General features: G+C 60.6%; 48 protein-coding genes (2 of these 48 only partly in view). 36 read left to right on the top strand and 12 right to left on the bottom strand.

The features are described 5' to 3' along the window. The 9 genes from BWR59_RS28170 to leuD form a co-directional block, all read left to right on the top strand. Nucleotides 1-1175, top strand: the 3' portion of a protein-coding gene (locus BWR59_RS28170; RefSeq protein ID WP_081568964.1) for an FUSC family protein. 916 nt of this gene lie to the left of the window's left edge; the window shows 1175 of its 2091 coding nt (coding positions 917-2091); its start codon lies beyond the left edge, outside the window; its stop codon occupies nt 1173-1175. Then, nucleotides 1172-1381, top strand: coding sequence for a DUF1656 domain-containing protein (locus BWR59_RS28165; protein ID WP_081568963.1), 210 nt, complete (start codon nt 1172-1174; stop codon nt 1379-1381). Before BWR59_RS28170 ends, BWR59_RS28165 begins: the two co-directional genes overlap by 4 nt. Further along, nucleotides 1378-2292: an HlyD family secretion protein gene (locus tag BWR59_RS28160; protein WP_081568962.1), complete on the top strand. Its 915-nt coding sequence runs from the start codon at nt 1378-1380 to the stop codon at nt 2290-2292. The genes BWR59_RS28165 and BWR59_RS28160 overlap by 4 nt, the downstream gene beginning before the upstream one ends. Further along, complete coding sequence (locus BWR59_RS28155) at nt 2289-3749, top strand: TolC family protein (protein ID WP_081568961.1); 1461 nt, start codon at nt 2289-2291, stop codon at nt 3747-3749. Before BWR59_RS28160 ends, BWR59_RS28155 begins: the two co-directional genes overlap by 4 nt. 212 nt (nt 3750-3961) lie before the next feature. After that, a complete protein-coding gene (locus BWR59_RS28150; RefSeq protein WP_081568960.1) occupies nt 3962-4783 on the top strand; it encodes an aldo/keto reductase in 822 nt (273 codons plus the stop codon). Nucleotides 4784-4916: 133 nt separating this feature from the next. Continuing rightward, nucleotides 4917-5933: a transporter gene (locus BWR59_RS28145; RefSeq protein ID WP_081569098.1), complete on the top strand. Its 1017-nt coding sequence runs from the start codon at nt 4917-4919 to the stop codon at nt 5931-5933. Nucleotides 5934-7231: 1298 nt separating this feature from the next. Next, nucleotides 7232-8833, top strand: coding sequence for an inorganic phosphate transporter (locus BWR59_RS28140; protein ID WP_230982109.1), 1602 nt, complete (start codon nt 7232-7234; stop codon nt 8831-8833). A gap of 295 nt (nt 8834-9128) precedes the next feature. After that, complete coding sequence (gene leuC, locus BWR59_RS28135; protein WP_081569097.1) at nt 9129-10562, top strand: 3-isopropylmalate dehydratase large subunit; 1434 nt, start codon at nt 9129-9131, stop codon at nt 10560-10562. 1 nt (nt 10563) lies between these two features. Beyond that, nucleotides 10564-11172, top strand: a complete 609-nt coding sequence (gene leuD / locus BWR59_RS28130) for a 3-isopropylmalate dehydratase small subunit (protein WP_081568958.1) — start codon at nt 10564-10566, stop codon at nt 11170-11172. 176 nt (nt 11173-11348) lie between these two features. Here leuD and BWR59_RS28125 read toward each other — a convergent pair whose 3' ends face one another. Next, the gene (locus tag BWR59_RS28125; RefSeq protein ID WP_081568957.1) at nt 11349-12263 is read right to left on the bottom strand and encodes a LysR substrate-binding domain-containing protein; all 915 of its coding nucleotides are present in this window, start codon (nt 12261-12263) and stop codon (nt 11349-11351) included. Between the two features lie 202 nt (nt 12264-12465). Between BWR59_RS28125 and ssuD the strand changes: the two genes are divergently transcribed. Together ssuD and BWR59_RS28115 are read left to right on the top strand one after the other, a co-directional pair. Continuing rightward, nucleotides 12466-13602: an FMNH2-dependent alkanesulfonate monooxygenase gene (ssuD, locus tag BWR59_RS28120; RefSeq protein ID WP_081568956.1), complete on the top strand. Its 1137-nt coding sequence runs from the start codon at nt 12466-12468 to the stop codon at nt 13600-13602. Between the two features lie 207 nt (nt 13603-13809). Continuing rightward, nucleotides 13810-14913 carry a sigma-54 dependent transcriptional regulator gene (locus BWR59_RS28115; RefSeq protein WP_081569096.1) on the top strand — a complete coding sequence of 368 codons (1104 nt, stop codon included), beginning with the start codon at nt 13810-13812 and terminating at the stop codon, nt 14911-14913. Nucleotides 14914-14944: 31 nt separating this feature from the next. On the opposite strand, the gene BWR59_RS28110 is transcribed toward BWR59_RS28115, so the two are convergent. Beyond that, nucleotides 14945-15280, bottom strand: coding sequence for an antibiotic biosynthesis monooxygenase (locus tag BWR59_RS28110; protein ID WP_081568955.1), 336 nt, complete (start codon nt 15278-15280; stop codon nt 14945-14947). Between the two features lie 191 nt (nt 15281-15471). Between BWR59_RS28110 and soxR the strand changes: the two genes are divergently transcribed. Then, a complete protein-coding gene (gene soxR / locus BWR59_RS28105) occupies nt 15472-15933 on the top strand; it encodes a redox-sensitive transcriptional activator SoxR (RefSeq protein WP_081568954.1) in 462 nt (153 codons plus the stop codon). On the opposite strand, the gene BWR59_RS28100 is transcribed toward soxR, so the two are convergent. The 4 genes from BWR59_RS28100 to rlmM form a co-directional block, all read right to left on the bottom strand. Then, nucleotides 15924-16412, bottom strand: a complete 489-nt coding sequence (locus BWR59_RS28100) for a hypothetical protein (protein WP_081568953.1) — start codon at nt 16410-16412, stop codon at nt 15924-15926. The two genes, soxR and BWR59_RS28100, sit on opposite strands and share 10 nt — an antisense overlap. A 151-nt stretch (nt 16413-16563) precedes the next feature. Then, nucleotides 16564-17976, bottom strand: coding sequence for an FAD/NAD(P)-binding protein (locus BWR59_RS28095; RefSeq protein WP_081568952.1), 1413 nt, complete (start codon nt 17974-17976; stop codon nt 16564-16566). A gap of 394 nt (nt 17977-18370) precedes the next feature. After that, a complete protein-coding gene (locus BWR59_RS28090; RefSeq protein WP_081568951.1) occupies nt 18371-18934 on the bottom strand; it encodes an XRE family transcriptional regulator in 564 nt (187 codons plus the stop codon). Nucleotides 18935-18955: 21 nt separating this feature from the next. Further along, complete coding sequence (gene rlmM, locus BWR59_RS28085; protein ID WP_081568950.1) at nt 18956-20023, bottom strand: 23S rRNA (cytidine(2498)-2'-O)-methyltransferase RlmM; 1068 nt, start codon at nt 20021-20023, stop codon at nt 18956-18958. A gap of 244 nt (nt 20024-20267) precedes the next feature. Here rlmM and acnA point away from each other — a divergent pair, with 244 nt between their 5' ends. The 5 genes from acnA to BWR59_RS28060 all read left to right on the top strand — a co-directional run bounded on the left by acnA (nt 20268) and on the right by BWR59_RS28060 (nt 27785). After that, nucleotides 20268-23009 (top strand): aconitate hydratase AcnA, encoded by a 2742-nt coding sequence (gene acnA, locus BWR59_RS28080; protein WP_081568949.1) that lies wholly within the window; start codon nt 20268-20270, stop codon nt 23007-23009. A 291-nt stretch (nt 23010-23300) separates the two neighbouring features. Then, entirely contained in the window at nt 23301-24092 is a 792-nt protein-coding gene (locus BWR59_RS28075) for a CPBP family intramembrane glutamic endopeptidase (RefSeq protein ID WP_081568948.1), read from the top strand. 104 nt (nt 24093-24196) lie between these two features. Next, complete coding sequence (locus BWR59_RS28070; RefSeq protein ID WP_081568947.1) at nt 24197-25762, top strand: PAS domain-containing methyl-accepting chemotaxis protein; 1566 nt, start codon at nt 24197-24199, stop codon at nt 25760-25762. A 260-nt stretch (nt 25763-26022) separates the two neighbouring features. Further along, a complete protein-coding gene (locus tag BWR59_RS28065) occupies nt 26023-26694 on the top strand; it encodes a hypothetical protein (RefSeq protein WP_081568946.1) in 672 nt (223 codons plus the stop codon). Nucleotides 26695-27122: 428 nt separating this feature from the next. Then, nucleotides 27123-27785: a hypothetical protein gene (locus BWR59_RS28060; RefSeq protein WP_081568945.1), complete on the top strand. Its 663-nt coding sequence runs from the start codon at nt 27123-27125 to the stop codon at nt 27783-27785. 94 nt (nt 27786-27879) lie between these two features. Here the strand turns inward: BWR59_RS28060 and BWR59_RS28055 are convergent, their stop codons facing one another. After that, nucleotides 27880-29412 (bottom strand): autotransporter outer membrane beta-barrel domain-containing protein, encoded by a 1533-nt coding sequence (locus tag BWR59_RS28055; protein ID WP_230982103.1) that lies wholly within the window; start codon nt 29410-29412, stop codon nt 27880-27882. Between BWR59_RS28055 and BWR59_RS32970 the strand changes: the two genes are divergently transcribed. The 5 genes from BWR59_RS32970 (at nt 29332) to BWR59_RS28035 (ending at nt 37787) form a co-directional block, all read left to right on the top strand. After that, a complete protein-coding gene (locus tag BWR59_RS32970; protein WP_230982102.1) occupies nt 29332-30354 on the top strand; it encodes a hypothetical protein in 1023 nt (340 codons plus the stop codon). The genes BWR59_RS28055 and BWR59_RS32970 overlap by 81 nt on opposite strands. A gap of 269 nt (nt 30355-30623) precedes the next feature. Continuing rightward, on the top strand, nt 30624-32462 hold the full coding sequence (locus tag BWR59_RS28050) for a hypothetical protein (RefSeq protein WP_143490972.1): 1839 nt from the start codon (nt 30624-30626) through the stop codon (nt 32460-32462). A 240-nt stretch (nt 32463-32702) separates the two neighbouring features. After that, on the top strand, nt 32703-34556 hold the full coding sequence (locus tag BWR59_RS28045) for a hypothetical protein (protein ID WP_081568943.1): 1854 nt from the start codon (nt 32703-32705) through the stop codon (nt 34554-34556). Nucleotides 34557-34615: 59 nt separating this feature from the next. After that, nucleotides 34616-37225, top strand: coding sequence for a hypothetical protein (locus BWR59_RS28040; RefSeq protein ID WP_143490971.1), 2610 nt, complete (start codon nt 34616-34618; stop codon nt 37223-37225). 88 nt (nt 37226-37313) lie between these two features. After that, nucleotides 37314-37787, top strand: coding sequence for a hypothetical protein (locus BWR59_RS28035; protein ID WP_081568942.1), 474 nt, complete (start codon nt 37314-37316; stop codon nt 37785-37787). On the opposite strand, the gene BWR59_RS28030 is transcribed toward BWR59_RS28035, so the two are convergent. After that, nucleotides 37776-38462 (bottom strand): alpha/beta family hydrolase, encoded by a 687-nt coding sequence (locus BWR59_RS28030; protein ID WP_143490970.1) that lies wholly within the window; start codon nt 38460-38462, stop codon nt 37776-37778. The genes BWR59_RS28035 and BWR59_RS28030 overlap by 12 nt on opposite strands. A gap of 868 nt (nt 38463-39330) precedes the next feature. On the opposite strand from BWR59_RS28030, the gene ccoN reads away from it, so the two are divergent. The 13 genes from ccoN (at nt 39331) to BWR59_RS27960 (ending at nt 52837) form a co-directional block, all read left to right on the top strand. Continuing rightward, entirely contained in the window at nt 39331-40773 is a 1443-nt protein-coding gene (gene ccoN, locus BWR59_RS28025; RefSeq protein WP_081568941.1) for a cytochrome-c oxidase, cbb3-type subunit I, read from the top strand. Continuing rightward, nucleotides 40773-41384 (top strand): cytochrome-c oxidase, cbb3-type subunit II, encoded by a 612-nt coding sequence (gene ccoO / locus BWR59_RS28020; RefSeq protein ID WP_143490969.1) that lies wholly within the window; start codon nt 40773-40775, stop codon nt 41382-41384. Before ccoN ends, ccoO begins: the two co-directional genes overlap by 1 nt. 5 nt (nt 41385-41389) lie before the next feature. Further along, nucleotides 41390-41581, top strand: coding sequence for a cbb3-type cytochrome c oxidase subunit 3 (locus tag BWR59_RS28015; protein WP_081569091.1), 192 nt, complete (start codon nt 41390-41392; stop codon nt 41579-41581). Next, entirely contained in the window at nt 41578-42555 is a 978-nt protein-coding gene (gene ccoP, locus BWR59_RS28010; protein WP_081568940.1) for a cytochrome-c oxidase, cbb3-type subunit III, read from the top strand. Before BWR59_RS28015 ends, ccoP begins: the two co-directional genes overlap by 4 nt. Before the next feature lie 189 nt (nt 42556-42744). Continuing rightward, nucleotides 42745-43773: a metallophosphoesterase gene (locus tag BWR59_RS28005; protein WP_081568939.1), complete on the top strand. Its 1029-nt coding sequence runs from the start codon at nt 42745-42747 to the stop codon at nt 43771-43773. A gap of 233 nt (nt 43774-44006) precedes the next feature. Next, nucleotides 44007-45422 carry a cytochrome c oxidase accessory protein CcoG gene (gene ccoG / locus BWR59_RS28000; protein ID WP_081568938.1) on the top strand — a complete coding sequence of 472 codons (1416 nt, stop codon included), beginning with the start codon at nt 44007-44009 and terminating at the stop codon, nt 45420-45422. A 12-nt stretch (nt 45423-45434) separates the two neighbouring features. Beyond that, nucleotides 45435-45974: a FixH family protein gene (locus tag BWR59_RS27995; protein WP_081568937.1), complete on the top strand. Its 540-nt coding sequence runs from the start codon at nt 45435-45437 to the stop codon at nt 45972-45974. 121 nt (nt 45975-46095) lie between these two features. After that, a complete protein-coding gene (locus BWR59_RS27990) occupies nt 46096-48546 on the top strand; it encodes a heavy metal translocating P-type ATPase (RefSeq protein WP_081568936.1) in 2451 nt (816 codons plus the stop codon). 25 nt (nt 48547-48571) lie between these two features. After that, nucleotides 48572-48787: a cbb3-type cytochrome oxidase assembly protein CcoS gene (gene ccoS, locus BWR59_RS27985; protein ID WP_081568935.1), complete on the top strand. Its 216-nt coding sequence runs from the start codon at nt 48572-48574 to the stop codon at nt 48785-48787. A gap of 429 nt (nt 48788-49216) precedes the next feature. Further along, on the top strand, nt 49217-49900 hold the full coding sequence (locus BWR59_RS27975; RefSeq protein ID WP_081568933.1) for a sulfite exporter TauE/SafE family protein: 684 nt from the start codon (nt 49217-49219) through the stop codon (nt 49898-49900). Between the two features lie 84 nt (nt 49901-49984). After that, on the top strand, nt 49985-51367 hold the full coding sequence (hemN, locus tag BWR59_RS27970; RefSeq protein WP_081568932.1) for an oxygen-independent coproporphyrinogen III oxidase: 1383 nt from the start codon (nt 49985-49987) through the stop codon (nt 51365-51367). A gap of 120 nt (nt 51368-51487) precedes the next feature. After that, nucleotides 51488-52222, top strand: coding sequence for a fumarate/nitrate reduction transcriptional regulator Fnr (gene fnr / locus BWR59_RS27965; RefSeq protein WP_081568931.1), 735 nt, complete (start codon nt 51488-51490; stop codon nt 52220-52222). Nucleotides 52223-52288: 66 nt separating this feature from the next. After that, nucleotides 52289-52837, top strand: coding sequence for an adenine phosphoribosyltransferase (locus BWR59_RS27960; protein ID WP_081568930.1), 549 nt, complete (start codon nt 52289-52291; stop codon nt 52835-52837). A gap of 119 nt (nt 52838-52956) precedes the next feature. On the opposite strand, the gene recR is transcribed toward BWR59_RS27960, so the two are convergent. The 4 genes from recR to dnaX form a co-directional block, all read right to left on the bottom strand. Then, a complete protein-coding gene (gene recR, locus BWR59_RS27955) occupies nt 52957-53559 on the bottom strand; it encodes a recombination mediator RecR (protein ID WP_081568929.1) in 603 nt (200 codons plus the stop codon). A gap of 69 nt (nt 53560-53628) precedes the next feature. Continuing rightward, nucleotides 53629-54657, bottom strand: a complete 1029-nt coding sequence (locus BWR59_RS27950; RefSeq protein ID WP_081568928.1) for an NADP-dependent oxidoreductase — start codon at nt 54655-54657, stop codon at nt 53629-53631. A 229-nt stretch (nt 54658-54886) separates the two neighbouring features. Beyond that, on the bottom strand, nt 54887-55213 hold the full coding sequence (locus tag BWR59_RS27945) for a YbaB/EbfC family nucleoid-associated protein (RefSeq protein ID WP_062385680.1): 327 nt from the start codon (nt 55211-55213) through the stop codon (nt 54887-54889). A 66-nt stretch (nt 55214-55279) separates the two neighbouring features. After that, the gene (dnaX, locus tag BWR59_RS27940) at nt 55280-57424 is read right to left on the bottom strand and encodes a DNA polymerase III subunit gamma/tau (protein ID WP_081568927.1); all 2145 of its coding nucleotides are present in this window, start codon (nt 57422-57424) and stop codon (nt 55280-55282) included. A 153-nt stretch (nt 57425-57577) separates the two neighbouring features. On the opposite strand from dnaX, the gene BWR59_RS27935 reads away from it, so the two are divergent. Further along, a protein-coding gene (locus tag BWR59_RS27935) for a transporter substrate-binding domain-containing protein (protein ID WP_081568926.1) crosses the window boundary here: on the top strand, nt 57578-57671 show its 5' portion. 680 nt of this gene lie beyond the right edge of the window; the window shows 94 of its 774 coding nt (coding positions 1-94); it begins with the start codon at nt 57578-57580; the stop codon falls past the right edge of the window.

Below are 57671 nucleotides of genomic sequence, written 5' to 3'. Positions count from 1 at the left end.
CGCAACTGGATGATCGTCGCCAACTGCTGCTGTCCAACGCGCTGTATCGCCTGCGCGAGTGGATCGATCTGTGGCAGGACTGCCGTAGCCTGCAATGCGCCATCGAAACCGACGATCACCGACCATGGAAGGCGGTATATCGGCACTGGCGCCTGGGGCGTCTGTCGCCGTTCCTCGACAAGGGCATGATGCTGTATTCGGTGGCGACTTCGGTCAGCGCAATCATCGTTGCCTCGGTGCTGTGGATTCTGCTGGGGTGGCAGGACGGCGCCAGTGCCGTGGCGCTGGCGGCGGTGTCGTGCAGCTTCTTCGCGGCGATGGATGACCCGGCGCCGCAGATCTACCGGTTCTTCTTCTGGACGATGATGTCGGTGATCTTCGCCAGCCTCTATCTGTTCGTGGTGCTGCCGAACCTGCACGATTTCCCGATGCTGGTGCTGGCGTTCGCCGTGCCGTTCATCTGCGTCGGCACCCTGACCGTGCAACCGAAGTTCTACCTCGGCACCTTGCTGACCATCGTCAACACCTCGTCGTTCATCAGCATTCAGAGCGCCTACGACGCGGACTTCCTGAACTTCGTCAACTCCAACCTGGCAGGCCCTGCCGGGCTGGCATTTGCTTTTGTCTGGACGCTGATCGTGCGGCCATTCGGCACCGAAACCGCATCCAGGCGCCTCACCCGCTCAAGCTGGCGCGACATCGTGACCCTCAGCGAAGAAGCGACCCTGGCCGAACACCGGCAGATGGGCGTACGCATGCTCGACCGTCTGATGCAGCACTTGCCGCGCCTGGCGATCACCGCTCAGGACACCAACATCGCCCTGCGTGAGGTGCGCGTAGCGCTGAACATGCTTGATCTACTGGCTTACATGCCTAGAGTCCAGGCGGTTCCCCGTCAGTTGCTGCGTCAGGTCGCGACCGAAGTCGGCAGCTATTTCCGGGCCTGTCTCAAGGCACGCGAACGTCTGCCCGCGCCCAAAGGCCTGTTGATGACCATGGACCGCGCCCGTCGCTCGCTGACTTTCGACTGGATGGGCGATGACGAATCCCGTCTGCACCTGCTGCATGCCCTGAGCGGCCTGCGTCTGGCACTGCTGCCGGGCGTGGAAATCGTCGACGTGCAGGCCGAGCAGGAAGAACAACCGCCGTATGGCATTGATGGAGCCCCACTGTGATCGGTGATCTGGATGTCAGCGGGATTTTCCTGCCAACCTTTCTGGTGCTGATGGGCATCGCTTATGTGATTTTTCTGGTGGTTCACGCCGTGCTGTCGCGTGTCCACTTCTACCGCCTGGTCTGGCACCGGGCTTTGTTCAACGTCGGTCTATACGCTCTGCTGCTCGGCGTCGTGGATACCCTTAGTCGATACCTGATGAAATGAAAAAACCTCTACTGACTCTGGGCCGTGTGGTCCTGACACTGCTGGTTGTCATCCTCGCCGCGATCGTCGTCTGGCGCATGGTGATGTATTACATGTACGCCCCCTGGACCCGCGACGGCCACATCCGCGCCGACGTGATCCAGATCGCCCCGGACGTATCCGGCCTGATCGAGAAGGTCTCGGTCACCGACAACCAGGCGATCAGCAAAGGCCAGGTGCTGTTCACCATCGACCAGGACCGTTTCCGTCTGGCTCTGCGTCAGGCCCAAGCGACGCTGGCCGAGCGCAAGGAAACCTGGGAACAGGCCCAGCGCGAGAACAAGCGTAACCGTGGGCTGGGCAATCTGGTTGCCCGCGAACAACTGGAAGAAAGCCAGTCCAAGGAAGCCCGAGCCCTGGCGGCGGTGAACGAATCGCAGGTCGCGGTGGACGCCGCGCAGTTGAACCTGGACCGCTCGGTGATCCGCAGCCCGGTTGACGGCTACCTCAACGACCGTGCACCGCGAGACCGTGAGTTCGTCAGCGCCGGGCGTCCGGTGTTGTCGGTGGTCGACAGCGCCTCGTACCACATCGACGGCTACTTCGAAGAAACCAAGCTGGATGGCATTCACATCGGCTCGAAAGTGGACATCCGCGTGATCGGCGACAACGCCCGTCTGCGCGGCCATGTGGTGAGCATCGTCGCCGGTATCGAAGACCGCGACCGCAGCAGCGGCTCCAACCTGCTGCCCAACGTCAACCCGGCGTTCAGCTGGGTGCGCCTGGCGCAGCGGATTCCGGTGCGCATCGCCTTTGACGAAGTGCCCGAAGACTTCCGCATGATCGCCGGCCGTACCGCCACGGTGTCGATCATCGACGACGCCACTGCGCGAAAGAACGACAAGGCCACTCAGAAAGGAGTCGCTCAATGAAACCCGGCGCGCGCCTTTTAACCGTTGGTTTGGGCATGTTGCTCTCGGCCTGCACCGTGGTCGGGCCGGATTACAAACTGCCGAACGACGCAGCAGCCAATCGCCCGGATTTGCAGGGCGAACTGGCGGGCAGTTCGGCCAATGTGGTCTCGGCGCCCGTACCGGCTGACTGGTGGCGCCTGTACAACGATCCAAAGCTCGACCAGTTGGTGGCTCAAGCGCTGACCTCCAGCACCGACCTGCGGGTGGCAGCGGCCAATTTGCAGCGGGCCCGCTATCAAGTAAGCGAGGCCGATGCCGCAGGGGGTTTCACCAACACCGCCAAGGCCGGCGCCCAGCGTTTGCAGGAAGCGGGACAGGCGTTTTTGCTGCCGGAAAAGGTACCGGTCGCCAACATCGGTGACGTTGGGCTGACCACGTCCTATCAATTCGACCTGTTCGGCGTGTTGCAACGCGGCATCGAAGCGTCCGAAGCCAGCGCCGATGCAGCGCAGGCGGCGGTAGACACCGCACGGATTACGCTGGTTGCCGATGTGGTGCGTTCGTACACGCAGATCTGCGCGGCCAACGAAGAACACGAGATCGCCCTGCACTCGCTGGATTTACAGAAACAGAGCCTGAACCTGACCCAGCGCTTGCGTGATGCCGGCCGTGGCGACGAAACCCAGGTCACCCGCTCGCAAACCCAGTTCAAATCTCTGCGCGCCGAATTGCCGCGTTACGAAGCCGCGCGCCGGGCCGGGCTGTATCGCTTGTCGATGCTGCTGGCCAAGCCGTTGGACCAACTGCCGCAAGGCGTCGCCGATTGCGCCGAGCTGCCGCGCATCGCCCAGGTCATGCCAGTCGGCGATGGCGCCGCGCTGCTCAAGCGTCGTCCCGATGTGCGTCAGGCGGAACGCCGTCTGGCGGTATCCAGCGCGGCCATCGGCGTCGCCACCGGCGAGCTGTATCCGGACATCAGCATCGGTGCCACTGTCGGCACCGTCGGTATTCTTGAAGATCTGGGCGACCCGTCGACCAACCGCTGGGGCTTTGGCGGCGTGATCAACTGGACCATTCCATCCAACGGCGCCCGCGCTCGCATCCATGTCGCCGAGGCCTCCAACCAGGCAGCGTTGGCGCACTTCGATGGCGTGGTGCTCAATGCCATTCGTGAAGCCCAGACCGGCCTTTCGCAATACACCGCCCTGCTGGAACGTCGCGATGCACTGGCCGACGCCGAGCAATCTGCGAAACAGGCGGCAGACCAGACCCACCGCTTCTTCATGGCCGGGCGTGAATCGTTCCTCGCGGATTTGCAGGCGACCCGCACCTACACCGACGTGACCGCGCAACTGGCGGCGGCGAACACGCAGGTGGCGATGGGGCAGATCGATTTGTTCCTGGCGCTGGGTGGGGGTTGGGAGAACAGCCGGGCGCCTGCGACTGCGACTGCGCCTGAACAGGCCAGGAAGTAATCCCGAACCTGCAGGGAGTCCTGTGGGAGGGGTCCGAGGCACGAGGGTCGCGAAGCGGTCCATCTGACGCACCGCAATCGCGACCGTCGTGACCTCCGATCCCTCCCACCGGTGCTGCATATGCATTGTTCCTGGCATTGATCCATGAAATTGAACCCCTGCCCGCCTACACTGCCTGATCTCTCTATACCCAACTCGGCAGGAGGCTCCCCATGCGTACGCTCCAACTGGCAGACAAAACCGTCCCCGTCATCGGTCAGGGCACCTGGCGCATGGGGGAAGATCGCCATCAGCGACAGGAGGAGGTTTCGGCGCTGCAACTGGGCATCGAGCTGGGGCTGACGCTGATCGACACCGCCGAGATGTATGGCGAAGGTGGCGCCGAGGAAGTGGTGGGGCAGGCCATCGCCGGCAAGCGCGATCAGGTCATGCTGGTGAGCAAGGTGTACCCCCACAACGCCAGCCGCAAGGGCATTCCCGCTGCTTGTGAACGCAGTCTGCAACGGATGAAAACCGACTACATCGACCTTTATCTGCTGCACTGGCCAGGCTCCTACCCGCTTGAGGAAACCGTCGAAGCTTTCGAGCGCTTGCGTGAAGCGGGCAAGATCGGCCGTTGGGGAGTGTCGAACTTCGATGTGTCGGACATGCTGGAGCTGAACAACACGCACTGCGCCACCAATCAGGTGCTCTACAACCCTGAGGAGCGCGGCGTGGAATATGACCTGCTGCCATGGATGCAGAACGTCGACATGCCGCTCATGGCCTACTGCCCGATTGGTCAGGCGGGTAACTTGCTTATGAACCCGGCGATGATCGAAGTCGCCGAACGCCACGACGCCACGCCCGCACAGATCAGCCTGGCCTGGGTGCTGCGTCAGGACGGGGTGATCGCCATACCCAAAGCGGTCGATCCGCATCACCTGCAATTGAACGCCGCTGCAGCTGACATCGAGCTGAGCATCGAGGACGAACTGCTGATCGACACTTCGTGGCCCGCGCCGATTCGCAAGAAGCGTTTGTCGATGGTGTGATTGCCACAGGGTCCCGACCTCGCCGATCCGCCTTCATGAAACGATACAAACCGTCACAAAACTGTCAAAACCGCTTGCGATGATGCCGCTTCAGATCCTTTGCCTTCAGCGGCCTCCTCGCCTGCGAGCCTTCATGAATCAACGCATCGCTCCTCATCAGGAATCCGACCTGTTCGGGCTGCTCTACGGTTTTCGCTTTCGCTCCGGCGAACCTGGTCGAGAGATCGATTCCACCGCTGCACTGCAATGCCTGCGCTCACCGACCGATGCCGATGAATTCGTCTGGCTGCACCTGAACCTGGCCCACGCCAGCTGCGAGCGCTGGATGAAAACCAATTTCGAGCTGCCGGACGAGTTTCTCGAAGCGCTGCACGAAGGCTCGCGCTCGACCCGCATCGAACACGTCGATTCCGCCCTGCTGGCGGTGGTCAACGACGTGGTGTTCGACTTCAACCGTATCTCCACTGACATCGCCACGTTGTGGGTGTGCGTGCGCAGCAATCTGATGATCTCGGCGCGCCATCAACCATTACGCTCGGTAGACAGGCTGCGGTCGTCGGTCAAGCACGGCGAAACCTTTCGCTCGCCGCTTGAGCTGCTGGCGCACCTGTTGCGTGACCAGAGTGAGGTGCTGGCGCAGTTCATGCGCAAGACCAGCATCAGCGTCGACAAGATCGAAGATCAGCTGTTGTCCCAACGCCTGAGCAACAACCGTACTGAACTGGGCACCATGCGTCGGGTGCTGGTGCGCCTGCAACGCCTGCTGGCGCTGGAGCCCGGCTCGCTGATGCGCCTGCTGCACCGCCCGCCCAGCTGGCTGCTGGAGGAGGACTTGCAGGAATTGCGGCAGTCCACCGAGGAGTCTGCGCTGGTGATCAGCGACCTCACGGCCCTGGGTGAACGGATCAAGCTGTTGCAGGAAGAAATCGCCGCCAACCTCAACGAGCAGACCAACCGCACGCTGTTCACCCTGACCGTGGTTACGGTACTGGCGCTGCCGATCAACATCGTGGCCGGTTTCTTCGGTATGAACGTAGGCGGCATTCCGCTCGCCAGCGACCCCCATGGCTTTTGGGTGCTGGTGGCGCTGGTGGCAACCTTCACTTTCATCGCCGGGCGCTGGGCGTTTCGCAAGAGCCGGGATTATTGAACTGCCCGAAGTCTGCGGACACAGCCATTGCTTCACGCCATAACTGAAAAACATGAAACTGTTCCGCTGTAGCCGTGTGATGTTTGATCGGATGCGCACGGAAATCAAAGGCTAACGCAGCTAGTGCGTCCTGACGCGATCCCTGTGGGAGACGCCGGAGCTGTGCGACGGCAGCGAAAGCGGTGCCTCAGTTGGCACATAAGCCAACTGANAACGCAGCTAGTGCGTCCTGACGCGATCCCTGTGGGAGACGCCGGAGCTGTGCGACGGCAGCGAAAGCGGTGCCTCAGTTGGCACATAAGCCAACTGACCCGACGCTATCGCGGCTGTCGCACAGCTCCAGCTTCTCCCACAGAGATTGGTGTTCAGCCCGAAAGCTTCACTTGGCGCAACACCCGCTGTAGCCGCGTGATGTTTGATCGGATGTGCACGGAAATCAAAAGCNTCTCCCACAGAGATTGGTGTTCAGCCCGAAAGCTTCACTTGGCGCAACACCCGCTGTAGCCGCGTGATGTTTGATCGGATGTGCACGGAAATCAAAAGCCAACGCAGCTAGTGCGTCCTGACGCGATCTCTGTGGGAGACGCCGGAGGTCACGACGGTACGGGCCGCGATTCGGACGATAGCGGTGGGTCAGTTGGCACATAAGCCAACTGTCACGACGCCATCGCGGCTGTCGCACAGCTCCAGCTTCTCCCACAGAGATTGGTGTTCAGCCCGAAAGCTTCACTTGGCGCAACACCCGCTGTAGCCGCGTGGTGTTTGATCGGACGCGCACGAAAATCAAAAGCCAACGCAGCTAGTGCGTCCTGACGCGATCCCTGTGGGAGACGCCGGAGCTGTGCGACGGCAGCGAAAGCGGTGCCTCAGTTGGCACATAAGCCAACTGANTCTCCCACAGAGATTGGTGTTCAGCCCGAAAGCTTCACTTGGCGCAACACCCGCTGTAGCCGCGTGATGTTTGATCGGATGTGCACGGAAATCAAAAGCTAACGCAGCTAGTGCGTCCTGACTCGATCCCTGTGCGACGGTACGGGCCGCGATTCGGACAAAAGCGGCGGGGACTGCGTAGGCTCTGAAATATCGCTTTAAGCAGAACACCGCTTCCGTCCGAACGTGGATTTCATCCAGTCGACCCGCACCAAATCCGATCCGCGACATATTTTCCCTGCGCCATCCATCCCTTAGCCCGACAAATCCACCGCATCCCTGACCTGCGTCGTATCCCTGTCACATTTTGTAATGATCATGTTCGCCATCCCATCTCAACAGGATTGTGAATCATGGCGACTCCGACAATGGCTCCAGGCTCCCTGCAACAGGGCGCCGGGCTGAGTGCTCAATTCGGGCGCAAGCCCGGCGTTCTGACGATGGTGATCTTCTTCGCCGTGCTCGGCCTGGGCCTGTTGTACACAGCCTTCAGCCTCAAGCAGGACATGGATGAACTGGGCACCGTCGTGTTGACCTGGACCCCGTTCCTGCTGCTCGGCGTTGCGCTGTTGATCGCTCTGGGTTTCGAGTTCGTCAACGGTTTCCACGACACCGCCAACGCGGTCGCAACTGTCATCTACACCCACTCCCTGCCGCCGAACTTCGCCGTGGTCTGGTCGGGGATGTTCAACTTCCTGGGTGTGCTGTTTTCCAGCGGCGCCGTGGCATTCGGCATCATTGCCCTGCTGCCGGTCGAGCTGATCCTGCAGGTCGGTTCGTCGGCGGGTTACGCGATGATCTTCGCCTTGTTGATCGCTGCGATCCTGTGGAACCTCGGCACCTGGTGGCTGGGCCTGCCAGCATCGTCGTCGCACACCCTGATCGGCTCGATCATCGGCGTCGGCGTCGCCAACGCGCTGATGCATGGCCGTGATGGCACCAGCGGCGTGGACTGGTCGCAAGCCACCAAGATCGGCTACTCGCTGCTGCTGTCGCCGCTGGTGGGCTTTACTTGCGCGGCGCTGTTGCTGCTGGCCCTGCGCGCCTTCGTCAAGAACCGCGCGCTGTACAAAGCACCCGAAGGCAATCAGCCACCGCCACTGTGGATTCGTGGCCTGCTGATCCTGACCTGCACCGGCGTGTCGTTCGCCCACGGCTCCAACGACGGCCAGAAAGGCATGGGCCTGATCATGTTGATACTGGTCGGCACCCTGCCGATGGCGTACGCGCTGAACCGCGCAATGCCGGCCGATCAATCGGTGCAGTTCGCCGCGGTGGCTCAGGTCACGCAACAGGCGCTGACCAAAGCCGCGCCATTGCCCGCGCCAGCCGACTCGCGCCTGACACTCTCCACCTACATCCGCGACAAACAGGCCACCCCTGACCTCGTGCCCGCGCTGGCCGTGATGGCCGGCAAGATCGGCGATCAGGTCGCAAGCTACGGCTCGCTGTCCAAAGTCCCGGCCGAAGCCACCGCCAACGTGCGTAACGACATGTACCTGACCTCCGAAGCCATCCGTTTGATGGACAAGAACAAGGTCGGCAACTTCGACGCTGACACCCAAGGTAAGGTGCAACTGTTCAAGCAGCAGATCGACAACGCCACGCGCTTCATCCCGCTGTGGGTCAAGGTGGCCGTGGCCATCGCGCTGGGGCTGGGCACCATGGTCGGCTGGAAACGCATCGTGGTCACGGTCGGGGAAAAGATCGGCAAGACCCACATGACCTACGCCCAGGGCGCTTCAGCTGAAGTGGTCGCGATGCTGACCATCGGCGCGGCTGACATGTACGGCCTTCCGGTGTCGACCACCCACGTGTTGTCCTCGGGCGTGGCGGGCAGCATGACCGCCAACGGCTCCGGCTTGCAGATGCGTACCCTGCGCAACCTGGCCATGGCCTGGGTGCTGACCCTGCCAGCGGCGATCCTGCTGTCGGGCGGCCTGTACTGGTTCTTCACCCAGATTTTCTGATTCACAGAGCTTCACGTGCTCTCCTTCACAGGCGCTTCGGCGCCTGTTTTTTTGGCGGCTGACTTCTCCCAACCAGTTAGCCACCACACCGGACGGCTACAGGGAGATGCGTTAGGGAGATCTTTGGTCTTACGCGACTCTGGTTGTAGAGAACCTGACCCCACCCATCCCGCGTTCATCATCAAACACGATCCATGTTCCAAGCCCTCACCCTTCGGCCATTGATGGCCACCCTCGCCTGCCTAAGATGTCAGCAAGCCTTCAAGGCCGTGATTTCTTTCAAGTGAGCACCCTGATGACGCCAACAAGACCGACCTCAAGAACCCTGTACGACAAACACATCGACTCGCACACCGTGTGCAGGCTCGATGATCAGGGCCATGTCCTGCTCTATATCGATCGCCAGGTCATCAACGAATACACCAGCCCCCAGGCCTTCAGCGGCTTGCGCGAGGCGGGGCGCGATGTGTGGCGTCCGGAAACGGCGCTGGCCGTGGTCGATCACGTCAATCCCACCGCGCCGCAGCGGGTCGCGGCCATGGCCGATCCGGGCGGTGCGTTGCAGGTTTCCTATCTGGCCGACAACTGCGAAAAATTCGGCATCGAACTGTTCGACGTGCTCGACAAGCGTCAGGGCATCGAACACGTGATCGCACCCGAGCAAGGCTTCATTCTGCCCGGCATGGTGATCGCCGCCGGGGACAGCCACACCACCACCTACGGGGCGCTGGGGGCATTCGGTTTCGGCATCGGCACATCAGAAATCGAGCACCTGCTGGCGTCGCAAACACTGGTCTATAAACGTTTGAAAAGCATGCGCGTGACAGTCGAGGGCGACCTGGCAAGCGGCCTGACCTCCAAAGACGTGATCATGGCACTGATCGGCAAGATCGGCGCATCGGGCGCCACCGGCTATGCCATCGAATTCACCGGCTCGACCATCACAGCCCTCAGCGTCGAAGCGCGCATGACCATCTGCAATATGGCTGTGGAAGCCGGCGCTCGGGGGGCGTTCATGGCGCCGGACGACAAGGTGTTCGCCTACCTCAAGGACAAGCCCCGCGCGCCGAAAGGCGAATTGTGGGAACGCGCGGTCGCCAGCTGGAAGCACCTGCACAGCGATGCGGATGCCGTGTTCGACCGCGAGATTCAACTCGATTCCAGTGACCTGCAACCCATGGTCACCTGGGGCACCAGCCCCGATCAGGCCGCGGCCATCAACGCCAGCGTGCCGGACCCGGACGCCATCGCCGACCCGATCCTGCGGCAGGACATGCGCCGCGCGCTCACCTACATGGGCCTTGAAGCGGGCATGCCGCTGAGCGATATCGTCATCAGCCACGCCTTCATCGGCTCCTGCACCAACGCCCGCATCGAGGACCTGCGCGACGCCGCCAATGTGGTGCGCGGCAAACACGTGGCCGAGCACGTGCGAGCGATGATCGTTCCCGGCTCCACTGCCGTGCGCGATCAGGCCGAAGCCGAGGGGCTGGCGACGATCTTCCGCGACGCCGGTTTCGAATGGCGCCAGTCAGGCTGCTCGATGTGCCTGGCGATGAACGACGACGTGCTGGCCCCGGGCGACCGTTGCGCCTCCAGCACCAACCGCAATTTCGAAGGCCGTCAGGGCGCGGGCGCGCGCACCCATTTGATGAGCCCGGCGATGGTCGCGGCCGCCGCCATTACCGGTCATTTGACAGACGTTCGCAGCCTGCAAGGGAGTTTCTGAGATGCAGCCTTTCACCCAAGTCAGCGGCAAGGCCGCGCCCATGCTCGCCGCCAACGTCGATACCGATGTGATCATGCCCAAGCAGTTCCTCAAGGGTATCGACCGCGCCGGGCTGGATCGGGGACTGTTCTTCGATCTGCGCTTTCTGCCATCCGGCGAACCGAATCCGCAATTCATCCTCAATCAGCCTGCGTGGCAAGGGGCGAAATTTCTGGTCACCGGGCCGAACTTCGGCTGCGGCTCGAGCCGCGAGCACGCGGTCTGGGGCCTCAAGCAGATGGGGATTCAAGCGCTGATCGGCAGCAGTTTCGCCGGGATTTTCTACGACAACTGCCAGCGCAACGGAGTGCTGACCATCGTCCTGGAAGAGGCGCAGGTTCAGGCGCTGGGCAAGCTCGTCAGCCAACCAGAAACCGCGCAAATCGAGGTGAATTTGCCAGCACAGGAGATTCGTTTGAAAGATGGTCAGGTAATGCCGTTCAAGATTGATGAACTGAGAAAAAACGCGTTGTTGCTGGGGCTGGATGCGATTGGCAGCACCTTGCAGAAACGCGAGCAGATTCTGGCGTTTCAACAACGGCACCTGGCCGAGAATCCGTGGTTGTCGTGATTTCCGGCAACGCCGTCTGGACCCCTGCCGAACACAAAAACAGTGGGAGGGAGCTTGCTCGCGAAGGGGTCAGCTCAGACACTGCGGCAGTGACTGAACGTACGCATTCGCGAGCAAGCTCCCTCCCACGGGTTATGAGTCCATTCAGAGCGATGTGCACGACAGGCTTGACGGCTCTACAGAGACAGCCCCTGAAAATGCGCCTGCAGAAACTCCACGCAGACGCGTAGCTTTCCTGAATTGGCCAGCCGCGTCGGGTACACCGCCCAGACGTTGGCGCTTTCGGTGTACTCGGGCAGCACCTGGACCAATCTGCCTTGTTCCAGAAAAGGTTTGACGTCCCAGAGCGACCGCTGCAACACCCCTCGCCCGTCCAGCGCCCATTGCAGGACGATCTCGCCGCTGTTGGACGACAACGGCCCGCTGACTCGCACGGTTTCCCGCACGCCATCACGCTCGACGTGCCAGATGCCGAACGCGTTGTCGCGCTCCTTGAGGACCAGACAATCATGCTGCTCCAGATCGTTCAGCTGCTGTGGCGTGCCACGTCGCGCCAGATAATCCGGTGCCGCGCACAGTACCCGTCGATTGCTGACCAACTGGCGGCCGATGTGCTGGCCGGGAATGTCGTCGCCGACGCGGATTTCCAGGTCAAAGCCTTCGCTGACGATGTCCACTACGCGGTCGAACAGGTCCAGCCGCACTTCCAGGTCCGGATACGCCTCGGCAAGTTTCGAGATCGCCGGGGCCACATGATTGCGGCCGAAACCGAACGAGCTGCACAGGTGCAACTTGCCCCGCGGCGCCGAATGCGCGTCGGACAGTTCGTCATGCAGCAGCTGGAAGTCTTCGAGAATCCGCACCGCCCAGCGCTGCACGCGCTCGCCGTCTTCGGTCAGCGCGACCTTGCGGCTGGTGCGATGCAAAAGACGTGTGGCCAGGGTCGATTCCAGAATCTGGATGCGCTTGCTGACGTAGGCCGGCGACAACCCCAGCTCTTCCGCCGCCGCAGCGAAGCCGGCCTTGCGAATCACGGTGAGAAATACCCGAAGGTCTTCGGGTAATGGCGCCACTTCTTTTTTTGAGGTCATGCGGCTTCTTTTTGTCAGGCGGGAGGAACGAGCAGGCCCAAGAATAACACCGCCATCGAGGCAAACGTTTCAGAACGAAAACACGGACATATCTCCAAAAGTTCTAAAAATATGGAATTCAGTTCTTTTACGGAATAAATCTCAACCTCTATAAATAGGCCCACTTCTTACAACGCCACCGATTCTGCTCGAAGGACTGCTCATGGATGTTTTCTGGTTTCTACCGACACACGGCGACGGCCATTTTCTGGGTACCACCAAGGGCGCTCGCCCGGTCACCCTCAATTACCTGAAACAAGTGGCGCAGGCTGCCGATGACCTGGGTTATCACGGCGTGCTGATTCCCACCGGCCGCTCCTGCGAAGATTCCTGGGTGATCGCCTCGGCGCTGGTGCCGCTGACCGAGCGCCTGCGTTACCTGGTGGCGATCCGTCCCGGCATCATCTCCCCGACCGTTTCGGCGCGCATGGCGGCGACGCTGGATCGCCTGTCTGGCGGGCGCCTGCTGATCAACGTCGTCACCGGTGGTGACCCGGACGAAAACCGTGGCGACGGCAGCTTCCTGGATCACAGCGAGCGCTACGAAGTCACCGACGAATTCCTCAAGATCTGGCGCCGCGTGTTGCAAGGCGAATCGGTGGACTTCGAAGGCAAGCACCTGAAAGTGCAGAACGCCAAGGCCTTGTACCCGCCGATTCAGAAACCCTATCCGCCGCTGTATTTCGGGGGTTCTTCGCAAGCCGCTCACGAACTGGCTGCCGAGCAGGTCGACGTGTACCTGACCTGGGGCGAACCGCCTGCCGCGGTCGCCGAAAAACTCGCTGACATCCGCGAGCGTGCCGCGCGCAATGGCCGCACCGTCAAGTTCGGGATTCGTCTGCACGTGATCGTGCGCGAAACCAGCGAAGAAGCCTGGAAAGCGGCCGACACGCTGATCGAGCACATCAGCGACGAAACCATCGCCGCTGCACAGAAATCCTTTTCCCGCTTCGACTCCGAAGGTCAGCGGCGCATGGCGGCCTTGCATGACGGTCGCCGCGACAACCTGGAAATCGCCCCGAACCTGTGGGCCGGTGTGGGCCTGGTCCGTGGCGGGGCCGGCACCGCGCTGGTGGGCAATCCAGAGGAAGTCGCGGCACGGATCAAGGAGTACGCCGATCTGGGCATCGAAAGTTTCATCTTCTCCGGCTACCCGCATCTGGAAGAGGCCTATCGCTTCGCCGAGCTGGTATTCCCGCTGCTGCCCGAGCCGTATCGCAGCCTGGCCGGTCGCGGCATCACCAACCTGACCGGCCCGTTCGGCGAGATGATCGCCAACGACCTGCCGCCGCAGAAGTAAGCGTTGTAGAGAAACCGTGGGAGGGCGCTTGCTCGCGCAAGGGATGTGACATCCATCAGATCTTCATCGGATGCAAGACGGCCTTCGCGAGCAAGCTCCCTCCCACAGGGGCCCCGTTTGCAGCGTGACTGCAGCGTGCATCCCCCATCGCGACAAGGAGTCCCCCGCATGAACGCCAGCGTACCGCTACAACCACAAGTGATCCCGATGCAGCTACTGACCCTACCGCCTTCACCGGCTCTGGCCACTTCGATCCGCGCCACCGCGCAGGTGTTCGAAGACCCCAAATCACAGGCGCTGCTGGCCCATGTGCAGCAGGTCGCGCCCAGCGATGCCAGCGTGCTGATCATTGGTGAAACCGGCACCGGCAAGGAGCTGGTGGCGCGTCACATTCATGATCTGAGCAGCCGTCGTCATCAGCCTTTCGTGGCCGTCAACTGCGGCGCGTTTTCGGAATCTCTGGTGGAGGCCGAGCTGTTCGGCCATGAAAAAGGCGCGTTCACCGGCGCCCTCAGCGCCAAGGCCGGCTGGTTCGAAGAAGCCAACGGCGGCACGCTGTTTCTCGACGAGATCGGCGACTTGCCGATGGCAATCCAGGTCAAGCTGCTGCGGGTGCTGCAAGAGCGCGAAGTGGTGCGTCTCGGTTCACGCAAAAGCACGCCGATCAACGTTCGCGTGCTCGCGGCAACCAACGTGCAACTTGAGCGCGCCATCAACGCCGGGCACTTTCGCGAAGACCTTTTCTATCGCCTGAACGTGGTCAATCTGGAACTGAGCACCCTGCGCGAACGCCCCGGCGACATCATGCCGCTGACCCGCCACTTCATCGAGGTTTACAGCCAGCGTCTGGGTTGCGGCGCGATCCAGATCAGCAGCGACGCCGAACACAAGCTGCGCACCTACAGTTGGCCGGGCAACATTCGCGAGCTGGAAAACGTCATTCATCACACGCTGCTGATCTGCCGCAACGGGGTGATTCAGTCGAGCGATCTACGCTTGTCCAACCTGCGCCTGGAGCGTCAGGAAGAATCGACAGCGGTGGTCGACGACTCCACCGAAGCCTTGCTCGCCCGTGCGTTCCAGAAGTTGTTCGAGGAACAGGCCGGCGCGTTGCACGAGAAAGTCGAAGACGCCCTGCTACGGGCCGCCTACCGGTTCAGCCACTACAACCAGGTACACACCGCGCAATTGCTGGGCCTGAGCCGCAACGTGATACGCGCGCGCCTGATCAAGATCGGTGAGCTGGCCGTGAACAAACGCCGCCCGGGGGAACAGCTTCAGGGCGACCGGATGATGCAATTATCGGTTTGAAGGGTTTCAGAAATACATCCGGGCCGCGATATCAACGCGGCCCCACCGTTTCACTCACCAGCTCATAGGCATTGAAGGTCATCGCCGTGGTGCGATGGCTGCGAATCAGTCCCCACAGATCCCCCTCGCCCTGCTCGGCATTCTCCAATGCCTTCTCGCAATCTGACTTGCTCTGCCACAACACATGAGTCAGCACCCGCTGCCGGTCCTCACTGACGTGAACGCTGGCGCGAATGAAACCGGGATAGGTACGGGTGAAACGCTCGAAGCGCTCGTCGAGCGCAGCCACCAGGCCAGATTGATAACGCGGATCTACCACAAACTCGACGAACTGACTGAAAGGAAGGTTTGAGTCTTGTGACGTCATGAACGCTCTCCACTGAGGACGGTTGTCGCTAAAACAGCTCGCTGAACAGAATGCTGTACAGACTGAATCCGGAAACTACGTTTCTTGCGGTGTTGCTGCGTATTGCGAACCTAGGCCACGCAGGGTAAAACCTCCACTTAACTAGAGGTCAAGTGTCATTTGCCAAACGACGAGGGCGATCCGCAAGCTTTATGCGCAGCAACGACTCCCCGCACATCGCCCGTGAACTGACGGTCGGCCAACTCGCCACCCGCAGCGGCGTGGCCATTACCGCCCTTCGTTTCTATGAAACCAAGGGCCTGATCAGCAGCCAGCGCAACGCCGGTAACCAGCGGCGTTACCCCCGGGACATGCTGCGCCGGGTGGCCCTGATCAAAACCGCGCAGCGCCTGGGCATTCCGCTGGCGAGCATTCAACTGGCGTTTCAGACGCTGCCGCAGGACCGTCCGCCGACTCTTGAAGACTGGAACCGGCTTTCCGAATGCTGGAAAGCCGATCTGGACGAACGCATTCACCGCCTGACCGCCCTGCGCGACCAACTCAGCGGCTGCATTGGTTGCGGCTGTCTGTCCATGGAAGCCTGCCCCTTGCGCAACTGGGGCGACAGTCTGGGCGAAAGCGGCGCAGGCCCGCGACTGCTGGATCAGGATTGAAGGTTCTGCGGGCTGACCAGCGTGCCTGCCAATGTACGATCGGCCAGTGACAGTTTCATTTGCTGCATCGCCTGATTCAGGTCATTGGTGGCCTGAATCAGCGAGTTGGTCATGGCCATGATTTCCATCTGCAACTGGCGCATCTTGCCTTCGCGCATCTTGGGCGACAGCGAACGGTCGCTCATGAACGCCTGCATGTCCTGCATGCGTTTGGCGATGCGCTCCTGAATCGCGCGAATCATCTTCAATTGCTCCTTGATGCGATCCGGCAGATGGCTCGCATCAATGTCGGCATTCTTGTCGCCGGTCTTCGCGGCTTTCTGCGCCTCGGGCGACAGCAACACTTCAACGCTCTGGCGCATCTGCTCGGCGGCGGTGGGCAGCGCGGTGATTTCCTCGGCGGCCTGCGGGTTGTTCGGTAGCGTCTGCTGGAGCAATGTCGCAGCGTCCGCCGGGTTCCTGAAACTCAAGCTCATCATGAATGAATGCCTCCATAGCCCAAATAATCGCGTCGCTCCGCCCGGCAGACTCAGACGGATTTACCGGGGCGATACAGGGCTGTCGGCTCGTTCGGATAGTGCTTTAGGGCAAGTGGCCATAATTGTGTCGGGGTCGACACAATTATCAGGATTACAAACTCGCCAATCGCGCGGCCAGCGCCTTGGCCTGCAACGCCACATCGGTGACCGCGGTGCTTTCCCACCACATGCCGCGCAATGGCGGGCCCATGGCGAAAAGGCGGTCGGAAATCCGACCTTGGGAGTCGAGTACCGCGCCACCGGGATCGGCACCGATGCCCAACGCCAACGGACCCGGCTGAATCAGCCCGCGCGCCAGCAGATTGCGCGGCAACGCCCGGTCCACGCGGCGCCAGTCGTACTGAATGCCGGTCGAGTTGATCAGCGCCGCGCCGCTTTCGACCCTGGGCTGATCCTCGCCGCGATAACGCAGACTGATCCGCACCTGCCCGGCCTGAGGTGCTTCGACGCTCTGCAAAGACGCGGCATGAATCTGCAAGCGACCTTCCTGCACCAGACGATCGAGCAGTCTCGCGCTGGGCGGCGGCGAGCGGTGGTGATGGCTTTCCCACCAGGGGCGCACGTGGCGTACGAACTGGCGACGCTGAAGGTCGGTCGCCTGACTCCACAGCCGTGGAATATGAACCCGCACCGTGTCCAGCGGCGCCTGCCAGTCAATGCCTTGAGCGATGGCCTGTTCGCACTGTTCCCGCAGGGCGCGAACCAGTTGCCGTGTGCTGCGGATGCTGTGATCGTCGCCGAGAAAGTCCGGCCAGGTGGGCGGCTGTCGTCGAACGTGGGGCAACAGGCCGTGACGGGAGAAGACATCGATGGGCCCACGATGGCCTGCCTGCTCCAGCGAGACCACAGCGTCGACCATGGTCAGCCCGGAGCCGATGATCAACACCCGCCCCCGCGGATCGAGCTGACGCATGGCCTCGACATCCCAAGGGTCGACGGCCGCGGCGTTCAGCGCGTTGGAGTCGCGCTGCGGCGTGCGGGCGGCGGCGAACATACCGGTGGCGAGCACGGCGAAACGGCCGCTTACCCGGGTATCGTCGGCGAGGGTGATGATTACCCCGGTTGCATCGCTTTGCAGGTCCGTGACTTCACCGCGCACATGCTCGACCGTGGAGCTATGAGCAGCCCCGACCGCCTGAGCTTCAGCCAGACGCTGTTGCACGTACAGGCCAAAGATCCCGCGCGGGGGGAACAACTCGGCCACCGGCACATGCTGCTCGTCCGATTCGGGCCAGCCGCCCGCGGCAATGTAGTCGGTGAGCCATTGGGTGAGATCGTTGGTGTCGTCGGGGTCAACGCTCATGCGGGCCGCATTGCCATTGAGCGTGTGGCCGAGTTCGGTGGCACTGTAGGCCTCGCCGCGCCCCAGTTCACTGCGCGATTCGATGATCACGATGCGTCGTTTTCCCGGCAGACGCAGCAACTGCACCGCCAGCATCGTGCCACTCAGCCCGCCTCCGACAATGAGGATGTCTGCGGCAGGTCGGGTGTTTTCTGAGGTCATTGTTCTTCGCCTTTTTCTTCGCGTTTTCTTCGCCACGGCAGCGCCCACGCCTGATTATGGACAGCGTGCGAATGGATGCAAACGGGACCTTGGCAGGACCGTTGCGGTACGAAGGATGCAAGGCACGGCGCGTGCCGGGATATGGCGAAGCTGGCTGACCGGAAAGCGGGCAAAGTGTTGATCAGGTGTTGGACCACGAACAGTTGCAGTCCTGTCGCCTGTAGCTGCCAGCCGATGAACCCCGTGGGAGGGAGCTGCTCGCGAAAAGGCTATATCCAATATCAATGCTGGCTGACCTGACGTATTCGCGAGCAAGCTCCCTCCCACAAAGAGCTTGGGCGGTCATACCTTCTTTGTCAGGCCATGACGCCTCACTGCCAGGAGACCCGGCGGCTCACGACACCACATTCCTCACAAACCTGACCAACCCTTGCCCGTCATTGCGATAGGCATGGTGGCGGTTGCTGGCAAACATGAAGAACTCGCCGGTCGCCACCTGCCGGTCTTCATCCGGCAGGGCCACCGTCAGCGTACCCTCGATGACGTAGACCTGCTCGCTCCAGCCCTCCGGATCGGCCTCGGAGATGTAGGCCTCATCCGGCGCCAGGCTGAATTCCCACAACTCCACCTCGCGCCGCGCCACGGCCTTGGCCAGCAAAACGGCCTTGCTCTCGGGCGAAGAACCGGCCCAGGCGACCTCGTTGATGCGGCTCGAATCACGCTCGTCCGGCGCCTGAATCAGATCGCTGAACGCCACGTTCAACGCCTCCGCCACGCGATCAAGGGTCGCGAGGCTGACGTTCTTCTCCCCCGCTTCGATGGCCACCAACATGCGGCGGCTGACGCCGGACTTTTCCGACAGTGCAGTCTGGCTCAGGTCCGCGGCATGCCGCAGACGCCGCACATTCTGGCTGACGTGTTGCAGGACAGACGCTCGTTGTGAGTTTTCCTTTTGCACTCGATCCCCCCCTTGCGCAGCCTACACCTTACGCTTCACATCCAGACGACGCAGGTGGCAGGTCACTTCTTCGCGGTCGTGGTACAGCTGTTTGCAGCCGATCGAGACCTTGACGCCGCGCGCCTTGAAGCCTTCTTCAATGCGTTCGAGCAGCCGCTTCACTTCGGCATAGCGCTGTTTCATCGGCAGTTTCAGGTTGACCACCGCCTCGCGACACAGGCCCTCCCCGAGCCATGTTTCGAGCAGGGCCGCATTGCGCGCAGGCTTTTCGACGATGTCGCAGACCATCCAGTCCACTGGCTGGCGCGGCTTGTAGGTGAAGCCATCGGCCATCAGATGCTGCACCAGACCAGTGTCCATCAGGCTCTCGGCCATCGGGCCGTTGTCGATGGCAGTGACCAGCATGCCGCGCCGAACCAGCTGATACGTCCAGCCACCGGGAGCCGCGCCGAGGTCAACGCCGGTCATGTCGCCGGACAGACGCTCATCCCACTGATCGCGCGGGATGAAGTGATGCCAGGCCTCTTCCAGCTTCAAGGTCGAACGGCTGGGGGCTTCGCGAGGGAATTTCAGGCGCGGAATCCCCATGGGCCACATCGCCGAGTTGTCGGCATCGGCCAGCCCCAGAAACACCGAGCGACCGCTTTTGAACGTCAACAGCAGACGCGGCAGGCTCGGGTTGTCCACCAGCTTGCCGGCTTTTTCCAGGGCCTTGCGCAGCGGGGCTTCGAACTTGCGGCAGAAGGTCGAAAGCTCCTTGCCATCGTTGGTGTCGACCACTTCGAGCCACAGGCTGCCGCAGGTCGCGAAATCAGCCATGTGTTCGAGGATCACGCTGATCCGGTCGGTTTCCGGCAGGTCGACGAACACGCCGCGAGCCCACTGCCGAGGGAAGATCAGGTCGGTGAAACGCACGCCCGTCATCAGGCGCTCGGCGCCGCCGGGTTCGGTGCAGATGAATTCGGCGCAGGCCGCGTCGGTCTTGGTCTTGGCATAGCCGGAGACATTCAGGCGTGCGGCATGCTCGCTGATCTCCGAGCAGACCTCGCCTTCGAAACCGGGGCGGCAATGCATGAAAAGGGTGTTCACTGAAATGGCTCCTCGCGCGCCGGACAACGGGCCAGCGCTACCTATACTTGAGGATTAACCTCAATGACTCGAAAGCGGCGCATGATAGCCGAATCAGGAACCACTGGCGCACGCCAAAGGTCCAGTACTACTCATTGATCACAAAAGGCGCCACGCAGAGCGCTCGACGAACATCGTCTTACCGACCCGATCGATAGTGTGTTTTACCCGTCCGTACCGTGCGGACTCGTCAAGGAGTTAGTTCATGCCCTCCCTCGATAGCCTGAAAAGCCTCAAGACACTCGACGTCAGCAACAAGACTTATCACTACTTCAGCCTGCCCGACGCCGCCAAAACCCTCGGCGACCTGAACAAGCTGCCGATGTCGCTCAAGGTGCTGCTGGAAAACCTGCTGCGCTGGGAAGACGGCAAGACCGTCACCGGCGAAGACCTCAAATCCATCGCCGCGTGGCTGACCGAGCGTAAATCCGACCGGGAAATCCAGTACCGCCCCGCCCGCGTGCTGATGCAGGACTTCACCGGCGTGCCTGCGGTGGTCGACCTTGCCGCCATGCGCGCCGCCGTGGCCAAGGCCGGAGGCGATCCGCAGCGGATCAACCCGCTGTCGCCAGTGGATCTGGTGATCGACCACTCGGTGATGGTCGACAAGTTCGGCGACGACAAGGCCTTCGGCGAAAACGTCGACATCGAAATGCAGCGTAACGGCGAGCGTTATGCGTTCCTGCGCTGGGGCCAGAGCGCCTTCGACAACTTCAGCGTGGTGCCGCCGGGCACCGGCATCTGCCATCAGGTCAACCTCGAATACCTGGGCCGCACGGTGTGGACCAAGGAAGAAGACGGTCGCACCTACGCCTTCCCGGACACACTGGTCGGCACCGATTCCCACACCACCATGATCAACGGCCTCGGCGTACTGGGCTGGGGCGTAGGCGGGATCGAGGCCGAAGCGGCGATGCTCGGCCAACCGGTGTCGATGCTGATTCCCGAAGTGATCGGTTTCAAACTCACCGGCAAACTCAAGGAAGGCATCACCGCCACCGACCTGGTGCTGACCGTGACCCAGATGCTGCGCAAGAAAGGCGTGGTAGGCAAATTCGTCGAGTTCTATGGCGACGGCCTGGCCGATCTGCCACTGGCCGACCGCGCCACCATTGCCAACATGGCCCCGGAATACGGCGCGACCTGCGGTTTCTTCCCGGTGGATGACGTGACCCTGGACTACCTGCGTTTGTCGGGCCGCCCGGATGATACGGTGAAGCTGGTCGAGGCCTACTGCAAGGCGCAGGGCCTGTGGCGTCTGCCCGGTCAGGAACCGGTGTTCACCGACGCGCTGGAGCTGGACATGGGCTCGGTCGTCGCCAGCCTCGCCGGGCCGAAACGACCTCAGGATCGCGTGGCGCTGCCGGACGTTTCCCAGGCGTTCAGCGATTTCCTCGGCCTGGCCCTGAAACCGACCAAACAGGAAGAAGGCCGGCTGGAAAGCGAAGGCGGCGGTGGCGTGGCGGTGGGCAATGCCGAGCAGGTCGGTGAAGCCGAGTATGAATATCAGGGTCACACTTATCGCCTGAAAAACGGCGCGGTGGTGATCGCGGCGATCACCTCATGCACCAACACCTCGAACCCCAGCGTGATGATGGCTGCGGGCTTGCTGGCGAAGAAGGCCGTGGAAAAAGGCCTGCAACGCAAGCCGTGGGTGAAGAGCTCGCTGGCGCCCGGCTCGAAGGTGGTCACCGACTACTACAACGCTGCAGGGCTTACCCAATATCTCGACAAGCTCGGGTTCGATCTGGTCGGCTACGGCTGCACCACCTGCATCGGCAACTCAGGCCCGCTGCCCGACCCCATCGAAAAAGCCATTCAGCAATCGGACCTGACCGTGGCCTCAGTGCTGTCTGGCAACCGCAACTTCGAAGGCCGTGTGCACCCGCTGGTGAAAACCAACTGGCTGGCCTCCCCTCCTCTCGTCGTCGCCTATGCGCTGGCGGGCAGTGTGCGGGTCGATCTGAGCAGTGAGCCACTGGGTGAAGGCAGCGACGGTAAACCTGTCTACCTGCGCGACATCTGGCCTTCCCAGAAAGAAATCGCCGACGCGGTGATGAATGTGAGCACCGGCATGTTCCACAAGGAATACGCCGAGGTGTTCGCCGGTGACGAGCAGTGGCAGGCGATCGAGGTTTCGAAGGACCCGACGTACGTCTGGCAGGACGACTCCACCTACATTCAGCATCCGCCATTCTTCGACGACGTGGCCGGCCCGTTGCCGGTGATCGCCGATGTGCAGAAGGCCCGTGTGCTGGCGATCCTCGGCGATTCGGTGACCACCGACCACATCTCCCCGGCCGGTAACATCAAGGCCGACAGCCCCGCCGGGCGTTACCTGCGCAGCAAGGGCGTGGAACCCAAGGACTTCAACTCCTACGGCTCGCGTCGCGGCAACCATGAGGTGATGATGCGCGGCACTTTCGCCAACATCCGCATTCGCAACGAGATGCTGGGCAATGAAGAAGGCGGCTACACCCTGCATGTGCCGACCGATGAAAAACTGCCGATCTACGACGCCGCCATGCGCTATCAACAGGAAGGCACGCCGCTGGTGGTGATTGCAGGTCAGGAATACGGCACCGGCTCCAGCCGCGACTGGGCCGCCAAGGGCACCAACCTGCTGGGCGTCAAAGCGGTGATCGCCGAAAGCTTCGAACGTATCCACCGCTCCAACCTGGTGGGTATGGGCGTGCTGCCGCTGCAGTTCAAGAATGGCCAAAGCCGCAAGACGCTGGAGCTGACCGGCAAAGAAGTGCTCAACATCACCGGCCTTACCCGCGCCACCCTGCAACCGGGCATGAGCCTGACCTTGCAGATCACCCGGGAGAACGGCAAGCAGGAAAACGTCGATGTGCTGTGTCGGATCGATACCCTGAACGAGGTTGAATACTTCAAGGCCGGGGGGATTCTGCATTACGTGTTGCGGCAGTTGATTGCTTCGTGACTATCAGGCCTGCAAAACAGGCTGAAGCTCAGCGCTGAACCTGTGGGAGGGAGCTTGCTCGCGAAGGCATTGTGTCAGTCACTACGATGCCAACTGACAGAGCGCTTGCGCGAGCAAGCGCCCTCCCACGGTCTGTATCCCAGAGCCAACTGATCGCGCACCAGACAAAACCTACACAAACCACCGAAATATCCACCAAAATCCCGGACAACTTTCATCCCTGTCCCACATGCGCATCCGTTTAATCAACGTTAAAATCGCCGGCCTTATCCCACGCTCAAGGACGATCCCATGCCGGCGCTGCGCTGGACCGCGCTTTCGTTGCTCACTCTCGGCTACTGCATCGCGCTGGTTTACGGGCAACTGAGCATTACCGTGTCAGTGACCATCGGGTTGCTGATCATGGCGGGGATTTGCCTCACGCAATTCACGCACTGGGCGGTACGCACGTTCGGGCACCTGTTGTTCATTGCGCTGGCTGCGGGGCTTGCAAGCCATTGGCTGCCCGGCTTTTTCAGCGCGCGAGTGATCGCTGCCACCCGCTTCAGCCCTGAAGCAGCGCCTTTTTCGATGTACCTGAATCTCGACAAACCCCTGATCGGCTTCTGGATCGCCCTTGCCTGCCCTTGGGTGTTCACCGCCGTCACCCTGCGCCGCACGCTGACCACCAGCAGCCTGACGCTGCCGATCACCACTGCCATCTGCCTGGCAACCGCCGCAGGAATGGGGCTGATTGGCTGGGTTCCAAAATGGCCCGAGCAAGGCGGCATCTGGGCGCTGAACAACCTGCTGCTGGTTACGCTCACCGAAGAGCTGGTGTTTCGCGGCTACATTCAGGGCGGGCTGACGCGCTTGCTCAACCGCGTACCCGGTCACGAGGCACTGGCGATCCTCTTGGCGTCACTTGTGTTCGGCTTGTCGCACTACGGCGCGGGCTGGCAGTGGATGCTGCTGGCTGGCATGGCCGGAGTCGGCTACGGCATCGCCTACCGTTTCGGCGGCTTACCGGCCGCAATCGTCACCCATTTCGGGCTTAATCTCGTGCATTTCAGCCTGTTCACCTACCCCATGTTCAACCGCTGAACGTCGCCGTGCGACAAACCGTCCCATGACGCAGTTCACAAAACGCTTAATTTCCTGAGGGCTGCGCCGATAACTCATCAAAGCCTTCCCGGATTGAACAGCTTATGCGCAATAACCAGCCCATCACCCAACGCGAACGGACCTTCCCGGCGCAGCAACGGTTGATTTCCACCACCGATGCCCGTGGCGTGATCACCTACTGCAACGAGGCGTTCGTCGAGATCAGCGGCTTCACTCACGATGAACTCCTCAAGGCCCCCCACAACACCGTGCGCCACCCCGACGTGCCGTCGGCGGTGTTCGAGCACATGTGGAGCACGCTCAAGCAGGGCCTGCCGTGGATGGGCATCGTCAAGAACCGCTGCAAGAACGGCGATCATTACTGGGTCAACGCCTACGTCACGCCGATCTTCGACAACAAACAGGTAATCGGCTTCGAGTCGGTGCGGATCAAACCCACTGCCGAACAGATTCGTCGCGCCGAAGCCCTTTACCAGCGCCTGAACAGTGGCAAGGCCGCCGTGCCAAGCCGCGACAAGTGGCTGCCGGTGCTGCAGGACTGGCTGCCGTTCATCATGGTCAGCCAGTTGAGCTTCCTGATCGGCGTCTGGCTCAACTCCCATTGGGGCTTTGCGCTGGCCGCAGCGCTGTCCGTGCCGCTCGGCCTGCTCGGGCTGAGCTGGCAACAGCGCGGCATCAAGCGCCTGCTGCGCCTGGCCGAACAGACCACCTCCGACCCGCTCATCGCGCAGATGTACACCGACAGCCGTGGTCCGCAGGCCCGCCTGGAAATGTCCATCCTCAGCCAGGAGGCGCGCCTGAAGACGTGCCTCACTCGCTTGCAGGACACCGCCGAGCACCTGAATTCCCAGGCAAGGCAGTCCGACAGCCTGGCCCAGGCCAGCTCCAACGGCCTGGAACGTCAGCGCGTGGAAACCGAACAGGTGGCGACTGCGATCAACCAGATGGCCTCGACCACCCAGGAAGTTGCCAGCCACGTACAACGCACCGCCGACGCCACGCAACAGGCCAACCAGCTGACCCGTCGCGGCCGCGACATCGCCAGCGAAACCCGCGAAGCCATTCAGCGGCTGTCGGCATCGGTAGGTGAAACCGGCCTGACCGTGACCCAACTCGCCAAGGACAGCGACGAAATCGGTGGCGTGGTCGACGTGATCAAAGGCATCGCCGACCAGACCAACCTGCTGGCCCTCAACGCCGCTATCGAAGCGGCTCGCGCCGGTGAAATGGGCCGTGGCTTTGCCGTGGTCGCCGACGAAGTTCGCCAACTGGCGCAACGCACCACTGAGTCCACCGGGCAGATCCATTCGCTGATCGCCAAACTGCAGACCACCGCCAACAACGCGGTGCAGACCATGGAAACCGGTCGTCGCCAAGCGCAAGCAGGCGTCGAGCAGGTCATGGAAGCCGACAAGGCGCTGGTGGGCATCAGCGATGCGGTCGCCAACATTACCGACATGGCGACCCAGATCGCCGCCGCCACCGAAGAACAAAGCTCGGTCGCCGAAGAAGTCAGCCGCAACATCAGCACCATCGCCCAACTCGCTGACCAGACCTCCGACGAAGCCCGCCGCTCCGCCACCCTGAGCGCCGAACTGACCCACACCGCCCACACCCAATACTCGCTGGTGGAGCGCTTCAACCGCTAAAACCCTGCGCGCAACACCACACGCCCCGGCAGCGAAACTGCCGGGGTTTTTTATGGCCGGGTGAAAAGTAGGACGTTTCTGAAGTTGCTCGAATGAAGGTTATCTGGAGTTGACAGCGGAAGTGAATCGCTATTAGTTGAAATTCAGATTAGCGATAAATAATTAATACCTTCAGGGTGTTTTTGCTGATCTAGAACTGTCAATTAAACGTGCGCTCGTCCGGTGAGTGGATGCGGGTGAGTGTGCAAAAGGAGAATTTTATGAGCCGTATAGATTTTAAAGCGCCTGTTCCTTTCACCCCGCCAGTCGTAGACATTGCGGACCCGTCGGATGGATTGTTGAAAACCGTGGATTTATCCATGCCCATCCCAGTGAAAGTCGAAGTGTGGGAAGCGGCGATCCCTGGGTACTACTTTCAGCTGATGCTCAATGAGCAGGCAGTCGGTGATACCAGGATCATTACCGAAGCAGACCAGATCGGGGATATGATCACTGTCTATTTAAATGAAGACCTTCTGAATCAAAACGGAATTTACTGGTTAGGGTTCAGAGCAACCAGTCCAAATACGCAAGTTTCTGACCTATCTCCTGTAATACCTCTAAAAGTCGACCGCTCCCGCCCCGGTGCCGCACTTCTCGCCCCCATGATCTTCCCCAACGCCTCCTTCAGCGACCGCCTCACCGGCCTGATCCCCGGGTACGCAGGCATGGAACAAGGCGATGTGATCCAGACCCTGTGCAACGGCACCCCCGGCCCAGCCCACACGGTACAAGCCGACGAGCTCACCCTGCGCCCGATCGAGATCGACTTTGAGCGTAAGGTCATGCAAAGCCTTGCAGCCGAAAACGTCTCTTTCGAGTACCTGGTGACGGACCGGGCGGGTAACCCCTCGATCATGTCGCTGCCGGTTCTGCTCTCAATTAAATTGTAACGACACAATATCGATATTCAGTTGAATATCAGCACGCAGATCTTCCACGCGGTCGCATGGAAGATCTGTCAACTTTTGTTCTGCGAGAATTATTTTCACTTATTTTTTCGCTGCTTATTTCCTTTTTTCCTACAGCATCGTGGGACGCGTCCTCATAACAGGCACAAACAGCATGCTGCGGCGCCAGGTACAGACACTTACAAAACACCGAAAACATTGGAGACACACAATCAAACACACAACTCAAAACAATCTTCAAGAGGCAATATTTCACTGACAAAGTCATGTACTACCTCTGCAACCGGTGCGATTGACAGCAGCATCTTTCGAATCAACCATATGCAACCCGGACGCCCAATCCTACAAGTTGGATTGTAATCGTCTGAGCTTTTTAAACGTGGTAACAGCCATCTGACCAAGGAGTTTTCATGGAAGACGAAATGGATATTCAGCCCCCCATCGATCCGCAGAAAAAGGACACGGATATGTGCGAGGACTCAAGCGACAATCCGTTAATGGTAAACAGCGAGGAGGCTAAACAATCCGACGAGAGCAGCACGCCGCCACCGCTTTACGAAGACCTGCTTGCAGTACCCGCTGGCGAGTCCAGCTCCAAGGAAACGGCTGTCACGTATCCCGACTACCTGCAGAGCGTGCCGAGTTTCCCTTGGCAGCCCGATGAAGAAACCGTACGGGCAAACCCGATCTATCCCGCGCCCTATCTCAGCGGCAACACGCCCGACAGCGTGACCTATGAGCAATTGATCATCGGCGTGTACATCAACATCCCTCGTTCACCCAGGCTCTGGGTTGGCGACCAACTGAGGATGCGCTGGGGCTACAACACCTTCTACACCACGATTCCGGAGTCAAAGCGCCGCACGGGACCGCGCCTGATTCAATACCTGAACAGCGAACGGTTGGGCGACTACAAGGACGGCGTCGTCGAGGTGCGCTACGAAGTGGTGCGTCGCTCACGCCTGATCGGCGTCTCCGAAACCCTGAAAGTAACGCTGATCGGCGACGGCAAGCCGCGCCCACGGGCTCCCAGCCGCATTCGTGGGATTCGTCGCCGCAAACTGCGCCCATGACGCCCATTCGGAGCAACTGAAAAAGCCCCGGCGGCATCGCTGCAACCGGGGCTTTCAACACAACATCACAAGCGGCGATCAATCGCCCGAAGGCTTAGAACGCCAGACGCAGGCCGACATTCGCGCCCCACGGCTGCTCGACATGCTCGCCCTTCATGTAATCGAAGTCGGCATGCACCTGCAGACGCTCGGAGAGCGACACCGAGACCCCGGCGCCCAGCTCGGCGCGGGAGCCGAACAGGTCGTTGTCGAAGCGTTGGTCATTGACCTTGACGTCATTGCTACGGGAGAACTCATGCGCCCCCGCCACACGCACGTATGGCTGTACCACGCCGCCATCCTTGAGCGCGAACTGCCGCCCGACGGTGGCACCGACCTTGCCCAATACCGACTGGGTCTGGCGGGTCTTGGCCTGCAAGCCATTGTCCAGCGTGTAGTCGCTGCCATCGATCCACACGCTCGACAGCTGCGCGTAAGGCTCGACGAAGTAGTCGTCAGGCAGTTTGATGTGCTTGCCGAACTCCACCGATCCGCCCATGGCCATGTTGCTGTAATCGCCCTTGGCCTTCGCGCCGTCGCTCATCGCCACCTTCGACTCGTTGTGAAACTTGTTCAGCTTCACCACGCCGTCCAGGTAATACCCCTCCTCCGACAGCCAGGTGCCGTAAGCGCCGACGTAATAGCTGTCGACCTGACCGGAGGTGCCACGGCTCAGGTCCAGATCCGACTTGCTGTAACCGCCCATCAGCCCCACCAGCAGCTGCCCGTCACCGACCGGCACCGGCGTATCGGCACCGAACGACAGCCCGTGCTGCTTCTGCTGATAATCCACTCCCGAATCGAGCGACGCATTGAAGCGGTTGCCATAAGTGCGAATCCAGCCACCGCCCGACTCCTGCCCACGGACCTCGCCCATACGACTGCGCAAGGTGCTCAGCTCGCTGTTCCAGATCGTCGGACCGACGTTGAACAGCGCCAAGGCGCTCTGGGTCGACGGGCTGATGATCTTGCCGGAACCGACAATGAACCAGTCCGTGCCTTGTTGCTCCAGGGCGTAGGAATAGACGCCGAGGTCGGCGCGGTTCTGGTTGCCGACCAGTTCGAACTCGGCGTCGCCACCTTCGGTATGGATGATGCGCAGGGCATCGAACTCCGCAGGCACCACTTCTGCACCGGTGTTCGCGACGTTGACGTGATGGAAACCGCTGGCCTGGCCGGTGACGTTCAGCAAGTCGCCGGTGGCGTTGTCCAGGTTGATGCGCATGTCGAACACACCACGCCCGGACAGCTCACCCACGGTCAGGGTATTGAACCCCTCTCCACGAAAACTCACCCGCCCGGCCCCCAGCTTCAGCACCGGCAGGTTGTTATCCCCCAGCATCTGCCAGCGCGCATCGGAGTTGATGGTGAGGCTATCGACGTTCTGCACATTGCCGCTCAACCGCGCATCGTTCTGCAACACCACATCCAGCCGCGCCTCGTCGGCAGCGTACAAGTCGCCCTCGAGACGGCTGTCGTCGACGATCAGATCGAGCTCGCTCTTGTCGTGGACCTCGACCAGATTGCCGTTGCCGGAGATAAGCTCGGCGTTGTTTTGGAGGGTGATGGTGGCTTTGGCGATGCCCAAAGTACTGTCGTTCAGCTGGATGGCAGGTCCCGAGATTCCGGTAATCACAGAATCGTCAACTATGACAGAACTGGGCCCGCCCTCGAACCCAGCACCGGGGAACTTCCCTGGGGCCACAACCTTCAGGCCGACCGAGTCACCCGTGATTCTGCTCTGCGACTGGATGTTGATCTCTGCGGCGGACGCGGATACACCAATACCGTCACCATTGACATTCGAGGAGCCCATCACCTCGGTCCCGGACAAGATGACATTTCCCGATCCGACCTGCACACCGAAACCTGTGCCAGATATCTTGCTATCAAAGATGACCGCACGACCTTTTTCTCCATTCAACTGGACGCCGGTTTTAAAGTGGCTGACGATTGTGGCGTTTTCGGCGTAGAACTCGCTGTTCATCAGGTACAGAGCAGCAGCTACGCTGGAACCGTCAACATTCTGGATCACCGACCCTCCCTCCATCCTGAAAGCCGCATCTGGCGAATTGCTGAGGACGTTATTTATTCGTCCATTGCTCTTCAATATCAGCGTCGACCCAATACCTATCAACTGATACTCAGCCCCCGTAGCTTGATCAACCGTCACCGTAGTATTGCCGGGCACCACAATCGCACCCGGCAACGAACTATTTTTTTGCTCTTGGGCTATGGCTTGAGCTGCCAGCGTTACGCCGCATACCACGCCAATTATTTGCCAATGGCTCCCTGCGCCCCTGCGTTTTTTACCTTTGATCACACCGAGTGTCCTCCCTTAAAAAGAAAGGACAGCCTGCGGCCAGCGGGATATTTTTATGAATCCAAATGGAGATCGTTTCGCGCTGCGAATGCCCAAATGAATGTCGTCCAATTCCTACAGAGATATCCTCATTGTTATTTCAGTGAAAAAACCATTGGAACTATTAACTCAGAACAGCGGAGGTTTGAAGCCTACCCGGCACGTTAGTATCCAATGCCAGCTTCCTAAACTTTTGTAGGACGTTTCTGCCCGTATAAAAACAGGTGGAATTAAGTGGATAAAAAATATAAATATCTACCACCAACATTTGAAAGATCACCAACAGACGAGATTAGTCAACACTTGCTTATGATGCGATAAAGCAGCGTAATGTCATCCAAACAGATCGGAGGCCAACCTATAAATTCAACGAAGATGTAGCACGCTTGCAGCACGATCTGCCACGTGACACACAGCCAACCCAAAAGAGAGCAATCATGAAAAATAAGAAGACACGTAACTACCAGCGTTTTTTTACGCCTATATCTATCCCAAAGTCCGACCCGATTGACGGATTGGTAACGCTTGAAAACCTAATGCAAAAGATCGAAGTAACGTTTCCCGTATGGAATGAGGCCTCTCCGGGACATACCTACCAGTTAACCTGGAATGAGATATTAACCGCTGAAAAAAAGTCTATTACTACTGAGAATCCAGGCGACCCGTTGAGTCTGACAATTCCATCAGGGCTTCTGGTGAATGACGGAACCTATCAGGTGGGCTTCGCCGCTATCAACGAGCTGGGCGGACAAATTGCCTACTCTCGGCAAATCCCCCTAATCGTCGACCGCACCCCACCCGGCGGCGACCTCCTCGCCCCTTTGCTCTTGGACCCCAACCAGCTCCCCCTAACCGAAGAATCACTTGCAGCCGCCAACAATGTCCTGATCGCACGCCTCCCCAGCTACTTCGATGCCAAATGGGGGGATGTGGTGCGCACGTATTGGGGCGATCAGCCCGGCCCGGAACGCACCCTGACTGCAGAAGAACTGGGCGGCAGCAACATCGTCTTCACCTTCGAGCGCAGCTTTCTGGAGCAGCTCGTCGATGGCGATATTCCGGTGACTTACACCGTGACCGACCGCGCGGGCAATCTGTCGATCGTCTCCGAACCGGCGCTGTTGCGTCTGCAATTGCGCAATTACCCCCAAGGCCTGCTGGCGCCGGTGGTGCCGCAGGCCAACGACGGGATGATCGAACACAACGACGCGCGCCATGGTGTACAGGTGCAGATTCCTCAGTACGGCAACGCTCAAGCGGGCGATGTCATCATGCTGAACTGGGGCGGCGTGGCACTTGCCGGCCAGGTATTGACCGAAGCGGCAACCCTTCAGCCGGTGGTCCTGTCGATCATCGTGCCTTTCGACACCGTGCAATCGGCCGGAGACGGCGCAACAAAGGTTCTGTACGAGGTCCACCGCGACACTCAGTTGCGAGGCACGTCACCCGTTTGCGTGGTAAACGTGTTTGTCACGCTGCCCGGGCCCCAGGACCCGATGCCCGCCACGTTGATCAACGAACGATTGGCGCCGCCGCAAATCCGTGGCAAAAGCGACAGTACCAACCGGCTGCAAAACTTCCTCGATGAAGACGACTACCTGCTCAACGCCGATGCAGTGATCCCATGGCAAGACGGCTTCAAGGCCTGCGACCAGATTCACCTTTATTGGGGATCATGGCCGCTGCCGGTGGTGCGCTCTCTTGACCAAAACCATATCGACGCCGCAGCCGATCTTGTGATCTGCATCCCCAATGCGCTGATTGCGGGCGAAGGCGTCGGGCGCGCCATTCCCGTGCATTACACGGTGACCCATGCGGGCAATCCAAACACTTCACGCTCCTCCACTCAACGGGTCCGGGTAGTGCGGCGAGCGCAATTGCCCGGCGGTGAATGTGGATTAACGGGCGCGATATTCAATCAGGCTGACGACACGCATACGCTCCGGCTGCCCGCTGTTGCAGAGGGCACTACAGTATCGATAAAGCCCTATCGAAACATGAGCACTGGCGATCGTTTAGCGCTGACACTTTCCGGATTCGACCAATGGGTCGATGGACAACCCATGGAAGCCGCTTCGTTGGTTTTAACCAACACCGTGGATGACTTCCAGATCCTCAACGGGATTGTATTTAATGTGCCTAAAGCATTACTGGAACACTTTTCCACCGGACGTCTGGAAGCCAAGTACCGTATCGAAAACGACTACGGCATTGCCTGGTCGCTGAAAAGCGATGTGTATGTGGATCGCCGTACACCACAAGAGGCCTGTGCGTGACCGATTGCATCACAACAAGAGAATTTTAAAAAAATAAATATTTACCACCCCGTGTCTTGACAGCCAGCCACAACTGCTATTAGTTGAAATACATCCTATATAGGGAACCACGTTTTTCTGTATATGGATTAACCCAATTGCTACAGCCCGCTCGACACTTTTCGTCCCCGGGTAATTAATTGAAGTTCAGGCAGTCATTTTCGACCAGGATCCCGGCTGCCTTTTAAATGGAGAACTAACATGTGCAACTCACATCAACCGCCTTTGGTCACACGCCGTTCGAACAAGGCGCTGCCCATTCCAAACGTACCGGTTGCAGACCCTATCGATGGCCTGCTGACACTGGAAGATTTGCAACAGCCAGTGGTGCTGAACCTCGTCGTCTGGCCCGAAGCCGCTGTCGGTCACTCCTACCAACTGACATGGAACAGCGTTCTCACCGGCGAGAAGAAGTACATCACCACTGAGCAACCTGGGGATGCCTTGACGCTGGACATTCCGCCAGGTCTGCTCGCCAGCGACGGCAACTACGACGCTGGCTACGGGGCTATCAACGAAGTGGGAGGGCAAACTGCCTACTCCCCGGAAATCCCGTTGATCGTCGACCGCACCGCCCCCGGCGGCACCCTCCTCGCAGCGATGGTCTTCCCGGTTGAAACCCACGATGGCGTTCTCACTTCCGCAGAGCTGACCGCTCTGGGCGATGTGCTCACCACCGAAGTGCCGGGGTACACCGGCATGGCGTGGGGCGACCGGATTCGTACCTTCTGGGGCGACGTGGTCGGGCCGGAACACACCGTGACCACGTCGGAGGTGAACGAGGACCTGGTGATGCTGAACTTCACCCGCGCCTTTCTGGAAAGCCTGGGCGACGTCGAGGAGCCGGCGTATTTCACCGTCACCGACCGTGCCGGCAACGTGTCGATCAATTCGCTCTCCAAGACCTTCAAACTGTTCCTGCAGGAAATCCCGCAGGACTATCCAGCGCCTGTATGCGTCCAGGCGGACGATGGCGTGATCGACGATGCCGACGCGCGCGCCACGGTGGCAGTGGACATTCCTCAGTACCCGAATGCCCAGGTGGGCGACAAGGTCACCTTGTACTGGGGCAGCCACCCACTGCCGGAAGTCACGCTTCAGGCAGGTGACGAAACCTCCGACCCGGTGTTCACCCTCAATGTGCCCTATGCGGCCGTTGCGTTGTCGGGCGATGGCGATGTCGACCTGCATTATGAGGTGCGCCGCAACGAGCTGGCGGTGGGCAGTTCTCTGCGCTTGTCGGTCAACGTCAACCTGACCCTGGCGGGTCCTCAGGACCCGGATCCGGAGACCCCGGAAAACGAGGCACTGGACCTGCCGATCATTCGCGGCACCAGCGGCAACCCCAACAACGAAGACAACGTCATCGACGAAGACGACTTCCTGCTGGAGGCCACGGCGGTGATCGGCTGGAAGGATGAGTTCGCGATCAGCGACCGCATCAGCCTGTACTGGGGTTCGCAGACCACGCCAGTGGTGTACACCCTGCGTTCTTCGGATATCGACCGCGACCTGCTGCTGACCATCCCCAACGAGCTCATGGCCGCAGAAGGTACCGGCGACGCGATCAAGGTGGCCTACACCGTGACCCACGCGGGTAATCCAAACACTTCGAGGTCTGCCGCGCAGAACGTCATCGTGCGTTCGCAAGGTGAATTGCCGGGCGGCCCGGATGGCCTGTTGCGTCCGGTGTTCACCAACGCCAACCAGTACAACGCGATCAGTCCGGTAAACAGCCCCGACGGCACGCCGGTCTTTATCCCTGCCTACATCAACGCCGACAAATACCCGCGGGTAAGCGTGGTGTTCCACGGCTACAACCGGGCCAACGGTGACACCCCGGTGCCGGGGGGTAGCGTGGAATTCACCCACGTGCTGGACGAATTCGAACAAGTGGACGGCTACAGCTTCCGCGTGACGGCCCAGCAACTGAGCCTGATCTGTGAAGGTCGCGGCGAGGCCTACTACCGCGTCGAGGGCCCGGACGGCCTGATGGTCAACTCCCCGACCACTGACGTGATCATCACCATGGCCATCCCCGGCCAGGGCTGCTGATAGATCCAGGAGCGGGTCTTCGGACCCGCTCACCAAAAACAAAAAAAGGATGACTACTCATGAATATTGCAACCAACGCCCTGTTGCCCGCACCGGCCATGCAGAACCTGCACGATCCAAGCGGCATCGGCCATGCCGACACCCTGGACCCACAAGTGCCGCTTTCGGTGCGTGTCGGGCCTTATCTGGAGATTGCTGCCGGCGATATCATCGATCTGTATTGCGACGATCAACTGGCCTACAACTACACCGTCAGGCAGGAAGACCTGACGCCGGGCACCTTCAACTTCGTGATTTTGCCGCTGGATCAGAAGTTCGTTCGCCAGCCTGAAATACGCCTCTGGTACGAAGTCACCAAACCCATCGGCGGCCAGAAAAACCAATCGGCCCCGGCCACTGTCCCGGTCAAACTGACCCTGCCGGGCGGCACCGACACCAACCCGGCAACTCCCTGGGAAAACGAGCGTCTGGCCAAGCCAAAGGTCTTTCCCGAGGGCATCATCACCTCACCGGACGGCGTGAGCGTCGAGATCGCTGCGTACCTGAATATGTTTGTCGGTGACAAAGTCACATTGTCCTGGCACGGCGAAATCATTCGCACCGAGATCAGCCAGGCCCAGGTGGGCCAGCCTGTCACCGTTGCGGTCGGCAGAGAAATCATCGAGCGCGCCGGCGACTCGGACATGCTGGAAGTGCGCTACGAAATTCGTGACATCGTCAATAACTGGTCTCGCTGGTCGCTGCCCACCTATGTGGAAGTGGAAGCAGGCGACTCCACGCTACCGGCCCCAGTTACCCCACAAGCACCTGACATGCAACTGGACCTGGATCAGCTTTCCGGGGCTGACGTGCAAGTGCTGGTGATTGCGCACGCGGATATCCAGAGCGGCGATCAACTGGTGCTGTCGGTCGAGCGCAGCACCGCCGAAGGCATGCCGCTGGAAACCTGGAGCGCGAGCCAAACCGTGAGCGGACAAACCACATTTCACGAGTTCATGGTGCCCAACGCGCAATTCCAGCCGATCGCCCAAGGTCGGGCGCGTCTGTACTATCGAGTCAACACGCCTTCGGGCAGCAGCCAGCGGTCGAAGAGTCTGTCGCTGAAAATCGTCGGCCAGCCCATGGAGCTGCCATTGCCTCGTGTGCCTGCCGCAGAGCAGAACGGTGGCGTGCTGGATCCATCCTCCCGCAACGTTCGCGCTGAAGTGCCTGCCTATTACTTCATGTCGCAAGGCAATGACGTCCATCTGTTCTGGATGGGTAAAACCGAAGGCGGCGCCAATGTCATGCACGACGAGCTGAAAACCGTCGCCGGCGGGGACGTTGGCAGCCCTGTCGAGTTCGTCATCCCGGATGAGAATGTCAGCCTGCTGGCAGGCGGTTCGGTGGAGGTGTACTACACCGTCAACACGTTCGGGCGGGCGTTCTTCAGATCGCCATCGCTGTCCTTGACTGTAGGTCAGGACAACGCCGCGCCCCTTCCGCTCCCCACCATCCTTGAAGCCGCCAACAACCTCCTCGACCCTGCCGACACCGCTAACGGCGCCACGGTTGTCATTGCCGCCTCGGCCAGTCTGCGTCAGGGCGATCATGTGCGAGTGACCTGGAACGGCCCCAAAGGCAGTGACGAGAAGGAAAAGGTCATCGGTGCCGCTGAGGCGGGGCAAGATGTATCGCTGGTGTTCTCCAGTGCGCTGGTGAACGCCAACGAGGGTGAGCAGGTTTTGGTGTCTTATCGGGTCACGCGGGCGGATGGCACGGTGCAGGATTCCGGGGTTTATTCGGTGCGGGTGGCGAGTGCCTGGTCGTCGCTCCCCGCCCCAACCATGGACACCGTCCAGAACGACGACATCGTCAACCCAGCCCTGATCCCGGCAACCGGCGCAACCGTTCGGGTCCGTTACGAAATGCGCGCCGATGACCGGGTCAAGGTGATCTGGGTCGGGGCTTCCCGTCATGAAACGGCGGAGCAGGCGGCGGGCAGCGGCACTACCGAGCTGGTGTTCCAACTGCCGAAGGCGCTGATCGAGGCCAGCGAAAACGCGCAGGCGGTGCTCAGCTATCAGGTGTCGCGTTCGGGGGTCGACAAGGAATCGGAACGGCGGACGCTGACGGTGCGCAGCGCGCTGAGTTTCAACACGGCACCCGTCACGCTCGACGGTCAGGCGTTTCTGGTTCCTGCGCATCCGGATGTTTTGCCGACGCTGCCGGCGGGTACCTCGGTCGAGCGCGTTGCCACCGGCGGGACGCCTCCTTATGCCTACGGTTCGAGCAATCCGCTGGTCGCCCATGTCAGTGAAACGGGGCTGGCGACGGTGCGTGGCAAAGGCAGCGCTACGATCTCGGTGACCGATGCTGCCGGGCAGAGCCTGTCTTATGAGGTGACGGTGACCGGTGTCGTCCAGTGTTTTTCCCTGGGCACCGGCAAGTTCGGCGATATGTCCGCTGCGGCAGGCCAGCATGGCGGGCGTCTGCCGACAATTCACGAGCTGCGCGCGATTTATGGGGTATGGGGCAACAAGTGGCCACTGGTGAAGAACCAGACATGGTCGTCGACTCAGGCCAGGGTGACGCCGTTCGGCAAGACCTATTATGTGAAGAATCTGGGGAACGGTGCTGAGGTGGACGCGTACACCTACAGCGCCATCCCGGCGATCGGTATCCGCTGATACCCGCCGTTTCATGAGCCCCGAGCCGGGGCCAGACCAGGGCTCCGGCTTTGCCTGCGATGTTTACGGTATCAGGGAGATACCCGCCATGACTGACTCCACCCCTCCAACCGCGCCCAGCGCACGTGGCCATTTCAGCGCCCGAATCAACGGCACCCCGTTCATCACCACGGACCTGAGCGGCATGTCTTGTCTGCGCCCGGAATTGACTGGCGCGCGTAGCCAGCGCATCTGGAAAATACACGCGGTGGGCAAGGTCGGCCCCCATCGCACGGCGCTCGGCCTGTTCATCGATCAGACACTGGCGCCAGGGATTTACGACCTGGTGCGGGACGAACGACTGACGGCGGTTTATCACCTCACCCCCAAGCGGGTCGCCCAGGTATTTCACTCACGGGATTTTGCGCAGGGCCGCGTCCGGTTGCTGAGATGTAATGCTGACACCGGCCGCCTGCGGGGTAGCTTTGAGTTCGGTATTCCTGCGATGAACTTCAAGGTATCCAGAGGCGAATTCGATCTTCTATGCCCTCGCGAAGAAGACATCCTGGCATTAATCAAGTAAGCGTCTGGCAATGCGTTCAGCGGCGTCCTGCAGACACGCCTCGTAGCTGACGCCAGCGGCCTTCAGGGGTTTGAGGTCATGATTGGCGGTGGGCAGCCAGTGCACTTCGATCTGGCTGGACAACGTGTAGCCCTCCACCGTTTCGCGATTGCCGAGAGCGTCGCGCTCACCCTGAATGATCAAGGTGGGCGTGCGCAGGTCAGCCAGATGGGCGACGCGGGGCTTTTCCGGTTTGCCGACGGCATAGAACGGGTAACCCAGGCACATCAGGGCATCGGCCTTGAGGTCGTCGGCGATCAAGCTGGCCATGCGCCCGCCCATGGATTTGCCGCCGATGGCCAGACGGCCGCCGACTTTGGCACGCACTGCGGCGTATACCTCATGCCAGCAGTCCAGCAGTCTGGCCTGGGGATTGGGTGGCCGTCTGCCGCCGTCGATTCGGCGCTGGGCCATGTAAGGAAATTCGAAACGCAGCACGCCAACGCCCAGAGCGGCCAGACGTTCGGCCATGTCGTTCATGAACTCGCTGTCCATCGGCGCACCGGCGCCGTGGGCGAGAATCAACGTTGCGGATCTGGCGTTCACAGAAACCGGCGCATTCCACAACCAGCCATGCCCTTTTGCCAGTTGCGCGCATTGATCGGCGTCAATACTCGCCGGATGTCCTTTGCTCATGCTTGCCTCGGTCTGTCGCTCACAGCAGGTGAGGTGAATGGGATGGCCGACATTATGCCGACGACGAAAGGAAATGGCAGGTTGGCGGACCATGAAGATAGCCCGCCAAGACAGCCACGGTTCAGCTTTGGATATTTACCCTGCGCTGGCACTTCGGAAAAAAGCACCGACTCTCTGGGCGCCCCAACCCACACGCAACCGGGCGGTTTCATCGACGGCACAGGCTTTTTTTCCCGGTTTCGGTCGATCATCCGCGACGATCGCTGATCTTTTCTGCCAGCTCGGGCCAAATATTTGGGCAGTGAAAAAGTGCAATAGTCGACGGCTTTTGTATACAACTTTTGGTGTAGAAACACCCTCCCAAGGTACAGGGAATGTGGGAGGAGTAACGTTTCAGCAGTCTGTGCAAAACGCTCAGCGCCGCGGCCCGCAATGGGTCGCGGCGGCTCTGCAATACCGCGCGGCCAAGTGTCGCAGTTGTTGTTCAGACGTCTTCCCTCGCCGACCAATCACGTCTAAGCTTGCCGCCATGGTGGTCCGGCGACAGCTGGCCACAGGCTCAGTGAAAGGATTGTGCACGACCCTCGACCCTCTTGCAGACAGACAGCGCCGTCCTGTTCGTCACCCGCAGGGTTGTATCCAGTTTTCGGCATTCACGCGCGCTGCCTCACTCGTCCTGTTTTCCCGTCCTGACGGCCCACTCGGGCAACTTTATCGTGCAATACGTTGCGCGGCGGGTTGCCAAAATCCGTATCCATCGTTTCAGTCGTCCGGGTGACACGCCCTTTGCGTGGCAAACGGTCTACGCTTATTTCGATGTTGCGGCTGTTACCACACTAATAAAATACCCAAACCGTGGAACCTTAGAATGAGCACAGCAATCAGTCCGACTGCTTATAACTATAAGGTAGTCCGCCAGTTCGCCATCATGACGGTGGTCTGGGGGATCCTTGGCATGGGGCTCGGTGTCTTCATCGCCTCACAACTCGTGTGGCCTGATCTGAATTTCGGTCTGGAGTGGACCACGTTCGGACGCCTGCGCCCCCTGCACACCAACCTTGTGATCTTCGCCTTCGGCGGATGCGCACTGTTCGGTACTTCCTACTATGTCGTGCAGCGAACCTGCCAGACGCGACTGATCTCCGACGGCATGGCCGCCTTCCACTTCTGGGGCTGGCAGGCGGTGATCATCGGCGCGATCATCACCCTGCCCATGGGCTACACGACCACCAAGGAATACGCCGAGCTCGAATGGCCAATCGCGATCCTGCTGGCCATTGTCTGGGTCACTTACGCGGCGGTGTTCTTCGGCACCATCGTCAAGCGCAAGACCAAGCACATCTATGTCGGTAACTGGTTCTACGGCGCGTTCATCGTGGTCACGGCGATGCTACACATTGTCAACCACATGTCGTTGCCGGTGAGTCTGTTCAAGTCGTATTCGGCCTACTCGGGCGCGACCGACGCGATGATCCAGTGGTGGTACGGCCACAACGCTGTGGGCTTTTTCCTGACCACGGGCTTCCTCGGGATGATGTACTACTTCGTGCCGAAACAGGCCGAACGCCCGATCTACTCCTATCGTCTGTCGATCGTGCACTTCTGGGCGCTGATTACCCTTTACATCTGGGCCGGCCCCCACCACCTGCACTACACCGCCCTGCCCGACTGGGCGCAGTCACTGGGCATGGTGATGTCGATCATCCTGCTGGCCCCGAGCTGGGGCGGCATGATCAACGGCATGATGACCCTATCCGGCGCCTGGCATAAGTTGCGCACCGACCCGATCCTGCGCTTCCTGGTCGTATCGCTGGCGTTCTACGGCATGTCGACCTTCGAAGGGCCGATGATGGCAATCAAGACCGTCAACTCGCTGTCCCACTACACCGACTGGACCATCGGCCACGTACACGCCGGCGCGCTGGGCTGGGTGGCGATGATCTCCATCGGCGCGGTCTACCACATGATCCCGCGGCTTTATGGCCGTCCACAGATGCACAGCATCGGCCTGATCAACACGCACTTCTGGCTCGCGACCATCGGCACCGTGCTGTACATCGCCTCGATGTGGGTCAACGGCATCACTCAGGGCCTGATGTGGCGTGCGATCAACGATGACGGCACGCTCACCTACTCCTTCGTCGAGGCGCTGCAAGCCAGCCATCCGGGTTACATCGTGCGCGCCCTGGGCGGTGCGTTCTTCGCCAGCGGCATGCTGTTCATGGCCTACAACGTGTTCCGCACGGTGCGTGCGTCGAACACCGAAGAAGCTGAAGAAGCCGCCCAGATCGCTGTCGTGGGAGCCCACTGATGATCAAACATGAAATGCTCGAGAAGAACATCGGCCTGCTGTCGATCTTCATGGTCATCGCCGTTGCGGTCGGCGGCCTGACCCAGATCGTCCCGCTGTTCTTTCAGGACGTGACCAATAAACCGGTCGAAGGCATGAAGCCGCGCCCGGCACTGGAGCTCGAAGGCCGCGACGTGTTCATCGCCAACGGCTGTGTCGGCTGCCACTCGCAGATGATCCGTCCGTTCCGCGCCGAGACCGAACGTTACGGTCACTACTCGGTGGCTGGCGAAAGCGTCTGGGATCATCCGTTCCTGTGGGGCTCCAAACGCACCGGGCCGGACCTGGCCCGCGTCGGCAACCGCTACTCCGACGACTGGCACCGCGCGCACCTGTACAACCCGCGCAACGTGGTGCCGGAGTCGATCATGCCGGCGTACCCGTTCCTGGTGGAACACAAGCTCGACGGCAAGCTCACCGGTCGCAAGATGGAAGTCCTGCGCAGCCTCGGCGTGCCTTACACCGACGAAGACATCGCCGGTGCCGGTGCCGCCGTCAAAGGCAAGACCGAAATGGACGCGCTCGTGGCCTACCTGCAGGGCCTGGGCACCATCATCAAGAGCAAACGGTGATCGCTATGGATATCGGGATGATTCGAGGCCTGGGTACCGTCGTGGTGATGGTGGCCTTCATCGGTCTGGCGCTGTGGGTGTTCAGCCCGCGACGCAAAGCCGAATTCGACGACGCGACCCTGCTGCCCTTTGCCGATGATCCCGAGGCCATCAAGCACCTCGAGCAAGCGCAAGCTTCCAGGAGCAACAAAGAATGACTACGTTTTGGAGCCTGTACGTCACGGTTCTGTCGCTGGGCACGATCTTCTGCCTGACCTGGCTGTTGCTGGCGACCCGCAAGGGCCAGCGCGCCGATACCACTGACGAAACCGTCGGCCACTCTTTCGATGGCATCGAGGAGTACGACAATCCACTGCCCAAGTGGTGGTTCATGCTGTTTGTCGGCACCATTATTTTCGCCCTGGGTTATCTGGCGCTGTACCCCGGCCTGGGCAACTGGAAAGGCCTGCTGCCGGGTTACGACTACGTCGACAACGACAAGAAAATCGCTTTCTCCAATGGTCAGCCGGGCTGGACCGGGGTCCACGAATGGGAGAAGGAAATGGCGCGTTCGGACGCACGTTTCGGTCCGATCTTCGCCAAATTCGCCGCGATGCCCATCGAAGAAGTGGCCAAAGACCCGCAAGCGCTGAAGATGGGCGGCCGCCTGTTCGCATCCAACTGCTCGGTGTGCCATGGCTCCGACGCCAAGGGCGCCTACGGTTTCCCCAACCTGACAGACGCCGACTGGCGCTGGGGCGGCGAGCCACAAACGATCAAGACCACGATCATGGGCGGTCGCCACGCAGTGATGCCAGCCTGGGGTGAAGTGGTGGGTGACCAGGGCGTTCGCGATGTGGCGGCTTTCGTGCTGACCCAACTGGACGGCCGCAAACTGGCGGAAGACGCCAAAGCCGATCCAGCGGCGGGGCAGAAGATTTTTGCCGCCAACTGCGTGGCCTGCCACGGGCCGCAAGGCAAAGGTACTCCCGCGATGGGCGCGCCTGACCTGACTCACCCTGGCGCGTTCATCTACGGCTCGAGCTTCGCGCAACTGCAGCAGACCATCCGTTACGGCCGTCAGGGCCAGATGCCTGCGCAGGAACTGCTGCAAGGCAACGACAAGGTGCACCTGCTGGCGGCATACGTCTACAGCCTGTCCCATGGGGATAAACCGGCCGAGCCGCAGTAGGTTCGCAAGATCGGGTTTCACCGCACTGAGCCGGTGAAACTCGATCGGACGCCCGGCGCGGGCTTACATTTGATTACCCTTTTCCCGGAGGTCAAGACTTATATACCCAGGTCACTGGAGACGCTTCCCTACACTGTCTGAAGCAAGTCGCAGGACGCGCTTGTATTCACCTGCATAGGGAAATGGACCATGAACACATGGACACGCTTGATAGGATCGCTGGGCATCTGCCTGGCCAGTTTCAACGCACAGGCCACGTCGGCTTTCATTGATGAATCAGGAAAGTCGTACCTGGTTTTCAGCTCAGATCCGCAGTACCCCTGGACGCCGGAAAGTGATGCAGGCCGTGATATCTCCAACCGGGAAAACGAAAAGCGCTCCAAAGAGTTGATTCATGAGCAGTACCTGAACATCGCCGAATTTCGCCAGTCCAGGCCTGAGCAGAACGTGCCGGTCATGATCAACGGTGACATGACGGCTTTCGGCCACGGATGGCAGCGCGAGTTTGTGTACCGCATTCTTGATCACCATCTGAACGGAGATTATTACTTTGGCCTGGGTAATCATGACTATGAAAACAACGTCGGTAACTGCGCAGCTAACGGATGCGCACGGGAGAGTCTGTTCGACCTGAAAACCAGGATGGGCGACAAGGTCGACGCCATGGATATCTCCATCGAGCAGGTTGGGCTGAAAGAAACATGGATCGGCAGCCTCGCTTACAGCAAACGGATCGAGGATGTTCAGCTCATTCAATTGAACAACTACCCGACGTATCGAGTGGATTTCACTTCCTTGAAACTGACGCAGTTCAGGGACTACGACTTCAGAATCAGGGCGTCACTGGACTGGCTGGAAGATGAACTGAAAAAGGCACGAGCGGCGAACCGGATCATTATTTTGAACATGCACAAGCCGGATGAATGGATAGCCAGTACAGAGGAGCGGGATCGCTTCAAAGCCATGATCCAGCAGTACGAGGTGTCGGCGGTGTTTGCCGGGCATCACCACAGCCGAAGCGGCCCCTATGACCGAAACAGTTTCTTTGGCACGGTCCCGCTGTTTCTCAGCGGTTCCGCGTCACAGCGCCATTATCTGATCGCGGAGGTCGATCGTAATGCAGGCAGGCTCAACGTGATGCTGGTCAGTCAGAACGATTGGCAAAATGGTGTGGTGCTTGCCAGACCCCGCCTGCCCGCCAGCAAGCAGGTTCAGTAGCTTGATGCTTTGCCAGGGCGCGTGGTGATCGCTTGCTGCGCTGATATTCAGGACTTGATCCAGATCATGTAATGAAGGCGCCGCACGCCGTGAAAGTGATCGAAGGTCCTCCCCATCGACTAAAGTGACAGGGTACGAAGTGCGGTATTAAAAGAACTCAGTGACCCCGGTCGGCACGTACTGACCGGGGCATTTTCTCCACCACCGTGGAACGCTTCGATGAGCATGCTGCGATGAGCAACCAGATTCCGGTACACAACGTCACGCCACCGGCGAAAAAGGACAGTGACACCGTCGACCTCTACGCGTCTCGGGAGAAGATCTACACCCGGGCGTTTACCGGTATTTTCCGCAACCTGCGAATCGGCGGCGGCATTCTCCTGTTTCTGCTGTATTTCGGCACCGTCTGGCTCGACTGGGGCGGACATCAAGCGGTGTGGTGGAACCTGCCGGAGCGCAAGTTCTATATCTTCGGCGCCACCTTCTGGCCACAGGACTTCATTCTCCTGTCGGGCATCCTGATCGTCAGCGCCTTCGGGCTGTTCTTCATTACCGTTTTCGCCGGCCGCGTCTGGTGCGGCTACACCTGCCCGCAAAGCGTGTGGACGTGGATTTTCATGTGGTGCGAAAAGGTCACCGAAGGCGACCGCAACCAGCGCATCAAGCTGGACAAGGCGCCGATGAGCGCCAGCAAGTTCACCCGCAAATTCGCCAAGCACGGCCTGTGGCTTTTGATCGGCCTGGTCACGGGGCTGACTTTCGTCGGTTACTTCTCACCGATCCGCGAACTGACCGTGGACTTCTTCACCGGCCAGGCCGATGGCTGGTCGTATTTCTGGGTCGGTTTCTTCACGCTCGCGACTTATGGCAACGCTGGCTGGCTGCGCGAACAGGTGTGCATCTACATGTGCCCCTACGCGCGTTTTCAGAGCGTGATGTTCGACAAAGACACCCTGATCGTCTCCTACGACCCACGCCGTGGCGAGAAACGTGGCCCGCGTAAAAAAGAACTCGATTACAAGGCGCAAGGACTGGGCGACTGCATCGACTGCACCATGTGCGTCCAGGTCTGCCCGACTGGCATCGACATTCGCGACGGCCTGCAGATCGAGTGCATCGGTTGCGCGGCGTGCATCGATGCCTGCGACACCATCATGGACAAGATGAGTTACCCTCGCGGCCTGATCAGCTACACCACCGAACACAACCTGTCCGGGCAGAAAACCCACAAGTTCCGGCCGCGCCTGATCGGTTACGCCGTGGTGCTGCTGGTGATGATCGGTGTGCTGACCGCAGCGTTCTTCATGCGTTCGCTGGTGGGCTTCGATGTCAGCAAGGACCGCGTGCTGTACCGCGAGAACGCTGAAGGGCGGATCGAAAACGTCTACAGCCTGAAAGTGATGAACAAGGATCAGGTCGATCACACTTACGTACTCGACGCCGCGGGTTTGCCCGACCTGAAGCTGCAAGGCCGACGCGAAATCAAGGTGCCTGCCGGGGAAATCTTCACCATGCCGGTGGAGCTGTCGGTGTCACCCGAACAACTGCCGTCGAGCACCAACGAGATCCGCTTCATCCTCAAGGACATCGAGAACAGCGGCACCGAAATACAAGCCAAGAGCCGATTCATCGGCCCACAAGTTCGTTGAGAGAAGTCAGACATGACCGTAGCAACTGCCTCAAGCCCCTGGTACAAGCACCTCTGGCCGTGGATCATCATCGCCATCCTCACCTGCTCGGTCACGTTGACCCTGTCGATGGTGACGATTGCCGTGAACAACCCGGACAACCTGGTCAGCGACAATTATTACGAGGCAGGTAAAGGCATCAACCGTTCCCTGGACCGTGAACTGCTCGCACAATCCCTGAAGCTGCGGGCCACCGTGACCCTCGATGACGTCACCGGTGAAGCCGACCTGCGGTTGACCGGCGAGAGCCAGCCGGAAACCCTGGTGCTGAATCTGATTTCGCCGACCCAGCCGGAAAAGGACCGCAAGATCGTCCTCGCCCGCAACCCCGCCCAACCCGGGCGATATGTCGGGCAAATGAGCGACAAGGTCGAGGGACGACGTTTCGTCGAGTTATTGGGCGTCGAGAACAGCCAGACCTGGCGCCTGTTCGAAGAAGAATCCATTACCCGTGACAAGGATCTGATTCTCGGCGACGAACCGATTCAGGGTGCGCAAGAGTCGAAAAAGTGAACATTGCAAATGATCGTTCCCACGCTCTGCGTGGGAATGCCTTGCCAGGCGCTCCGCGTCGAACTTGCAACGACGCAACGCGTCAATACCTGCGTTCCCACGCAGAGCGTGGGAACGATCCGTGGCCATAGACACTTGCTTCCACTGCGCCCTGCCCGTCCCGCCCGGTAATCGCTTCAACGCTGTCGTCCTGGGTGAAATCCGCGAGTTCTGTTGCCCCGGATGCCAGGCCGTGGCGCAGGCCATCGTCGAAGGCGGCCTGGAAAGCTACTACAGCCATCGCAGCGAAGCCTCGACCAATCCTCAGACCCTTCCTGCGCAGCTGCTCGACGAACAAGCACTGTACGACCGCCCAGACGTCCAGGCGCCATTCGTCCGTCACGACAACCAGTCGGCCGAAACCACGCTGCTGATCGAAGGCATCAGTTGCGCGGCGTGCGGCTGGTTGATCGAACGTCATCTGCGCACCTTGCCTGAGGTGGTCGAGGCGCGGCTCAACCTGTCCAACCACCGTTTGTTTCTGCGCTGGAATGCCGCGACCTTCGCACTGAGCCAAGTGCTGGGCGAACTGCGCAGCATTGGCTACGCCGCTCACCCTTATCAAGCGGATCAGGCCACTGAGCAGTTGGCCCAAGAGAATCGCCGCAGCCTGCGTCAGTTGGGTGTCGCGGGGTTGCTGTGGTTTCAGGCGATGATGGCGACCATGGCGACATGGCCGGAATTCAACATCGATCTGAGCCCCGAAATGCACACCATCCTGCGCTGGGTGGCGATGTTTCTGACGACGCCGATCGTGTTCTACAGCTGCGCGCCGTTCTTCAAAGGCGCATTCAGAGACCTGCGAACCCGCCACCTGACCATGGACGTTTCGGTATCGCTGGCCATCGGGCTGGCTTACGTCGCCGGGATCTGGACCGCGATCACCGGCATCGGCGAGTTGTACTTCGACGCCGTCGGCATGTTTGCGCTATTCCTTCTCACCGGGCGCTATCTGGAGCGTCGCGCACGGGAGCGCACGGCCGCTGCGACCGCGCAACTGGTCAATCTGCTACCCGCCTCCTGTTTGCGCCTGGATCAGACCGGCAACAGCGAACGCATCCTGCTCAGCGAGCTGCGCCTGAACGATCACGTGCTAGTGCATCCCGGCGCGGTTTTGCCGGCTGACGGGAAGATCATTGCCGGGCAATCCAGCGTCGATGAATCGCTGCTGACGGGCGAGTATTTACCGCAACCGCGCACCGCCGGGGATGCCGTTACGGCCGGGACCCTGAACGTCGAAAGCGCCCTGACCGTGCAAGTGCTCGCCCTCGGTCACGACACGCGACTTTCCGCCATCGTGCGTCTGCTGGATCGGGCGCAGTCGGAAAAGCCGCGTCTGGCACAGATCGCCGACCGTGCTGCACAGTGGTTTCTGCTGATCTCGCTGGCGCTGGCCGCGTGCATCGGCGTGCTGTGGTGGCAGCTGGACCCACAGCGTGCATTCTGGATCGTGCTGGCGATGCTGGTCGCGACCTGCCCTTGCGCCCTTTCGCTGGCCACGCCCACTGCGCTGACCACCGCCACCGGCACTCTGCACAAACTTGGCCTGCTGCTGACGCGCGGGCATGTGCTCGAGGGCCTGAACCAGATCGACACGGTGATTTTCGACAAGACCGGCACGTTGACCGAAGGCCGCTTGACGCTCCGGGCCATCCGCAGCCTGGGGTCAATGGGCAGCGACGATTGTCTGTGGATTGCCGCAGCCCTGGAGAACCGCTCCGAACATCCCATCGCCCGCGCTTTCGGCAATACCCCGCTGACCGCCGAGGCAGTTGCGAGCGTGCCGGGGCTGGGGCTGGAAGGCCGTATTGATGGGCGGCAGGTGCGGATTGGTCAGGCTGACTTTGTCTGCGGGTTGAGTGGCAACCCTGTCCCGAAAATGCCGGATGAACCCGGGCAATGGCTGCTGCTGGGCAATGATCGGGAAGTCCTGGCCTGGCTGGTGCTCGATGACCGGCTGCGTGATGACGCGGCTGAGCTGATCGATGCCTGCAAACAACGTGGCTGGAAGACCCTGTTGTTGTCTGGCGACAGCTCGCCGATGGTCGCCAGTGTCGCTGCACAACTGAAGATCGAGGACGCCCGCGGCAGCCTGCGACCTGATGACAAACTGCAGATCCTTCAGCAACTCCGGGCGCAGGGCCGAAAAGTGTTGATGCTCGGCGACGGCGTGAATGACGTGCCTGTGTTGGCCGCTGCCGATATCAGCGTCGCCATGGGGTCAGCCACCGATCTGGCGAAAACCAGCGCCGACGCGGTGTTGCTGTCCAATCGCTTGCAGGCTCTGATTCAGGCCTTCACGCTGGCTCGACGCACGCGCCGCATTATCATCGAGAATCTGCTCTGGGCCGGGCTGTACAATGGCCTCATGCTACCCTTCGCCGCCCTGGGCTGGATCACACCATTGTGGGCGGCGGCGGGCATGTCGGTCAGCTCGCTGGTCGTGGTGCTTAATGCGCTGCGCCTGACCCGCATTAAGGTCGATGATGCCGCTGCGGCCGACGCCAGCCGCAATCGCCTTTTGCCCGCATGATCAACCAACCGCTTCCGGAGGCCCTATGCCCGCGCTGTACATCATGATTCCGGTGGCCCTGTTGATCGTGGCAGTGGCGATCTACGTGTTTTTCTGGGCCGTGGACAGCGGCCAGTACGACGACCTCGACGGCCCGGCGCACAGCATCCTGTTCGACGATCAGGACCCGGGGCACAAAGCGGGGGTGGAACAGGCCTCTGGCAAGGAAGTGCAGAAACCGGATGAGAAGAAAATCGGGTGATCAGTTCAGTTTTTGCGGGGTCGCTGCCGGCCTCTTCGCGAGCAAGCTCCCTCCCACGGGTTACATCGGGTGCCCGGACTCGGGTGTCAACACACATGCATCGTAAGAGGGAGCTTGCTCGCGAGGAGGTCAGGTACGTCCTCCCAACAATTGAGAGTCGTACACAGATTCCCACCTCTACGCACATCCACCGTGGGAGGGAGCTTGCTCGCGAAAAGGCCAGCGCCCTCCAAACGATTGAGAGTCGTACGCAGATTCCTACCTCTACGCACATCCACCGTGGGAGGGAGCTTGCTCGCGAAGGGGCCAGCGTCCTCCAAACGATTGAGAGTCGTACGCAGATTCCTACCTCTACGCACATCCACCGTGGGAGGGAGCTTGCTCGCGAAGGGGCCCTGACAGACGCTGCACAACCAGCAGGCTACACCCATGCCTGACCTCCTCCCCCAACTGCTGTCTGCCCTGATCCTCGGCCTGCTTGGCGGCGGGCATTGCCTGGGCATGTGCGGCGGCTTGATGGGCGCGCTGACGATGGCCATTCCTAAAGAGCAACGCAGCCGACGCTTTCGGTTACTGCTGGCCTACAACGTCGGGCGCATTTTCAGTTATGCCTGCGCCGGATTACTGATCGGTCTGGCGGGCTGGGCCGTTGCAAACAGTCCTGGGGCCATGGTCTTGCGGGTGGTCGCCGCCTTGCTGTTGATCACCATGGGGTTCTATCTCGCGGGATGGTGGAGCGGCCTGACGCGCATCGAAGGCCTTGGCCGCTGGCTGTGGCGTTACATTCAGCCGGCGGCCAGCCGGCTGCTGCCGGTGTCGAGCACACCGCGCGCCCTGCTGCTGGGCGCGTTCTGGGGCTGGCTGCCGTGTGGGCTGGTCTACAGCACCCTGTTGTGGTCGGCCAGTCAGGGCAATGCGCTGTACAGCGCGCTGCTGATGCTGGCTTTCGGCATTGGGACCTGGCCCGTCCTGATCGCCACGGGCCTTGCCGCTGAGCGCACCACCGCGCTCTTACGCAAACGAAGCGTACGTGTGGCAGGTGGTCTGCTGGTCATCCTGTTCGGCCTGTGGACCCTGCCTGGCCCCCATCAGCACTGGTTGATGGGGCACTGATCAACTGCTATTGATCCAGATCAATGTCGCCTCCCCTGCGCTCCCTAAACTGCCTTTACCGCCAGCCTTTACGGGAATGCCCGCATGCTCGACGACCTTCGTTGGGATTCTGAACTCATCCGCCGCTACGATCTGACAGGACCGCGTTACACGTCCTACCCCACCGCGGTGCAGTTTCATAATCAGGTGGGTGCTTTCGACCTGCTGCATGCATTGCGTGGAAGCCGCAAGCAGCTTCGCCCCTTGTCGCTCTACGTGCACATCCCGTTCTGCGCGAACATTTGCTACTACTGCGCCTGCAACAAGGTCATCACCAAGGACCGGGGGCGCGCTCACGGCTATTTGCAGCGACTGCAGCAGGAAATCCAGATGATCGCCTGCCACGTCGACGGTCGTCAGGTGGTCGAGCAGCTGCACTTCGGCGGGGGTACGCCCACTTTTCTCAATCACGAAGAACTGCGCGAACTGATGGCCCACCTGCGCCAGCACTTCACGCTGCTGGACGACCATTCAGGTGACTACGGCATCGAGATCGACCCTCGTGAGGCCGACTGGTCGACCATGGGCCTGCTGCGCGAGCTGGGTTTCAATCGCGTCAGCCTTGGTGTGCAGGACCTCGACCCACTGGTGCAGCGTGCGATCAATCGCCTGCAAAGCCTGGACGAGACCCGCGCCATCGTCGAAGCCGCGCGCACGTTGCAATTCCGCTCGGTGAACATCGACCTGATCTACGGCCTGCCGCTGCAAACCCCGGATGGCTTCGCCCGAACGGTGGATGAAGTCATCGCCCTGCAACCCGATCGCCTGTCGGTCTTCAACTACGCGCATCTGCCCGAACGCTTCATGCCGCAGCGACGGATCGATACCGCGCAACTGCCGAGCGCCGAATACAAACTGCAGATGTTCCAACGCACCATTGAGCAACTGACACGGGCCGGTTATCGCTACATCGGCATGGACCATTTCGCCCTGCCTGATGATGACCTGGCCATCGCTCAGGAAGAAGGCACCTTACAGCGCAACTTCCAGGGCTACACCACCCACGGACACTGTGATCTGATCGGTCTGGGCGTTTCGGCCATCAGCCAGGTTGGCGATCTGTATGCGCAGAACAGCAACGACCTGGCCGACTACCAGAAGCTGCTCGGCAGCGATCAACTGGCGACGCAGCGGGGATTGGTCTGCAACGCCGACGACCGTCTGCGGCGCGCGGTGATACAGCAACTGATCTGCCACTTCAGCCTGGATTATGCCGGCATCGAAAACGCCTTTGCCGTTGATTTTCGCGGCTATTTCAACGAAGTCTGGCCAAAACTGCTTGAAATGGCCAAAGACGGCCTGATCATTCTGGACAGCCAGGGCATCCGCGTGACACCCGCAGGACGCTTGCTGGTGCGTTCGGTCTGCATGGTCTTCGATACCTATTTGAATCTGCAAAACCGTCAGAGGTTTTCCAGAGTCATCTAGGAAAAATCCGTTGAAACGGTAGGAGTGATTTTTACGCCACGGAGGGCGCGTGCTAGTCGCAGGGTTAATCCGTGCGTTACCCTTACGACTTATGTGTGTTTTCTTACAAGGAATTACCCGATGTCTGAGCCAGTAAAGTTGCGTGCTCATACCCAGGCTCACTGCAAGGATTGCAGCCTGGCCCCGTTGTGCCTCCCGCTTTCATTGAACCTGGAAGACATGGATGCACTGGACGAAATCGTCAAACGCGGCCGGCCACTGAAAAAAGGCGAATTCCTGTTTCGCCAGGGCGATGCTTTTGACTCGGTCTACGCCGTGCGCTCTGGCGCTCTGAAGACGTTCAGTCTCAGCGACAGCGGCGAGGAACAGCTCACTGGTTTCCATCTGCCCAGTGAACTGGTGGGGTTGTCGGGGATGGATGCCGAGGCTTACCCGGTGTCCGCTCAGGCGATGGAGACCACGTCGGTCTGCGAAATTCCCTTCGAACGCCTGGACGAATTGTCAGTTCAATTGCCGCAATTGCGTCGACAGCTGATGCGGGTCATGAGCCGGGAAATCCGCGACGACCAACAGATGATGCTGTTGCTGTCCAAAAAGACCGCCGACGAGCGCATTGCGACGTTTCTGGTCAACCTGTCGGCTCGCTTTCGCGCGCGGGGTTTTTCCGCCAACCAGTTCCGCCTGAGCATGTCGCGCAACGAAATCGGCAATTACCTGGGGCTGGCGGTGGAAACGGTTTCCAGGGTCTTCACCCGCTTTCAGCAAAACCAACTGATCGCCGCTGAAGGCAAGGAAATCCACATCCTTGACCCCATTCAGCTGTGCGCGCTGGCCGGTGGTTCGCTGGAAAGCTGATGGCGATACGGTCCGGGCAGGCTTAGACTACGCTCTTTGCGCGTATCTCCTGCCCGAGACCTTTTGATGATTTTCGACGAATTTACCTTCAAGTCCTTGATCCGCCCGGTGGTGGACTTCCCCAAGCCCGGCGTCATCTTCCGTGACATCACCCCGCTGTTTCAGTCGCCCAAGGCCTTGCGCCTGGTGATGGACAGCTTCGTGCAGCGTTACATCGACTCGGAATTCACCCACGTCGGCGCGATGGATGCGCGGGGCTTTCTGATTGGCTCGATCATCGCCTACGAACTGAACAAGCCGCTGGTGCTGTTCCGCAAGCAGGGCAAACTGCCAGCCGATGTGCTGGCCGAGGGTTATCAGACCGAATACGGCGAGGCGTTTCTGGAGGTTCACGCCGACAGCCTGTGCGACGGCGACTCGGTGGTGATGTTCGATGACCTGATCGCCACCGGCGGCACGCTGATCGCTGCGGCCAACCTGATCCGCCGCATGGGCGCCAAGGTTCACGAAGCGGCCGCGATCATCGACTTGCCTGAGCTGGGTGGTTCGCAGCGCTTGCAGGATATGGAAATCCCGACGTTCTGCCTGACGCAGTTCGCCCTGACCGACAAGTAACACCTCGTGGTGAAACCCGATGCAGTCCGGCTTGCTGGCGATGGCGCCTTTGAAATCGCGACCGCCGGCAAGCCGGACGGCTACAGGCCACGTTTGATCCGGATGACGATCACTGGTGCTTAAAGCTGTATCGGCTTACGCCCGGCAAACGAATGCGCCAGCGTGCCGCCATCCACCAGCTCAAGTTCGCCACCCAGTGGAACGCCATGGGCGATGCGGGAAGTCACCAGGCCCTTGTTGGTCAGCAACTGAGCGATGTAATGCGCGGTCGCCTCACCTTCCACGGTCGGGTTGGTGGCCAGGATCACTTCAGTAAACGAGCCCTGTTCTTCGATCCGTGCCATCAACTGCGGGATGCCGATCGCCTCAGGCCCCAGACCGTCGAGCGGCGACAAATGCCCCTTGAGCACGAAATAGCGTCCGCGATAGCCGGTCTGCTCCACCGCATACACATCCATCGGCCCTTCCACCACGCACAGGAGCGTGTCATCCCGGCGCGTGTCGGAACACTGTGGACACAGCTCTTCTTCGGTGAGCGTGCGGCATTGTTTGCAATGGCCAACGCCTTCCATCGCCTGACTCAAGGCCTGCGCCAGACGCGAGCCGCCGCTGCGATCGCGCTCGAGCAACTGCAACGCCATGCGCTGGGCGGTTTTCTGACCGACGCCGGGCAAAATGCGCAGGGAGTCGATCAACTGGCGAATCAGGGGGCTGAAGCTCATTCGAGAAAGGTCCGACAAATACACGAGACGCGGTTTATACCCGCGCCTCCCATTAGCGTCAAATAACGCTTACGACACCTTCACCACCAGCTTGCCGAAGTTCTTCCCTTCAAGCATGCCGATGAACGCATCCGGCGCATGTTCCAGGCCTTCCACCACATCCTCGCGGAACTTGACCTTGCCGTCCTTCACCAGCGGCACCATGGCTTGCATGAATTCATCCAGGCGGTGGTAGTACTCCTCGTAAACGATGAAGCCCTGAATCTTCGCGCGTTTGGTCAGCAGCGTACGCATCAGCAGCGGCAGATGGTTGGGCCCGTCTGGCAGACGCTGCGCGTTGTATTGCGCAATCAGCCCACACAGCGGCACTCGCGCATGCTCGTTGAGCAGTGGCAGAACGGCTTCGAAGACCTTGCCGCCAACCAGTTCGAAATAGATATCGATGCCACTGGGACAGGCTTCGCTCAGTTGGTCGGCGAAGTGCTCGCTCTTGTGATCGATGCAGGCGTCAAAGCCCAGTTCGTCCATGGCATAGCGGCATTTATCGATGCCGCCGGCAATGCCAACCACGCGCAGGCCATGCAACTTGGCGACTTGCCCGACCACCGAACCCACCGCGCCGGATGCTGCTGCCACCACCAGAGTTTCACCAGACTTGGGCTGACCGATGTTCATCAACCCCATGTAACCGGTGATACCCGGCATGCCCAGTACGCCCACCGCCATCGACGAATCGGGAATGTCTTTGGGCACCGACATCAGATTCTTGCCGTCAGAGATGCTGTGGGTCTGCCAGCCGGTCTGCCCGACTACCAGATCGCCTTCCTTGAACGATGCATTGCGCGACTGCTCGACTACGCTGACCGCCCCTCCCTCCATGACCGCATCGATTTCGACCGGCGGCGCGTAGGACGGCGCATCGCTCATGCGTCCACGCATGTACGGGTCGAGGGACAGATAGAGTGTGCGCAGTTGCACCTCACCGTCCTGCAGGTCAGGCAAGGCCTCGCGTTCGAGCCGAAAGTTCTCCGGCGTCGGTGCGCCCTGAGGACGGGAGGCGAGGACGATACGCTGGTTGAGGATCAATTCTTGCGACATCGGGAGCGGCTCCTTTAATGGCTATAGAAAGCAGACCGTAGCCGTCTGGCAGCGTTCGGTCGGATGTGGGCAGTGATATTAGATACATCATTCTGCGATAGGCACCACACGCCGTCGAAACCTCCGACAGTTCCTGGAAGGTTTCGTACGATCCTGGGTCAGCGTCTTGAGCCCATAAAAAAAATGCCAGGCACGAGGCCTGGCATTGGATGCTGCGCAAACTGCTGAATCAGAACGGCAGCTTCATGCCTGGAGGCAGCTGCATGCCGGCAGTCATGCTGGCGGTCTTTTCCTGACTGGCGGCTTCGATCTTGCGCACGGCGTCGTTGACGGCGGCGGCGATCAGGTCTTCCAGGATTTCCTTGTCTTCCTGCATCAGGCTGTCGTCCAGGCTGACGCGCTTGACGTCGTGACGACCGGTCATCACCACGCTCACCAGGCCTGCGCCCGATTGGCCGGTCACTTCGGCATTGGCCAGTTCTTCCTGCATCTTGGCCATTTTTTCCTGCATTTGCTGAGCCTGCTTCATCAGGCCAGCCATGCCACCTTTCATCATGGGAGTTCTCCTCGAAAGTCGATGGTTCATTGCGCGGCGCCAAATCAGCTTAGCGCCTCGCGGTCATTAAGGGGTTTGCGCAACCGGAGCATCTACGGGAGCGATCGTATCCTCGCGGATGATGGCACCGAACTGTTGCAACATCTGCTGGATGAACGGGTCCGACTGAATCGACGCCTCGGCCTGACGCTGACGATCGGCTCGCCGACGCGCCGCCGCCTGGGCCGGGGTTTCCTGCTCGGGCTTGATCAGCTCGATACTCAGGTTGATGGTGCGTTCATGGTATTGGTTCAGCGCGTCGTTCAATCGGCGCTGTTGCGTCGAGTTGAACAACGCGCTGTGCGCCGGATCCAGGTGCAGCAGCCAGTTGTCGCCATCCACCGCAATCAATGTGCAGTTGGCGGCGATACTGCCGGTCATGCCGGAAATCGGCAATTTCGGGAACAGGTCCAGCCAGTCGGCGGCGAGGCCCGTGGCGGGCTTGGCGGCGGGCAGCAACTCAGGCTCTTTCTCCACCGCTTCCACGGCTTCGTGGGCCAGGTCGTCAAGGTAGGCGAACGAGGCCGGGTCAATGTCGATATCCGGCTCGTAATAGTCGTCGTCCGGAGGCGGCTCGTCGTCGCGCTCCATCGGCGCCGGCACGTAAGGCGCAGCGTCGGGCACGTGTTCGAGCATGGCCTGCGTGACCACATCGGCGGCGGCCTGCACTTGCTCCTGGGACTCGACTTCCGGCGCGTCGGGCACGGGACTCGCCGGAGCCGGGGTCGGCATCGGCGTCAGCTCTGGCTGCTCGGCGACGGTGTCGAGCACGGGCTCGGGGATCTCTTCGACGACAGGCGCCACGGCAGGCTCGGGCTCAGCGGCGCTGACCGGTTGCGCAGCCTTGGGCTCGTTCCACGGCAGGTCGACCTCTTCGGCCACCGCTGGCGCAGGCGCATAGGCTGGCGCGACAGGTACGACGGGCGCCGGCATTGCCATCACGGGTGCGGGCGCTGGCGCCACGGCGGCCTGTGTGAGCGCTGGAGTCGGTGCAACAGGTGCTGCGCCGGCCACCGTTGTCTGGGAATCAACCGTGGCCGGGTTGATCCCCACTGACTTTAACGGTTGTCTCGGCGCGTTTTCGCTGTCGGCCGGACGGAACGCCAACATACGTAGCAGGACCATCTCGAAGCCGCCACGCGGGTCCGGTGCCAGCGGCAGATCGCGACGCCCGATCAGGCCCATCTGGTAATAGAACTGCACGTCTTCGGCAGGTAACGCCTGAGCCAGGGCCAACACCCGGTCGCGGTCGCCATGACCGTTGTCGACGCCCTCGGGCAGTGCCTGAGCGATGGCGACACGGTGCAGCACGTTGAGGATTTCCGAGAGCACGCCGCTCCAGTCCGGGCCCTGCTCGGCCAGATGACGAACGGCCTCCAGCAGACTGCGCGCATCGCCGTCGATCAGCGCGGTGAGCACGTCGTAGACCTGGCCATGATCCAGCGTGCCGAGCATGGCCCGCACATCGGTCGCCAGCACTTTGCCCTCACCGAAGGCAATCGCCTGATCGGTCAGGCTCATGGCGTCGCGCATCGAACCGTCGGCCGCACGGCCCAGCAGCCACAATGCGTCGTCTTCGAACGGAATGTTTTCAGCGCCCAGAACGTGGGTCAGGTGCTCGACCACACGCTCGGGCGTCATGTTTTTCAGGGAAAACTGCAGGCAGCGCGAAAGAATCGTGGCTGGCAGTTTCTGTGGGTCGGTGGTCGCGAGGATGAACTTGACGTACGGCGGCGGCTCTTCCAGCGTCTTGAGCAAGGCGTTGAACGAGTGGCTGGAGAGCATGTGCACTTCGTCGATCAGGTAGACCTTGAAGCGCCCGCGACTCGGGGCATATTGCACGTTGTCCAGCAGCTCGCGGGTGTCTTCGACCTTGGTGCGGCTCGCGGCGTCGATCTCGATCAGGTCGACGAAACGGCCTTCGTCGATCTCCCGGCACACCGAACATTCGCCGCAGGGCGAGGAAGTGATACCGGTTTCACAGTTCAGGCATTTGGCGATGATTCGCGCGATGGTGGTCTTGCCGACCCCGCGCGTACCCGTGAATAAATAGGCATGGTGCAGGCGCTGGCTGTCCAGCGCGTTGATCAAGGCCTTGAGCACATGGGTCTGGCCGACCATTTCGCGGAACGAGCGCGGACGCCATTTACGTGCAAGAACCTGATAACTCATTGAAAACCGTCGCGACTGGGTTGCGGAAGACCGCTAATGCTAGCGGAGCGGGGGCAAAATTGCATCCGGGCAATATGAACGCACGCATATAAACGATCTGCCGCTAGACTGCCAGCACTGCCCAATAGCACTTCAGCTCACCCGGGGGACCTCATGCGTCTGCTGACACTGAGCGCTTTATTGCTGATGAGCGGGGCCGTGTGGGCCGAGGACACACCGCTGCGATTCTCGATTGCCGATGCCTGGT

It is taken from the genome of Pseudomonas sp. Bc-h (assembly GCF_002080045.1).
Classification (GTDB): Bacteria; Pseudomonadota; Gammaproteobacteria; order Pseudomonadales; family Pseudomonadaceae; genus Aquipseudomonas.
The sequence above is the reverse complement of the archived record's forward strand: the minus strand, read 5'-3'. Positions and strand labels throughout refer to the sequence as shown.

Coding starts and splice junctions, on each gene's coding strand:
- BWR59_RS27950 (WP_081568928.1), bottom strand. CDS start 54,657: ATGTCGCAAGAATTGATCCTCAACCAGCGTATCGTCCTCGCCTCCCGT.
- BWR59_RS28110 (WP_081568955.1), bottom strand. CDS start 15,280: ATGACGTCACAAGACTCAAACCTTCCTTTCAGTCAGTTCGTCGAGTTT.
- ccoS (WP_081568935.1), top strand. CDS start 48,572: ATGCCCGCGCTGTACATCATGATTCCGGTGGCCCTGTTGATCGTGGCA.
- ccoN (WP_081568941.1), top strand. CDS start 39,331: ATGAGCACAGCAATCAGTCCGACTGCTTATAACTATAAGGTAGTCCGC.
- BWR59_RS28065 (WP_081568946.1), top strand. CDS start 26,023: ATGAGCCGTATAGATTTTAAAGCGCCTGTTCCTTTCACCCCGCCAGTC.
- BWR59_RS28140 (WP_230982109.1), top strand. CDS start 7,232: ATGGCTCCAGGCTCCCTGCAACAGGGCGCCGGGCTGAGTGCTCAATTC.
- BWR59_RS28125 (WP_081568957.1), bottom strand. CDS start 12,263: ATGACCTCAAAAAAAGAAGTGGCGCCATTACCCGAAGACCTTCGGGTA.
- ccoP (WP_081568940.1), top strand. CDS start 41,578: ATGACTACGTTTTGGAGCCTGTACGTCACGGTTCTGTCGCTGGGCACG.
- BWR59_RS28145 (WP_081569098.1), top strand. CDS start 4,917: ATGAATCAACGCATCGCTCCTCATCAGGAATCCGACCTGTTCGGGCTG.
- BWR59_RS27945 (WP_062385680.1), bottom strand. CDS start 55,213: ATGATGAAAGGTGGCATGGCTGGCCTGATGAAGCAGGCTCAGCAAATG.
- BWR59_RS28150 (WP_081568960.1), top strand. CDS start 3,962: ATGCGTACGCTCCAACTGGCAGACAAAACCGTCCCCGTCATCGGTCAG.
- BWR59_RS28060 (WP_081568945.1), top strand. CDS start 27,123: ATGGAAGACGAAATGGATATTCAGCCCCCCATCGATCCGCAGAAAAAG.
- BWR59_RS27960 (WP_081568930.1), top strand. CDS start 52,289: ATGATTTTCGACGAATTTACCTTCAAGTCCTTGATCCGCCCGGTGGTG.
- BWR59_RS28070 (WP_081568947.1), top strand. CDS start 24,197: ATGCGCAATAACCAGCCCATCACCCAACGCGAACGGACCTTCCCGGCG.
- BWR59_RS28115 (WP_081569096.1), top strand. CDS start 13,810: ATGCAGCTACTGACCCTACCGCCTTCACCGGCTCTGGCCACTTCGATC.
- ssuD (WP_081568956.1), top strand. CDS start 12,466: ATGGATGTTTTCTGGTTTCTACCGACACACGGCGACGGCCATTTTCTG.
- leuD (WP_081568958.1), top strand. CDS start 10,564: ATGCAGCCTTTCACCCAAGTCAGCGGCAAGGCCGCGCCCATGCTCGCC.
- BWR59_RS28075 (WP_081568948.1), top strand. CDS start 23,301: ATGCCGGCGCTGCGCTGGACCGCGCTTTCGTTGCTCACTCTCGGCTAC.
- soxR (WP_081568954.1), top strand. CDS start 15,472: ATGCGCAGCAACGACTCCCCGCACATCGCCCGTGAACTGACGGTCGGC.
- ccoO (WP_143490969.1), top strand. CDS start 40,773: ATGATCAAACATGAAATGCTCGAGAAGAACATCGGCCTGCTGTCGATC.
- ccoG (WP_081568938.1), top strand. CDS start 44,007: ATGAGCAACCAGATTCCGGTACACAACGTCACGCCACCGGCGAAAAAG.
- BWR59_RS28050 (WP_143490972.1), top strand. CDS start 30,624: ATGAAAAATAAGAAGACACGTAACTACCAGCGTTTTTTTACGCCTATA.
- BWR59_RS28030 (WP_143490970.1), bottom strand. CDS start 38,462: ATGAGCAAAGGACATCCGGCGAGTATTGACGCCGATCAATGCGCGCAA.
- BWR59_RS28155 (WP_081568961.1), top strand. CDS start 2,289: ATGAAACCCGGCGCGCGCCTTTTAACCGTTGGTTTGGGCATGTTGCTC.
- recR (WP_081568929.1), bottom strand. CDS start 53,559: ATGAGCTTCAGCCCCCTGATTCGCCAGTTGATCGACTCCCTGCGCATT.
- acnA (WP_081568949.1), top strand. CDS start 20,268: ATGCCCTCCCTCGATAGCCTGAAAAGCCTCAAGACACTCGACGTCAGC.
- leuC (WP_081569097.1), top strand. CDS start 9,129: ATGACGCCAACAAGACCGACCTCAAGAACCCTGTACGACAAACACATC.
- BWR59_RS28035 (WP_081568942.1), top strand. CDS start 37,314: ATGACTGACTCCACCCCTCCAACCGCGCCCAGCGCACGTGGCCATTTC.
- fnr (WP_081568931.1), top strand. CDS start 51,488: ATGTCTGAGCCAGTAAAGTTGCGTGCTCATACCCAGGCTCACTGCAAG.
- BWR59_RS28160 (WP_081568962.1), top strand. CDS start 1,378: ATGAAAAAACCTCTACTGACTCTGGGCCGTGTGGTCCTGACACTGCTG.
- dnaX (WP_081568927.1), bottom strand. CDS start 57,424: ATGAGTTATCAGGTTCTTGCACGTAAATGGCGTCCGCGCTCGTTCCGC.
- BWR59_RS28045 (WP_081568943.1), top strand. CDS start 32,703: ATGTGCAACTCACATCAACCGCCTTTGGTCACACGCCGTTCGAACAAG.
- BWR59_RS27995 (WP_081568937.1), top strand. CDS start 45,435: ATGACCGTAGCAACTGCCTCAAGCCCCTGGTACAAGCACCTCTGGCCG.
- BWR59_RS28100 (WP_081568953.1), bottom strand. CDS start 16,412: ATGATGAGCTTGAGTTTCAGGAACCCGGCGGACGCTGCGACATTGCTC.
- hemN (WP_081568932.1), top strand. CDS start 49,985: ATGCTCGACGACCTTCGTTGGGATTCTGAACTCATCCGCCGCTACGAT.
- BWR59_RS28095 (WP_081568952.1), bottom strand. CDS start 17,976: ATGACCTCAGAAAACACCCGACCTGCCGCAGACATCCTCATTGTCGGA.
- BWR59_RS28005 (WP_081568939.1), top strand. CDS start 42,745: ATGAACACATGGACACGCTTGATAGGATCGCTGGGCATCTGCCTGGCC.
- BWR59_RS27975 (WP_081568933.1), top strand. CDS start 49,217: ATGCCTGACCTCCTCCCCCAACTGCTGTCTGCCCTGATCCTCGGCCTG.
- BWR59_RS28040 (WP_143490971.1), top strand. CDS start 34,616: ATGAATATTGCAACCAACGCCCTGTTGCCCGCACCGGCCATGCAGAAC.
- BWR59_RS28015 (WP_081569091.1), top strand. CDS start 41,390: ATGGATATCGGGATGATTCGAGGCCTGGGTACCGTCGTGGTGATGGTG.